Source organism: Gaiella sp. (assembly GCF_035710885.1).
Taxonomy (GTDB): Bacteria; Actinomycetota; Thermoleophilia; order Gaiellales; family Gaiellaceae; genus Gaiella.
In genome coordinates, this window is record NZ_DASTCS010000023.1 from 1 (window position 1) to 40,538 (window position 40,538).

Annotated in this window: 46 protein-coding genes, 1 tRNA gene and 1 pseudogene; 7 read left to right on the plus strand and 41 right to left on the minus strand. The window is 72.4% G+C overall.

Annotated elements, in window-relative coordinates; genetic code table 11:
* The 15 genes and pseudogenes from pyrH to murA all read right to left on the minus strand — a co-directional run.
* Nucleotides 1-260: pseudogene (gene pyrH / locus VFO26_RS05005) on the minus strand (UMP kinase); the annotation flags it as partial.
* Nucleotides 261-358: 98 nt separating this feature from the next.
* The gene (gene tsf, locus VFO26_RS05010; protein ID WP_325113798.1) at nt 359-1,168 is read right to left on the minus strand and encodes a translation elongation factor Ts; all 810 of its coding nucleotides are present in this window, start codon (nt 1,166-1,168) and stop codon (nt 359-361) included.
* Complete coding sequence (gene rpsB, locus VFO26_RS05015) at nt 1,165-2,073, minus strand: 30S ribosomal protein S2 (RefSeq protein WP_325113799.1); 909 nt, start codon at nt 2,071-2,073, stop codon at nt 1,165-1,167. The genes tsf and rpsB overlap by 4 nt, the downstream gene beginning before the upstream one ends.
* Nucleotides 2,074-2,205: 132 nt before the next feature.
* Nucleotides 2,206-3,105 carry an RluA family pseudouridine synthase gene (locus VFO26_RS05020; protein ID WP_325113800.1) on the minus strand — a complete coding sequence of 300 codons (900 nt, stop codon included), beginning with the start codon at nt 3,103-3,105 and terminating at the stop codon, nt 2,206-2,208.
* Entirely contained in the window at nt 3,077-3,673 is a 597-nt protein-coding gene (lspA, locus tag VFO26_RS05025) for a signal peptidase II (protein WP_325113801.1), read from the minus strand. The genes VFO26_RS05020 and lspA overlap by 29 nt, the downstream gene beginning before the upstream one ends.
* Nucleotides 3,670-4,026, minus strand: a complete 357-nt coding sequence (locus VFO26_RS05030; RefSeq protein ID WP_325113802.1) for a TraR/DksA family transcriptional regulator — start codon at nt 4,024-4,026, stop codon at nt 3,670-3,672. Before VFO26_RS05030 ends, lspA begins: the two co-directional genes overlap by 4 nt.
* Nucleotides 4,023-4,334, minus strand: coding sequence for a DUF167 domain-containing protein (locus tag VFO26_RS05035; protein ID WP_325113803.1), 312 nt, complete (start codon nt 4,332-4,334; stop codon nt 4,023-4,025). The genes VFO26_RS05030 and VFO26_RS05035 overlap by 4 nt, the downstream gene beginning before the upstream one ends.
* Nucleotides 4,335-4,354: 20 nt before the next feature.
* Nucleotides 4,355-4,846 (minus strand): DivIVA domain-containing protein, encoded by a 492-nt coding sequence (locus tag VFO26_RS05040; RefSeq protein ID WP_325113804.1) that lies wholly within the window; start codon nt 4,844-4,846, stop codon nt 4,355-4,357.
* A gap of 14 nt (nt 4,847-4,860) precedes the next feature.
* Nucleotides 4,861-5,175, minus strand: a complete 315-nt coding sequence (locus VFO26_RS05045; RefSeq protein ID WP_325113805.1) for a YggT family protein — start codon at nt 5,173-5,175, stop codon at nt 4,861-4,863.
* A gap of 140 nt (nt 5,176-5,315) precedes the next feature.
* Nucleotides 5,316-5,870 carry a cell division protein SepF gene (locus VFO26_RS05050; protein WP_325113806.1) on the minus strand — a complete coding sequence of 185 codons (555 nt, stop codon included), beginning with the start codon at nt 5,868-5,870 and terminating at the stop codon, nt 5,316-5,318.
* 68 nt (nt 5,871-5,938) lie between these two features.
* Complete coding sequence (locus VFO26_RS05055; RefSeq protein WP_325113808.1) at nt 5,939-6,538, minus strand: YggS family pyridoxal phosphate enzyme; 600 nt, start codon at nt 6,536-6,538, stop codon at nt 5,939-5,941.
* Complete coding sequence (locus VFO26_RS05060) at nt 6,526-7,890, minus strand: CCA tRNA nucleotidyltransferase (RefSeq protein WP_325113810.1); 1,365 nt, start codon at nt 7,888-7,890, stop codon at nt 6,526-6,528. The genes VFO26_RS05055 and VFO26_RS05060 overlap by 13 nt, the downstream gene beginning before the upstream one ends.
* A gap of 29 nt (nt 7,891-7,919) precedes the next feature.
* Nucleotides 7,920-8,303 (minus strand): Rid family detoxifying hydrolase, encoded by a 384-nt coding sequence (locus tag VFO26_RS05065; protein ID WP_325113811.1) that lies wholly within the window; start codon nt 8,301-8,303, stop codon nt 7,920-7,922.
* A 25-nt stretch (nt 8,304-8,328) separates the two neighbouring features.
* The gene (hisB, locus tag VFO26_RS05070) at nt 8,329-8,808 is read right to left on the minus strand and encodes a hypothetical protein (RefSeq protein ID WP_325113812.1); all 480 of its coding nucleotides are present in this window, start codon (nt 8,806-8,808) and stop codon (nt 8,329-8,331) included.
* A complete protein-coding gene (gene murA / locus VFO26_RS05075; RefSeq protein WP_325113813.1) occupies nt 8,805-10,085 on the minus strand; it encodes a UDP-N-acetylglucosamine 1-carboxyvinyltransferase in 1,281 nt (426 codons plus the stop codon). The genes hisB and murA overlap by 4 nt, the downstream gene beginning before the upstream one ends.
* A gap of 26 nt (nt 10,086-10,111) precedes the next feature.
* Here murA and VFO26_RS05080 point away from each other — a divergent pair, with 26 nt between their 5' ends.
* Both VFO26_RS05080 and VFO26_RS05085 read left to right on the plus strand, forming a co-directional pair.
* A complete protein-coding gene (locus VFO26_RS05080) occupies nt 10,112-10,687 on the plus strand; it encodes an HD domain-containing protein (RefSeq protein ID WP_325113814.1) in 576 nt (191 codons plus the stop codon).
* 146 nt (nt 10,688-10,833) lie between these two features.
* Nucleotides 10,834-11,397, plus strand: coding sequence for an REP-associated tyrosine transposase (locus VFO26_RS05085; RefSeq protein ID WP_325113815.1), 564 nt, complete (start codon nt 10,834-10,836; stop codon nt 11,395-11,397).
* A gap of 87 nt (nt 11,398-11,484) precedes the next feature.
* On the opposite strand, the gene VFO26_RS05090 is transcribed toward VFO26_RS05085, so the two are convergent.
* On the minus strand, nt 11,485-12,549 hold the full coding sequence (locus VFO26_RS05090; protein WP_325113816.1) for an aminotransferase class V-fold PLP-dependent enzyme: 1,065 nt from the start codon (nt 12,547-12,549) through the stop codon (nt 11,485-11,487).
* Nucleotides 12,546-13,262 carry an endonuclease/exonuclease/phosphatase family protein gene (locus VFO26_RS05095; RefSeq protein WP_325113817.1) on the minus strand — a complete coding sequence of 239 codons (717 nt, stop codon included), beginning with the start codon at nt 13,260-13,262 and terminating at the stop codon, nt 12,546-12,548. Before VFO26_RS05095 ends, VFO26_RS05090 begins: the two co-directional genes overlap by 4 nt.
* 45 nt (nt 13,263-13,307) lie before the next feature.
* Between VFO26_RS05095 and VFO26_RS05100 the strand changes: the two genes are divergently transcribed.
* Both VFO26_RS05100 and VFO26_RS05105 read left to right on the plus strand, forming a co-directional pair.
* Nucleotides 13,308-14,360 carry a glycosyltransferase family 4 protein gene (locus VFO26_RS05100; RefSeq protein ID WP_325113818.1) on the plus strand — a complete coding sequence of 351 codons (1,053 nt, stop codon included), beginning with the start codon at nt 13,308-13,310 and terminating at the stop codon, nt 14,358-14,360.
* Nucleotides 14,357-14,680, plus strand: coding sequence for a hypothetical protein (locus tag VFO26_RS05105; protein ID WP_325113819.1), 324 nt, complete (start codon nt 14,357-14,359; stop codon nt 14,678-14,680). Before VFO26_RS05100 ends, VFO26_RS05105 begins: the two co-directional genes overlap by 4 nt.
* A gap of 1 nt (nt 14,681) precedes the next feature.
* Here VFO26_RS05105 and VFO26_RS05110 read toward each other — a convergent pair whose 3' ends face one another.
* From VFO26_RS05110 to pyrR, 15 genes are all read right to left on the minus strand, one after another.
* Nucleotides 14,682-15,032, minus strand: coding sequence for a tetratricopeptide repeat protein (locus VFO26_RS05110; protein ID WP_325113820.1), 351 nt, complete (start codon nt 15,030-15,032; stop codon nt 14,682-14,684).
* A 4-nt stretch (nt 15,033-15,036) separates the two neighbouring features.
* Complete coding sequence (locus tag VFO26_RS05115; RefSeq protein ID WP_325113821.1) at nt 15,037-17,241, minus strand: transglutaminaseTgpA domain-containing protein; 2,205 nt, start codon at nt 17,239-17,241, stop codon at nt 15,037-15,039.
* Complete coding sequence (locus tag VFO26_RS05120) at nt 17,231-18,418, minus strand: DUF58 domain-containing protein (protein WP_325113822.1); 1,188 nt, start codon at nt 18,416-18,418, stop codon at nt 17,231-17,233. Before VFO26_RS05120 ends, VFO26_RS05115 begins: the two co-directional genes overlap by 11 nt.
* Entirely contained in the window at nt 18,415-19,389 is a 975-nt protein-coding gene (locus tag VFO26_RS05125) for a MoxR family ATPase (protein WP_325113823.1), read from the minus strand. The genes VFO26_RS05120 and VFO26_RS05125 overlap by 4 nt, the downstream gene beginning before the upstream one ends.
* Nucleotides 19,386-20,555, minus strand: a complete 1,170-nt coding sequence (gene coaBC / locus VFO26_RS05130; protein WP_325113824.1) for a bifunctional phosphopantothenoylcysteine decarboxylase/phosphopantothenate--cysteine ligase CoaBC — start codon at nt 20,553-20,555, stop codon at nt 19,386-19,388. The genes VFO26_RS05125 and coaBC overlap by 4 nt, the downstream gene beginning before the upstream one ends.
* Nucleotides 20,556-20,583: 28 nt before the next feature.
* A complete protein-coding gene (gene rpoZ, locus VFO26_RS05135; protein WP_325113825.1) occupies nt 20,584-20,844 on the minus strand; it encodes a DNA-directed RNA polymerase subunit omega in 261 nt (86 codons plus the stop codon).
* A gap of 79 nt (nt 20,845-20,923) precedes the next feature.
* On the minus strand, nt 20,924-21,532 hold the full coding sequence (gene gmk / locus VFO26_RS05140; protein ID WP_325113826.1) for a guanylate kinase: 609 nt from the start codon (nt 21,530-21,532) through the stop codon (nt 20,924-20,926).
* Between the two features lie 29 nt (nt 21,533-21,561).
* Entirely contained in the window at nt 21,562-21,894 is a 333-nt protein-coding gene (gene mihF / locus VFO26_RS05145) for an integration host factor, actinobacterial type (protein ID WP_325113827.1), read from the minus strand.
* Nucleotides 21,895-21,928: 34 nt separating this feature from the next.
* A complete protein-coding gene (locus VFO26_RS05150) occupies nt 21,929-22,816 on the minus strand; it encodes a dihydroorotate dehydrogenase catalytic subunit (protein ID WP_325113845.1) in 888 nt (295 codons plus the stop codon).
* Nucleotides 22,813-23,619 carry a hypothetical protein gene (locus tag VFO26_RS05155; protein ID WP_325113828.1) on the minus strand — a complete coding sequence of 269 codons (807 nt, stop codon included), beginning with the start codon at nt 23,617-23,619 and terminating at the stop codon, nt 22,813-22,815. Before VFO26_RS05155 ends, VFO26_RS05150 begins: the two co-directional genes overlap by 4 nt.
* A 3-nt stretch (nt 23,620-23,622) precedes the next feature.
* Nucleotides 23,623-26,694, minus strand: a complete 3,072-nt coding sequence (gene carB / locus VFO26_RS05160) for a carbamoyl-phosphate synthase large subunit (RefSeq protein WP_325113829.1) — start codon at nt 26,692-26,694, stop codon at nt 23,623-23,625.
* Between the two features lie 6 nt (nt 26,695-26,700).
* The gene (gene carA / locus VFO26_RS05165) at nt 26,701-27,747 is read right to left on the minus strand and encodes a glutamine-hydrolyzing carbamoyl-phosphate synthase small subunit (RefSeq protein ID WP_325113830.1); all 1,047 of its coding nucleotides are present in this window, start codon (nt 27,745-27,747) and stop codon (nt 26,701-26,703) included.
* Nucleotides 27,744-29,021 carry a dihydroorotase gene (locus VFO26_RS05170; RefSeq protein ID WP_325113846.1) on the minus strand — a complete coding sequence of 426 codons (1,278 nt, stop codon included), beginning with the start codon at nt 29,019-29,021 and terminating at the stop codon, nt 27,744-27,746. The genes carA and VFO26_RS05170 overlap by 4 nt, the downstream gene beginning before the upstream one ends.
* The gene (locus VFO26_RS05175; RefSeq protein WP_325113831.1) at nt 29,021-29,968 is read right to left on the minus strand and encodes an aspartate carbamoyltransferase catalytic subunit; all 948 of its coding nucleotides are present in this window, start codon (nt 29,966-29,968) and stop codon (nt 29,021-29,023) included. Before VFO26_RS05175 ends, VFO26_RS05170 begins: the two co-directional genes overlap by 1 nt.
* Nucleotides 29,961-30,557, minus strand: a complete 597-nt coding sequence (pyrR, locus tag VFO26_RS05180; RefSeq protein WP_325113832.1) for a bifunctional pyr operon transcriptional regulator/uracil phosphoribosyltransferase PyrR — start codon at nt 30,555-30,557, stop codon at nt 29,961-29,963. Before pyrR ends, VFO26_RS05175 begins: the two co-directional genes overlap by 8 nt.
* A 229-nt stretch (nt 30,558-30,786) precedes the next feature.
* Here pyrR and VFO26_RS05185 point away from each other — a divergent pair, with 229 nt between their 5' ends.
* A complete protein-coding gene (locus VFO26_RS05185; protein WP_325113833.1) occupies nt 30,787-32,832 on the plus strand; it encodes a glycosyltransferase family 39 protein in 2,046 nt (681 codons plus the stop codon).
* 15 nt (nt 32,833-32,847) lie between these two features.
* Here VFO26_RS05185 and VFO26_RS05190 read toward each other — a convergent pair whose 3' ends face one another.
* The 4 genes from VFO26_RS05190 to VFO26_RS05205 all read right to left on the minus strand — a co-directional run bounded on the left by VFO26_RS05190 (nt 32,848) and on the right by VFO26_RS05205 (nt 35,456).
* Nucleotides 32,848-33,078, minus strand: coding sequence for a putative signal transducing protein (locus VFO26_RS05190; protein ID WP_325113834.1), 231 nt, complete (start codon nt 33,076-33,078; stop codon nt 32,848-32,850).
* On the minus strand, nt 33,075-34,058 hold the full coding sequence (gene rnz / locus VFO26_RS05195) for a ribonuclease Z (RefSeq protein ID WP_325113835.1): 984 nt from the start codon (nt 34,056-34,058) through the stop codon (nt 33,075-33,077). The genes VFO26_RS05190 and rnz overlap by 4 nt, the downstream gene beginning before the upstream one ends.
* A gap of 458 nt (nt 34,059-34,516) precedes the next feature.
* A complete protein-coding gene (locus VFO26_RS05200) occupies nt 34,517-34,969 on the minus strand; it encodes an ester cyclase (protein WP_325113837.1) in 453 nt (150 codons plus the stop codon).
* A gap of 232 nt (nt 34,970-35,201) precedes the next feature.
* Entirely contained in the window at nt 35,202-35,456 is a 255-nt protein-coding gene (locus tag VFO26_RS05205) for a LysM peptidoglycan-binding domain-containing protein (protein ID WP_325113838.1), read from the minus strand.
* Between the two features lie 73 nt (nt 35,457-35,529).
* On the opposite strand from VFO26_RS05205, the gene VFO26_RS05210 reads away from it, so the two are divergent.
* Nucleotides 35,530-36,015, plus strand: a complete 486-nt coding sequence (locus tag VFO26_RS05210; RefSeq protein WP_325113839.1) for a hypothetical protein — start codon at nt 35,530-35,532, stop codon at nt 36,013-36,015.
* Here the strand turns inward: VFO26_RS05210 and VFO26_RS05215 are convergent.
* The 5 genes from VFO26_RS05215 to VFO26_RS05235 all read right to left on the minus strand — a co-directional run bounded on the left by VFO26_RS05215 (nt 36,012) and on the right by VFO26_RS05235 (nt 40,365).
* Entirely contained in the window at nt 36,012-37,472 is a 1,461-nt protein-coding gene (locus VFO26_RS05215) for a hypothetical protein (RefSeq protein ID WP_325113840.1), read from the minus strand. The genes VFO26_RS05210 and VFO26_RS05215 overlap by 4 nt on opposite strands.
* A 67-nt stretch (nt 37,473-37,539) precedes the next feature.
* A complete protein-coding gene (locus tag VFO26_RS05220) occupies nt 37,540-38,568 on the minus strand; it encodes a DUF1611 domain-containing protein (RefSeq protein ID WP_325113841.1) in 1,029 nt (342 codons plus the stop codon).
* Nucleotides 38,555-39,559, minus strand: a complete 1,005-nt coding sequence (locus VFO26_RS05225) for a dipeptide epimerase (protein ID WP_325113842.1) — start codon at nt 39,557-39,559, stop codon at nt 38,555-38,557. Before VFO26_RS05225 ends, VFO26_RS05220 begins: the two co-directional genes overlap by 14 nt.
* Nucleotides 39,560-39,892, minus strand: a complete 333-nt coding sequence (locus VFO26_RS05230; protein WP_325113843.1) for a cytochrome c — start codon at nt 39,890-39,892, stop codon at nt 39,560-39,562.
* Nucleotides 39,892-40,365, minus strand: a complete 474-nt coding sequence (locus VFO26_RS05235; protein WP_325113844.1) for a DUF6529 family protein — start codon at nt 40,363-40,365, stop codon at nt 39,892-39,894. Before VFO26_RS05235 ends, VFO26_RS05230 begins: the two co-directional genes overlap by 1 nt.
* Nucleotides 40,366-40,435: 70 nt before the next feature.
* On the opposite strand from VFO26_RS05235, the gene VFO26_RS05240 reads away from it, so the two are divergent.
* A tRNA-Arg gene (locus tag VFO26_RS05240) sits at nt 40,436-40,508 on the plus strand.
* The last annotated feature ends 30 nt before the right edge of the window (nt 40,509-40,538 follow it).

Sequence of the window (40,538 nt, forward strand, 5' to 3'; positions counted from 1 at the left end):
ACGGCGGACTGCACCCGCGTCTGCGCCCCGAGGCGCTCGAGCGCGTCCTGCAGCGCGAGAGCGTTCAGCAGCGTCGCGAGCATCCCCGCGTAGTCGGCGGTCGCCCGGTCCATCCCCTCGGCCGCGGCGCTCATCCCGCGGTAGAAGTTGCCGCCGCCGACGACCACGGCGATCTCGGTTCCTGCATCCTGCACCGCGAAGACCTCGCGGGCGATCGACTCGACGGTGTCCGGGTCGACTCCGTACTCGCGATCGCCCATGAGGCTCTCGCCGGAGAGCTTGAGCAACGCCCGCCGGAACGCGGGAGCGACCCGCGCGTCCGCAGCGGCCCGCTCCGCGAGCTCCTCGGGCGGAGCGCTCACGAGCCGGCGACCGACACCCGTGCGAATGCCTGGACCTTCGCGCCTGCCTCGTCGAGCGCGGCGCCGACCGTCTTCGAGGCGTCGTGGATCCACGCCTGCTCGAGGAGGACGCCTCCGGGGGCCGCGGCGAAGAAGCGCTTGGCGAGCATGCCGTCGACGATCTTGTCACGTGCCTGCTCCGGCTTGGAGGAGACCTCGTCGGAGTTGAGGTAGATCTGCCGCTCCGCGGCGACCACGTCGGCCGGGACGTCCTCCCTCGAGGTGTAGTGCGGGGCCGCGAAGGAGATGTGCATCGCGACCTGGCGGGCCAGCTCCTCGGTGCCGCCCTCGAGCTGGACGACGACGCCGATCTTGTTCGCGGGCGGGTGCACGTACGCCGCGAGGGTCCCTCCCTCGAAGCGCTCGGCCCCGGCGATCACGATGTTCTCGCCCAGCTGGGCGATCAGCTCCGTGCGCTCGCCGTCGAAGCTCTCCACGGCGGCGGGCCCGTCGGCGTGCACCGCGCGGAGGACCTTCTCGCCGAAAGCCTGGAAGGCGTCGTTCTTCGAGACCGGCTCGGTCTCGCAGCCCAGGCCGACGATCGTGACGACGCCCGGCTCGACCAGCACGCCGACGAGCCCTTCGGTGGTGGCCCGGTCGGCGCGCTTGCCGGCCGCGGCCATGCCCTTCTCGCGGAGGAGCGTGCGGGCGGCCTCGAGGTCTCCCCCGGTCTCCTGGAGCGCCTGCTTGCAGGCCATCATCCCGGCACCGGTCTGGTCGCGGAGCTGCTTGACGAGGGAGGCGCTGATCTCGGTCACGCCGCTCACGACTGCTCCCTCGTCTCCGCGCCGACCGCTTCGGGAGTCTCCGCTGCGGCGGGCTCCTCGCCCTCCTCGCCCGTCTCGGCGGTGGGCGCCGCCCGATCTACGGCTTGCGCCTGCGTCTCCGTGGCGGGCGTCGCCTGCGCCCCGGTCTCTGCGGCCTCCGGCGCGCCCTCCGGCTCGCGGGCGGGCGCCTGCTCCGCGTCGCGGGTGAGCTCGGCCTCCGTGACCTTGGTCGACGCGTCGGCGATGCCGTCGGCGATCGCCCGGATCACGAGCGAGCACGAGCGAATCGCGTCGTCGTTGCCCGGCACGACGTAGGTCACCTCGTCCGGGTCGCAGTTGGTGTCGACGAGCGCGATCACCGGCAGGCCCAGGCGCTGGGCCTCGCGCAGCGCGAGCTGCTCCTTGCGGAGGTCGACGATGAACACGGCGTCGGGCTGGCGCTTCATGGTCGACACGCCGCCGAGGTTCGCCTCGAGCTTCTCGAGCTCACCGGTCATCGCGATCCGCTCCTTCGCCGGGAGCAGGTCCAGCTGGCCCTCCTCCTTCAGGCGCCGCAGCTCCTGGAGGTACGCGATGCGGTCGGCAATCGTGCGCCAGTTCGTGAGCAGGCCACCAAGCCAGCGATGCGCGACGAACGGCTGACCGACGCGCGTCGCCTCGCGCACGATCGCCTCCTGCGCCTGCTTCTTGGTGCCGACGAAGAGGATCGTCCCTCCCCGCTCGGAGATGTTCCGGGCGAAGTCGTGCGCCTCCTGGAGCAGCGCCTGCGTCTGCTGGAGGTCGATGATATAGATGCCGCCGCGCTCGTCGAAGATGAAGCGCTTCATCTTCGGGTTCCAGCGGCGGGTCTGGTGACCGAAGTGCACTCCGGCCTCCAGCAGCTCCTTCATGGAGACGACTGCCACGATGAATCCTTTCGGTTCGGTTGCGGTGCGCCGGCGGGCGCGGACGGAACCGGGCTGAGAGCGCCGGCACCCCCGTCCGGAGGCGTCGCCGGGTAGGCGGGTCTGAACCGCCGAATGGTAGCTGGGAGGCTCTCAGGTCGTCTCGCGGGCGCGCTCGAGCGCGGCCGCGAGGTCGGGCGGCAGCGGGGAGGTGAGGTCGAGCTCCTCCCCCGTGAACGGGTGCACGAGCCGGAGCCGGTGGGCGTGCAGGAACTGCCGCTCGAGCCCGAGGTCGCCGGCGACGCCGTACGTCGGGTCGCCGCACACAGGGAGCCCGACGGCCTCGAGGTGGACCCGGATCTGGTGTGTGCGGCCCGTCTCGAGCCGGATCTCCAGCAGCGCGCGCTCGCCGAGGGGCTCGCGGAGCTCGAACCAGGTGACCGCCTCCCGCGGCGTCGCGGTGTCGAGCGAGTGACGGGTGCGATCGCGCCGGTCGCGGCCGATCGGTGCCGTGATTCTCCCGGTGCGCGAGCGGGGCTGCCCGCGGACGAGCGCGAGATAGCGCCGCTCGACGCGACGGTCGCCGATCGCCTCGGTGAGCCGCGCGTGCGCCTCCGGGGAACGAGCGACGGCGAGCAGGCCCGACGTGTCGCGGTCGAGGCGGTGCACGATGCCCGGCCGCTCGGGATCGCCTCCCGCCGCCCCGAGCGCGACCAGCCCGTGGGCCAGCGTCGCCCGCTCCTCGGGCCCCGAGGGATGCACGACGAGCCCGGCCGGCTTGTCGACCACGAGCAGGTGGGCGTCCTCGAACACGACCTCGAGCGGGAGCTCGATCGGAGCCAGCCCCACCTCGCCGGGCAGGTCCACCTCGAGCTCTTCGCCGCCGGCGAGCCGGTGGCTCTTCGGGCGGGCGATCCCGTCCACGAGCACGGCCCTGCCCACCACGAGGCGCTCTGCGAGCGCGCGTGTACCGACGCCCGGAAGCTCGGCGACGACCGCGTCCAGCCGTCGTCCCGCGTCCGCGTCAGAGACGCGAGAGCGGTGACGTGCCAACAGCAGGGCTGGAACGGTCGGCCGCGACGAACGAGACGAAGAGGACACCGACCCCCACGACGATGAACGTATCCGCGAGGTTGAACGCGGGCCAGTAGTCGAGATCCAGGAAGTCGGTGACGTAGCCGAGCCGAAGCCGGTCGACGAGGTTCGAGATGCTCCCACCGAGCACCAGACCGACCGCCACCGGTAGGAGCGGATGGCGCCGCCCGGAGCGGGCGAAGAAGGCCACCATCGCCCCGATCGCAACCGCCGTGAGCACGATCACGATCGAGGTCGAGTCGGAGAACAGCCCGAACGCGATGCCCGTGTTGCGCACGTGGTGGATCGCGAACGGGCCCGCGATCTCGACGGCGTCTCCGAGCGTCAGGCGCCCGGCGACGAACGACTTCGTCAGCTGATCGGCGCCCGCCGCCGCGAGCGCGACGAGGCCCAGGCCGACCCACTGGCCGACGCCCGCCGCCAGCGACCGTGACGCGCCCGGAATCGGCTGCAGCGCGTTGGTGGCGGAGCCGACACGCACCTCGAGCTGGGAGCGGGCCGGCTCGGCGCGGGCGGGCTCGCTCATCGGCGCTCCTCGTCGCGTTTGCAGGAGACGCAGAGCACGGCGTACGGCACGGCGTCCAGGCGCTCCTCGGGGATCGGCTGCCCGCAGCGCGTGCACGTGCCGTACGTCCCCTCGTCCAGCCGGGCGAGCGCGGCGTCGATGTCGCGGACGAGCTGGTCAGCGTTCTCCCCCAGGGATTCGTCGACCTCGCGATCGAACATCTCGCTCGCGTGGTCGGCGAGGTGCTGGTCGCCTGCTGCGCTCGACAGCTCGCCGTCGTCCTTGTCGTCCTCGACGATGTCCTGCGCGGCGCGGAGCACACGATCCCTCATCGCCAGGAGCTCCCCCCGGCGGTCTTCGATGTCGATGCTCATGCGTGCTCCTCCCCGGAGGAGAGCCGGCGCTCCGCCTCCTCGCGTGTCAGCCGATCGAGCTCGACGATCTTGTCACGAGCCGTGTGCCCGGCCACGACCCTGAGGTCGCGCGGTGTGACCCCGAGCGTCTCGGCGAGGAGCGACACGACCTCCTCGTTGGCCCGGCCGCGCTCGGGGGCCGCGTGAACACGGATCTTCCACCCGTCGCCGTACCGTCCGACCACCTCCGAGCTCCGCGCTCCAGGCGTGACGCGGAAGCGGAGCCGCACGGGCGTGCTCGACCTGCTCGGGTGCTCGACCGAAGGCACGCCCCAAGGATAGTGACCGGCTATCCGGCGAGCCGCCTCGGGCCCGGATCCTCGCGCGGAGCGGGCACCTCGGACGCCGCTTCCGACGGCACGTCGGCGACGTCTTCCTCGTCGGAGAGCACCTCGAGAGCCGCCCGCAGCATCGTCCGGATGCGCTTCGTCTCGGAGAGGAGCTGCTCCTTCTCCGCGATCGCGTCGCGCAGGAGACGTCGACCCTCGGCGCTCGCCTCGGAGACCGTCAGCTCGGCCTCGCGGCGGGCCTGCTCCTTCATGTCCTGGGAGGCGCGCTCCGCCGACACGAGCGTCGAGCGCAAGAGCGTCTCGAGCTCCACGTGCCGGGCCACTTCCGCCTCGAGCACGTGGACACGCTCCGTGAGCTCTGCCCGCTCGCGCCAGACGGCCTCGAAGCTGTCGGCGACCTCCTCGATCGCCTTCTCGACACTCGAGCGCCGGTAGCCGAGGAGGCCGCGGCGCATGTCGAGGTGCCTCACTTCAACGGGTGTCAGCGGCATGTCGTCTCCCTTGCTCAGAGGATCCGGTCGATCAGCGTGTTCACGAGCATCCCGAGCAGGTAGAGCGCGAACACGCCGGCGATCGGAGACAGGTCGAGGGGGCCGAGCGGCGGGATCACGCGTCTGAAGATGCGCAGGTACGGCTCGCAGACGTCGTAGAGGAACTGGCGCACGCGCTCGAGGGTGGGCGACGCGCCGCCGGGGATCCACGACGTGATGATGTAGGCGAGGATCAGCAGGACGTAGACGCCGACGAAGACGGACACGAAGCGCTGGACCGACGTCGCCGTGTCGGCCAGCAGCATCGAGCCGACGCGTGCGTCGCCCACGACGAGGGATTCTGGCCGAGACCGGCCGTTCCTGCGTCCTCGCCGGCGCCGACGATCCTGCTGCGCCTCCCCTGTCAGCGGCACGAGGCGGGCGGAGGCGGGCTCTGCCCGGCGGAGCCCGCCGCCGGGGCGTCAGGGGGTCAGGCCTGGTTGAAGAAGGCGCCTGCCGGATCGAGCGCGCGGGCGCGCTCCTCGGCCGACACCTCGACGTTCCGCGGCGTCAGCAGGAACACCTTGTCGGCGACGCGCTGCATGCTGCCGTCGAGCGCGTACGTGAGCCCGCTCGCGAAGTCGATCAGCCGCTTCGAGAGCTCGGTGTCGGCGGACTGGAGGTTGAGGATCACCGGCACGGAGTCCTTGAAGCGGTCGGCGATCTGCTGGGCGTCGTTGAAGCTCCGGGGGAGGACGAGATGGACTCGCACCTGCGACGAGGAGCTCTCGACACCCCGCAGCCGGGTGCGCCGGGACGACGCTCTGGCCGGTGTCGCCTCGAGCTCGGGCTCCGAGACGCTGTCGGGCTCGGACCAGCCTTCCGCCTCGCGGCTGCGCGGAAGGCGCCGGACGTTCGCCCTGTCACGGCGGCGGTAGTCGCGCTCGAGCTCCTCGCTCGTCGTGGTCAGCTCGTCGTCCCATTCCTCGTCCTCGGCGATGCCGAAGTAGACGAGCGTCCGGTTCCACACGTCGCCCAGGCCCATGTCAGGCGGGATCGTAACCCCTGCCCACGACGGCTGACCTCCCTCGGCCGCCCGCTTTCGCCCGCCGGTCAGCGAAAGAGCGTGGAGCCGACGCGGATCAGCGTCGCCCCCTCCTGGACGGCGACGCGCCAATCCTGCGAGGTGCCCATCGACAGCTCCGCGAGGCCGTGCTCGGCAGCCAGCCCCGCGAGCCGCCGAAACCAGGGTCGCGAGGACTCCGGGTCGTCGGCCAGCGGCGGCATCGTCATCAGCCCGCGGATCGCCGGGAAGCGCTCGAGCCAGGCGGCGATCTCCTCGGGCGCGACTCCGGACTTCGAGGGCTCGCCGGAGAGGTTCACCTCGAGCAACGCGGGCACGGTGAGCCGCCGCGCCGTGGATTCCGAGTCGAGCGAGTGGACGAGCTCGCAGATCGGATTGACGATCTTCACCTTGTTCGACTGCAGGTGGCCGATGAAGTGCCAGCGGAATGCATCTCCGTAGGCCGCGTGCTTCGCCGCGAGATCCTGCGCGCGGTTCTCCCCCACGACCTCCACGCCGGCCTCGGCGAGCGTGGCGAGCTCTTCCAGGGAGACGTACTTCGTCGCGGCGACGACGGTGACGGCCGGGCCGGCTTCAACCCGCATGCGGCGGTAGCGGTCCCGGACCGCCTCGACGCTCAGGCCAGGCATCGGCGGGCCTCCTCGAGGAGTGTGGCACGGTCGTTCGCGACAGGATCGTCGATCACGATGTCCAGCAGGCGCGCGAGCTCCTCGCCGAGCGCCGGGCCCTCCCGGTAGCCCACCTCGATCAGGTCGTTGCCGTCCACGGCGAGCTGTGCGAGCCGGTGCGGGCTGTCCCGCTCCTCCTCGAGCCGTCGCTCGAGGACGGCGAGGTGCTCGTGCTCCCAGGGCTCGACCACCTTCGCGGCGAGATCGGCGCGCTTGTGGGCGACGAGACGCCGGGCGCGCTCGATGCCGTGCGAGGCGAGGAACCGCCGCGCGAAGAGCCCGTCGATCGTCCCGTCGAGGTGGAACGCGTGGCCGCCCACGAGACGGGCAACCTCCTGGCGGAGGGCGTTCGGGTAGCGCAGACGCCGTAGCACGCGTCCCGCGATCACCGCGCCGAGTTGCGCGTGGTCTTCGCCGGACCGGTCGGCGTCCGGCTTGCCGAGGTCGTGCAGCAGCGCCGCCAGGCGCACGGAGAGCTCGTCCTCTGCGTCCGCGGTGCTCTGCACGACCTCGAAGAGGTGCTCGTCGAGCGGCGCGGGCTGCCGCTCCGTGCGGAGCTCGTAGCCGATCGCCGCCTCGTACTCGGGAAGGAACTGGACGAGCGCGCCCGTGTCGCGCGCGAGCCGAAGAGCCTTCGCCGGCTGCGTTCCGAGCAGGAGCTTCGACAGCTCGCCCATCCCGTCGGCGGCCAGTCCGCCGCCGATCCGCTCGGCCGAGACATGGCGCAAGCCGGGCGCCTCGGCCCGCATCTGCCCGAGCGTCTCGTCCGTGAGCGTGAACGACAGCTGGGAGAGGAGCCGCAGGCCGCGCAGAATGCGCAGCGGGTCCTCCCGGAAGCTGTCCCGGCCGACGGTGTGGAGCTCACGCCGCTCGAGGTGCTCCAGCCCGCCGAAGGGGTCGACCAGCTCGCCGGTCTCGAGCCGGCGGGCCATGGCGTTGACCGTGAAGTCGCGCCGCGCCATGTCGTCCGCGATCGACACCGTCGGGTCGGCGACGATCTCGAAGTCGCGATGGCCCGGCCCGACGCTTCGTTCCTTCCGCGGAGGCGTCAGCTCGATCCCCGCGGGAGCCAGCGCTCGGATCGCACGGTCACGCGGGTAGAAGCGGACACCGACGAGCTGGCCGTGCACCTCCATGTCCTCGACGGCCCCGTGCGGCTCGAGCGCGGCGCGCAGGCCCGCGTGGTCGACGCCCGGCACGAGAAAGTCTTCGTCCGCATGCTCGATCCCGAGGAGCTCGTCGCGCACCGCTCCCCCGACGACATACGCGTCGAGGCCGAGCGAGCGGACGTAGCGTCGGATCTCGGTCGACACGGCAGGGCGAGATATATCTCGCCCTGCGCTCAGAGGTGCGCGATCGCCTCGATCTCGACCAGGGCGCCGGACGGGAGCTGGGCGACCTGGAACGTCGACCGCGCCGGCGGCCGGTCGCCGACTCGGGCCGCGTAGACGTCGTTCATCGCCTGGAAGTCGCCGAGGTCCATCAGGAACACGCTCGTCTTGACGAGCTGCTCCATCGAGCTCCCTGCCGCCTCGAGGATCGCCTCGAGGTTCGCGAGGGCCTGCTCGGTCTGCTGCGTGATGTCCCCCTCGACGGCGGTGTCGCCCGGCTTGAGGCCGAGCTGCCCCGCGACGAAGACGAGGTCGCCCGCCACGATCGCCTGGTTGTACGGAGCCCCCTGGAACGGCGCGGGCGCCGCCTCGGTGCGGATCACGGTCTTCTGCATGCCTGCCTCCTTGGTGCGTCGGTCGTCAGCGGGCGGGCTCGCCTGCGCGCGCGAGCGCGACCCCGAGCGCCTTGAAGATCGCGGCGAGCGCGTGCCCTGTGTCCTCGCCCTCCATCAGGCGCACGTGCACGGTCAGCCCCGCCTCGTCTGCGAGACGGCCGAGGAACCGCGCCGCCAGGTCGGTGCCCAGGCCGCCGGCCCCCGTCAGGTCGGCGTTCGACGCGACCAGCGGGCGCTCCGAGCGCTCGACGACGACCATCGCGAGCGCCTCGTCCGCGGGGACGGTCGCCTCGCCGTGCGCACCGGAAACGAGCCGTGGAGCGATCGCGCGACCGAGCGCCGTGCCGGCCGCGTCGACCTCGGCCTCCGGGTCGTCCGGGTCGATCTCGAGCGCCAGGTCGAAGTGCGCCGCGCGGGCGAGTTCCGCGAGGAGGTGGTCGAGGACGGGCACCCCGGTTGCGACGTTCGCGACGCCCGTGCCGTCGGCGATCCGGGCACCGCTCACAGGTCTGCCCGCTCGATCCCCGCGCCGAGCCCCCGCAGCCGCTCGTCGATGCGCTCGTAGCCCCGGTCGATCTGCCCGATGTTGCCGATCGACGACTCGCCTTCGGCGCAGAGTGCCGCGATCACCATCGCCATCCCGGCGCGGATGTCGGGGCTCTCCAGGCGTTGCCCGTAGAGCCTGGCGGGGCCCGTGACGACGACGCGGTGCGGGTCGCAGAGGATGATCCTCGCTCCCATCGACACGAGCTTGTCGACGAAGAACAGCCGGCTCTCGAACATCTTCTCGAACACGAGCACGGTGCCGCGGGCCTGGGTCGCCGCCACGACCGCGATCGAGGTCAGGTCGGCCGGGAACGCCGGCCAGATCCCGCTCTCGATCTTCGGGATCTGGTCGCCGAGGTCGTCGACGACATGAAGCTCCTGGCCGGGCGGGACGCGGACCGTCGTGTCCCCGACCTCGAGGGCGATGCCCAGCTTGCGGAACGCCGGCACGATCGAGATCAGGTCGTCCGGCTCGACGTCCTCGATCGTCACGTCGCCGCCGGTTGTCGCGGCGAGCGCCGCGAAGCTCGCCACCTCGACGTGCTCCGGCCGGATCCGGTGCGAACCGCCGCCGAGCCGGTCGACACCCGTGATCCTCAGGATGTTCGAGCCGATCCCGTCGATCCTGGCCCCGAGCGAGACGAGGAAGTGGCAGAGGTCCTGGATGTGGGGCTCGCAGGCCGCATGGCCGACGATCGTGTCCCCGTCCGCGAGCACGGCGGCCATCACCGCATTCTCCGTGGCCATCACCGAGGCCTCGTCGAGGAACATGCGCTTGCCGCGGAGCCCGTCGGTGCGCAGGTCGTAGGCGCCGTTCAGCTCGAACTCGACGCCGAGCTCCATGAACGCGTGGATGTGGGTGTCCAGGCGGCGCCTCCCGATCACGTCGCCGCCCGGGGGCGGCACCGTCGCTCGCCCGAAGCGGGCGAGCAGCGGCCCGGCGAGCAGGAACGACGCCCGGATCTCCCGGCCGAGCACGGGGTCGAGCTCGGTCTTCGACACCGAGGACGCGTCGACCGTCACCTCGTTCGCGCCCGTCCACTCGGCCGAGGCGCCGAGGTCGGCGAGCAGCTCGACCATCGTCTCGACGTCTCGGATCCGCGGGACGTTCGAGAGGACGACCGGCTCCGACGCGAGCACCGTGGCCGCGAGGATCGGGAGCGCCCCGTTCTTGTTGCCGGCGGCGCGAACTGTCCCCGACAGCGGACGTCCGCCCTCGATCACGAACGACTGCATAGCGGGGCGGTATCGTACCCGGCTCCGTGGAGGTCACCCGCGACAGGGCCTGGGAGACGCTCACCCGCTACACGAAGAGCGAGTCGCTCCTGCGTCACGCCCTCGCGGTCGAGGCATCCGTGCGTGGCTACGCGCGTCGCCACGGCGAGGACGAGGAGCTCTGGGGCTGCGTCGCGCTGCTCCACGACTTCGACTACGAGATCCACCCCACGCTCGACGAGCACCCCCAGAACGGTGCGCCGATCCTCCGGGACGAGGGCTATCCGGAGATCGTGATCCGCGCGGTGCTCTCGCACGCGGAGCACCTCGCGCTGCCGCGCGAGACCCAGCTCGAGCGGACGCTGTTCGCATGCGACGAGCTCTCCGGGTTCGTCCATGCCTGCGGGCTCGTGCGACCGACCGGGCTCGACGGGCTCGAGCCGAAGTCGGTGCGCAAGAAGCTCAAGCAGCCCTCCTTCGCGGCCGGCGTGCATCGCGACGAGGTCTACGCCGGCGCCGAGCTGCTCGGCCTCGAGCTGGACGAGCACATCGCGAACGTGATCGCCTCGCTGCAGCCCATCGCCGCCGAGCTTGGACTCCGCACCGCGGCCGACGCCGCCTGAACGGCGTGCGCCCGAAGGCCGGCGCGAGCGCCGCTGGGCGCCGTGGTGGGCGAACGACGTGCCAGGCACGTAGACACGTTCGCTCGAGCCATGCCCGGGACAGGCATCTGGATCCGCACAGCCAGGAGGTCTACGTTCTCGCTCGGATGGGTCGAGCGCTTCGCGTCCAGCCGGTCGGCGAAATCGTGCACCTCACCACGCGCGGCGTGAGGCGGGAGCCGATCTTCGTGGACGATGCGGACAGGCGCATGTTCATGGCGTTTCTGGGGCAAACGGTCCATCGCTGCCGCTGGACGTGCCTGGCCTACTGCCTGATGGCGAACCATTTCCATCTGCTGATCTCCCTTTCCACGCCGAGCCTTTCGAAGGGGATGCACCGCCTCAACGGGCTCTATGCACGCCGCTTCAACGAGCGCCATGGGCACACCGGGCATGTATTCGAGGCGCGCTTCTCGTCACGCGTCATCGAGTCGGAGGAGCACCTTCTCGAGGCGATCCGCTACGTGGTGCTCAACCCTGTCCGAGTCGGAGAATGCAACGACCCGGGCGACTGGCCGTGGAGCAGTTTTCGCGCCACTGCTGGGCTCGAGCCGTGTCCGCGATTCCTCGCGGCCGGGCGGGTCCGGCGTCTCTTCGGGCGAGGGACCGGAGGCGCGGAGCTCTATGCGGCCTTCGTTCGCGAGCGGGCCGTTCTGTTCGTCGGCTCGTGAGGCTGCCCGACGCGGACGTGTCGGATACGGACGTGGCTACGTGCCTGGCACGAAGTTCACCGCCGTAACGCCCGCACCGCGTGCGCGTCAGCCGTCGAGCGCGGCGACGAGGCGCTCGAGGTCGCCGTCGCTCGTCCACCAGCCGCAGGAGACGCGGACGAGGCCGCGCCCGGGGATCTCCCGGACGTGCACTCCGGCCTCGTGCAGCCGCGCGACGACGGCCTCGGGCTCCTCCTCCCCCGGCCGGAACGCGACGAGAGTCGAGCGGGCCGGAGGAACGACCAGCTCGAAGCGGGGGGCGAGCAGCGCACGGCACCGCTCGGCAGCGGCCCACGCATGCTCGAACCACCACTCGGGCCGTAGCTCGAGGGCGGCGAGCATCCCCCGCAGTGTCGGCTGCGACCACCAGCCCGGCTCGAAGCGACGCGCGTCGGGCTGCGGGTCGAAGGCGCCGTTCGGCTCGTGACGCCGCTGTGCGAAGTAGCTCGGAGAGGTGACGGAGACGCGCGCGGGATCCGCAACGACCAGCGCCCCGGTGCAATCTGGCCCGCAGAGCCACTTCTGCCCGGAGATCGTGAGAAAGTCGAGCCCGCCCGCGTCGGTCGGGATCGCCCCGACGGACTGGGCACCGTCAGCGAGCACGGGCACGCCGCTCTGCTCGCGAAGCTCTGCGAGCGGGAGCGCGGCGCCCGTGGTCCAGGTCACCTGGGAGGTCGCGATCAGGCGCGTGCGAGGCGTCACCGCCGCGAGAATCGACTCCGCGTCGGGCGGGACGACCACGACCTGCGCCGGTGTCGCACCGAGCGGGCCGAGCAGCCCGAAGTGCTCGTCGGTGGTCGTCACGACCTCGTCCGCCGGCTCGAGCCCGAGCCCCCGCAGCACGATCGCGCACCCATCCGTCGTCGACCCGGTGAGGGCGACGCGCTCCGGCTCCACACCGACCAGCGAAGCGAACGAGCGGCGCACCTCGTCGCGGAGGGCGATGGTCTCCTCGAAGTACGCGCGGCCGCTCCGCCCCTCGGCGAGGTCGCGATCGAGAGCGGCCTCCATCGCCTCGACCACCGGGCGAGCGAGCGGCCCGAACGTCCCTGCGTTGAGGAACGCGATCGATTCGAGCACCGGGAAGCACCGACGTGCCTGCTCGAACGTCACGCCGGCACCTCGATCCGAGCCTCCACCACGGGATGGTCGGAGAGCAGGACGCCATGGTGCATCCGCCGTTCCCGGGGCCACGTGGCGACGGCCTCCGGCTGCGCCCCGCGCACGAGGACATGGTCGATGCCGCCCTCGACCGGCGCCGAGAAGCCGGCGAGCTGAGGATTCCCGACGTTGAAGTCCCCCGCGAGCACGACGACGTCACCCGGGCTCGAGACACCGTCGGCGAACGTCGCCGCGCGAGCGGCCTCCTCGCGCGGCGTCTCCGGGTGCGCGAAGTCGTTCGACGCGTGGAGGTTCGCGACGACGACGCCCGCGGTGCCCGCGATCCGCACCGCGTGGACGAGCCGGCGCTCCCGGCCGGAGCCGCTGATGCGCTCGTGCCCGAGTCCCGTCGCCGCGTGTCGGGGCGCCACGAGGATCGTGTTCGCCTGACCGGCGAGGCCCGAGCGGAAGAACCCCTGGTGCGCCCGGGTGAGCCATTTCGAGAATGGCCCCGGCCAGAGCGGCGGACGGGTGACCGCGTCGAAGCGCTTCATCCCGGACCAGTCGTCGATCCGGGGCAACGCCCAGACGGGCACCTCCTGTAGGCACACGACGTCGGGCCCGTCTCCGGTCACCAGCTCGATCATGCTCCGGAGATAGCCGCTGCGGCGTGGTGGGTGGGCGTTGCCGTGGAACACGTTCCAGGTGCGGACGAGGAGCTCCATGGTCCCGGGCTCCGAGGCTACGGGTACCGTCGTCGGCCTGCGCCGATGCACGTCGTCCTCGCCGATCCACCCGCCTTCACGCCCCCGTACGACCACGAGCTCGCTGCCGCGCTCGCGCGCTCTGGAGCCGACGTGGAGCTCGTCACGTCGCAGTTCCGCTTCGGCGACCGGCCCTCACCCGACGGGTACGCGCTCGACGAGGCGTTCTATCCACGCTCGAGCAGGATCGAGAGGAGCAGGCTCCGCGTCGCAACAAAGGTGCTCGAGCATCCGCGCGAGATGCGGCGTCTTCTCGCCCGTCCCGCCGACGTCCTCCATCTCCAGTGGCTCGCGGCGCCCGAGCTGGACGTCGTCCTGCTCCGTCGCCGCGCACCGCTCGTCTTCACCGCGCACGACCTCCTCCCGCGCCGGACGGCACGCCGCAGCAGGCTCTGGCGGCGCCTCTTCGCCCGCTTCGACCGGATCGTCGTCCACTCCGAGCGCGGTCGCGACGCGCTCGTCGGGCTCGGTGTGCCTCCGTCCACGTTGAGGGTGATCCCCCACCCCGTGTTCCGGAGCGACCCGCCGCGCGCCGACGACGGGCGCACGATCCTGGCGCCGGGCGTGATCAGGCCGTACAAGGGCCTGGCCGACGCCGTCCGCGCGACCCTTGGCGTGCCCGACGCCAGGCTGCTCGTGGCGGGCGACCCGCGCATCCCGCTCGACGACCTGCGGCGCGCGGCGGGCGACCGTGCCGAGTGGCGGCTCGGCTACCTGGGAACGGCGGAGCTCGAGCGCGCCCTTTCGGAGTCCACGGTCGCCGTCTTCCCGTACAGGGCGGAGCTCGACCAGTCGGGCGCGCTCCTGCAGGCTCTCGGCGCGGCGGTTCCCGCCGTCGTCTACGACGTGGGCGGCCTCGGCGAGGTCGTGCGCCGCTTCGAGGCCGGGCGTGTCGTCCCTCCGGGGGACGTCGCGGCTCTCTCGCGCGCGATCCGCGACCTGGTCGACGACCCCCGTGCGCTCCGGGCCGCACGTGCGGGGGCCGCCCGCGCACGTGCCGAGCTGACCTGGGACGCCGCCGCCGCCGCGCATCTCGAGCTCTACGAGGAGCTCCTGTGAGACTGCGGCGTGGCGGGCAGTTCGACGAGCTGGTGCTTCGGCAGCTTTCACTGTTCGCCGGGGACGAGACGGACCTTCTCCAGGAGGCCGCGGAGGCCGAGGACGCGTGGGTTCGATCCGGACGGGACACGGCCGAGGATGCCTACGGCGACTACCAGCTCGTCGTCGACGCCCTTGCCGACCGACTGCTGGAGATCCGCGAGGCCTACGCCGCGACGCTGACCGGCGACACCGCGGACGAGTACCGGCGCGCATTCGCCGCGGGCGCCGCGCGTCGCTTTCGCCGATACGCGTCGCTCGTCGCCGACCTGGAGCCGTGAGCTACGACGCCTCGTCGAGCTCGAACTCGTCGTCCGGCCGCCGCGGGCGCAGCGAGCGGGCGAGCTTCAGGTAGGTCTCCGCCTCGTCGTGACGCCCCTGGTTGCGCAGGGCGCGTCCGAGGGCGTAGTGGGCGTAGTCGTCCGCCGGCGAGAGCTCGAGCACCTTGCGGAACTCCGCCTCGGCCTCGGTCCAACGCATGATGCGGAAGTAGGCGATCCCGAGCGCCTCGCGGATGGAGGCCTTCTCGGGCTCCAGCCGCTTCGCCTTCTCGAGCGCGACGGTCGCCTGGGCGGGCATGCCGCTCCGAAGGTGGCTTCGACCCTGCTGGTAGAGGTCGTACGCCGCGCTCATCCGATCATCGTGCCGACGGTGTCAACCCGCCCCGCAGCGAGCGCAGCGAGAGGGCCGCGCGGAGCCTGTCAGCGGGCCGCTCCCGTGCCGACACGGCCGATAGCACCCGGTCGAGCTCCACGCGGGCCCGAGCGGCGGACACGCTCGCTCTCGCCTCCGGGCCGTAGCGGGCCTCGGCAAGCGAGTCCGTCAGCGTCCCCGCGGGCGTCGCGAGGACCCGTTCGACCTCCCGGCGCAGCTCGGACGTGGTCGCGTTCGGCGTGATCGCCGCCCCACGGTCGACCAGCGCCGCGACGAGCTCCGCCCGGACGCCCGCGGCCAGGCCGCGTGGATCGGCTCGGCGGAGCCGCACCGAGCGGCGCGCCCGTTTGGCGAGCACCACGAGCGCCGCGGCCGCGAGCGGGAGGCCCACGAGCACGACGAGCCACCAGGGGAAGCCGGTGTCACGTGCAGGGGGCTCGACGGCCGGGGTCACCGGGCCGGTCGGCTGCGGCAGCGTCGGGGTGAAGTCGAGGAACCGCCCCGTTCCGAGGGCCCGCACGGCATCGGCGGAGTCCGACGCGAGCGTGTAGACCGCCGACAGCGTGCCGCGACCCGGCGTCGGGTCGAAGGCGAGCCATCCGTACCCGGCGAACCAGGCTTCGACCCAGGCGTGCGCTTGCTGGTCGGTGACGGTCCAGACCCCGGCCTTCCAGGTTCCCGCCGTGAAGCCGACCGCAATCCGGGCGGGAACGCCCAGCAGCCGCAGCATCACCGCCATCGCGCCCGCGTAGTGCTGGCAGTAGCCGGCGCGCGTCACCTCGACGAAGTCGACGAGCGGAGGGTTCCCGCCGGCGGCCGGGGGCGGATTCTCCTCGTAGCGGAAGCCACCGCGGCCGCGGAACCATCGCTCGAGGACGAGCGTCGCCTCGTAGGGCGAGCGAGACCTGGCCGTGAGCCTGCGCGCCTCTTCCCAGAGCGGACGGTACGACCAGAGGGGCTGGTAGCGGTCGTCCTCGAACAGACGGTCGATCCGTGCTTCCCGGCCCGCAGCGGCGTACCCCGGGAGCCGGGCGCGGCCCAGCTCGAGGTACCGGTCGGTGGCGGTCGGGTAGCGTGGCGGTGAGGCCGCGAGCGCCCTCGGCGTCGGGCGGGGCGCGTAGCTCCAGACCGTGTACTCCGTCCCGCGGCGCAGCGGTCGCGTGGCGCGCATCACGCCGCCGTCGAGGTACACGAGGCGGCCGAGCGAGCCCCCCTCGACGCGTGCGGGCTGGGACGCCGCGGCAATGCGCGTCTCCTCGATGCCCTCGACGGTCACCTCCTGTTTGAGCCAGTCGCCGCGGTCCGAGTCCCGGCGAGGGACGAGCGGGTCGGCCGGCAACGTACGACGTGCGCTTCCGATGTCGACCGGGTAGAGGTTCTCGATCCAGCGGTCGGCGGCGAACGTCTCGAGCGTCGACACGCGCCAGTACTCGGCGCGTTTCGGCGCCCTCACCTTGAGCACGACGGTCGGGCGGGCCGGGAAGTCGATTCCGTCGTAGGAGGCGTCCCAGACGTAGCGGACGTCCGCCGTTCGCCCGCTGCCCGCGAACGGGTCCCAGCCCCGCCAGTCGACGCGACCCTCGCCCGGCGAGACGCCGGCCAGCGCGACCGCGCCCGATCCTCCGACGATCACAGCCGCGAGGCCGAGACCGGCGAGGCCCCGACGCAGGTCGCGCGCGCTGAGCACCACTGACGCCCACAGAAAGGCCCCGAGGGCGAGCACACCGAGCAGAAGGGCGTGGCGGTCCTCGAGCAGCACCGCCGGGAAGCCCACGCCGACGGCCACGCCGGCGCCGACGAGGGCGATCCGGCGTGCCGCCGAGCCAAGCGAGGCGGCGAGCGCGGAGGCGAAGGCGCAGAGCACCACGAGGCCGTGCAGCGACGGCTGCTCGACCGGGTCGAACGGAGCACGGACCGCCGGCGCGTCGTGCAACGCCGTCCAGGCGCGATCCAGCGCGGTGTGCGGCCACGTGTCGAACACGATCGAGAGCGCGGCGGCGGTGACGACCGCCGTCAGAACCAGGCGCCAACGCCCGTCGCGGGCCACAGCGGGCACGAGCGCGAGCGCCGCCGCGACGGCGAACTGCCACCGGGAGACCGGATCCTCCAGCATCGTCCACGCGACCATCACGACGCCGACGGCCGGAACCGCGGCGACGACCGGCCGAATCGTCCAGCTAGCCGACATTCCGAGCCCGTATCCCTGCGAGTGCCTCGGCGAGCGGCTCGCCGTCGCGGACGACGGCGAGCGGCACACCCGAGCCGGCGAGCCTGAGCAGCGTCGGCGAGGCGGCGGACGGGGGACGTCCCGCGTAGGTGGGCGCGTCGATCGCAACGAGCGCGCTCGACCGGCCGACGGCCCGTCGCGCGACCAGCGCGTCGGCGACGGCCTCCGGCCGTGCGGTGATGACCACGAGCTCGGGGACGTGCGCGAGGACGCCGCGCGCCGCGACGAGCTGCTGCAGCGGCGCCCCGGATGCGGGCTCCACCCCCGCGAGGGCGTCGAGCGCGGCCTCCCAGTCCTGCGCAAGCCCGCTGACCCTGTGGAGCTGCGGTGTCGGCGCCCCGATCGCGAGGACCGCACGACGTGCGCGGGCCGCGTGCGCGCGTATCAGCCCGGCGGCGACCCGGACGGCCTCGTCCAGGCTCGACCCGCCTGCGGGCCCGGCGACGGCCTCGGCCTCGACGTCGAGGAGGACCGCCACGCTGTCGCGCGGGGCGTCCTCGAGCTCGCGCACCATCAGCTCGCCGCGCCTCGCGGACGTCGGCCAGTGCACGGCCCGCAGCGGCTCGCCCTCCACGTAGTCGCGCACGCCGTGCGGATCGAGCCCGCTCGGGCGCCGCAGCGCGGCTCGGCGGCCGCCCTCCCCCCACCTGCCGGAGTCCGTGAAGAGGCTTTGCAGCTCGGGGACCCGCGGCCGCACGAGGACGGTCGCCTCGCCGGCGACCTCGAGCTCGACGCTCGTCAGGCCGAGTGGATCGTGCGCCACGAGAACGCCCGGTCCGAGGCGATAGCGGCCACGCGGCACGCGCTCGAGGGCGAGACGGGCGTGCCCTCGCCCGTCGAAGCGCATGAGCCGCTCGCCCAGCGGGCCGAGTCGATCGTGCAGCTCGACCCGCGACGCGAGCCAGCGACGTCCACGGAGCTGGACCGCGAGCCGCATCGTCTCTCCCTCCACGGGGGCATGCGCCGGCGCAGCTCGCTCTGCGTCGAGCCCGCGCGCGACGAGTGCCGCCCAGAGGCGGGTCATCGCCGCCGCGAAGGCGAGCCCGACGCCCATCACCGCGAGCGCCGTCGAGCCGACGAGCCAGGCAGCGACGAGGACGCCCGCAGCCAGCAGAGCCGTGCCGCGGCGTGAGCTCACACCGGCGCGGGGGTTGCGGCGAGCGCCTCGGAGACGACCTCCTCCGCGGTCACCCCGGTCGCACGGGCTTCCGGCGCGAGGATCAGCCGGTGGGCGAGCACCGACTCGGCGAGCGCCTGCACGTCCTCGGGCACGACGAAGTCCCGGCGCTCCACGAGCGCGCGAGCCTTGGCGAGGCTGAGCAGGGCGATGCCCGAGCGCGGGCTCGCGCCCAGGGCGAGCCTGCTCGACCCGCGCGTGTGGCGCAGAAGGGCGACGACGTACCGGGTCAGGCTCTCCTCGACGTGGATCCCCCGCGCCGCCTCCACGGCTCGCACCAGCTCGTCATGGCTCGCGACCGGCTTCAGATGATCGAGCGGCGGCTCCGTCGTCTGCTCCTCGAGCATGCGCGCCTCCTCGGCGTGCGGGGGGTACCCGATCGTCATCCGCACCGCGAAGCGGTCGAGCTGCGCCTCCGGGAGCGGGTACGTGCCCTCGTACTCGATCGGGTTCTGCGTCGCGACCACCAGGAACGGCCGCTCGAGGACATGCGTCGCACCGTCGACCGTCACCTGTGTCTCCTGCATGGCCTCCAGCAGCGCCGACTGGGTCTTCGGGGACGCCCGGTTGATCTCGTCCACGAGCAGCACGTTCGCGAACACGGGACCGGGTCGGAACCGGAAAGTGGCGCTCTGGCGGTCGAAGACGTTGACCCCCGTGACGTCCGCGGGCAGCAAGTCCGGCGTGAACTGCACGCGGTGGAACGTCAGATCGAGCGACCGGGCGAGCGCCTTCGCGAGCACGGTCTTCCCGACGCCGGGGACGTCCTCGACCAGGACGTGGCCCTCCGCAAACAGGCAGAGCAGCGGCAGCCGCAGCGTCTCACGGGAGGCGTGGACCGCGGAGCCGAGGTTCGCGACGACCCGGTCGGCGAGCGCGGCCGCCGCCTGCTCCGCACCCACGGCGGGGCTGAGCCCGGCGCGCTCGCTCACGACGCCTCCGGGAGCAGGCTCTCCACCTCGTCCAGGATCGCATGGGCGATGGCGAGCTTCGAGGCCTTGGCGACGATGCGCTCGCCACCGCGTGAGACGAGCACGACCTCGTTGTCGGCGCTGTCGAAGCCGATGTCTCCCCTGCCCACGTCGTTGTAGACGACGAGATCGACGTTCTTGTCCGTGAGCATCGCCCGCTTGCGCGCAAGGCCGTCCGACCCGCTCTCCGCGCCGAAGGCGACGAGCACCTGCCCCTGGCGCCTGCTCGCACCGAGCGCACGGGCCACGTCCGCGGTCGGCACGAGGTCGATCGTCCACGGCTCGGAGCTCTTCGGACGCTTCGTCGGGAGCGACTCCGACGGGCGATAGTCCGCGACCGCCGCAGCCATCAGCACGACGTCCGCATCGGCGCGCGCGAGCGCCTCGCGACGGAGGTCGGCCGCCGTCGGCGTCGGCACCAGCTCGACGCCCTCCGGCGCCGCGACCTGCAGGTTGGCCGCCAGCAGCGTCACCACCGCCCCGCGTTCCCGTGCGGCATCCGCGAGCGCGACGCCCATGCGTCCGGACGAGCGGTTGCCGATGAAGCGCACGTTGTCGAGCGGCTCGCGCGTCCCTCCGGCGGTCACGACCACGCGCTTACCGGCGAGCGCCCCGTTCTCCGCCGAACGGCCGAGAAGTGCCTCGGCACGTCGGGCGATCTCGTCCGGCTCCGCCATGCGGCCGGTGCCGACGAGGCCTTCGGCCAGCTCCCCGTGATCGGGGCCGACCACGTCGGCGCCGCGCTCGACGAGAAGCGCGAGGTTGGCCTGCGTGGCCGGGTGCTCCCACATGGCCGTGTTCATCGCAGGAGCGAGGAGAAGCGGGCCCCGGTGCGCGAGAGCGGTCTCGGTGAGGAGGTCGTCGGCGAGCCCGAGGGCGAGTCGCGCCAGCGTGTGCGCCGTCAGCGGCGCGACAACGAGCAGGTCGGCGTCCTGCAGATGGGGGTAGGAGTCGGCCGGCGGCTCCTTGCGCGCGAGCGCCCAGAAGGTCTCTGCGGCGACGAACCGCTCCGCGCCGTGCGTCGTGATCGGCGTGACGTCGTGCCCGGCGCGGACGAGCAGGCGCACGAGCTCGCAGGCCTTGTAGGCCGCGATGCCGCCCGTCACACCGACGAGGATCCGCGCCACGGGCACATTGTGCCCGCCGAAAGCGGGGCTACTGCGCCGGCGTGTCGTACGCGAAGCTGAGCTTGCCCCGCGCGATCTCTTCCATCGACATCGTCAGGTAGTTCTTTGACCGCGACTCGACGAGCGGAGGCGGTGCGTCCTCCAGCCCGAGACCTTCTCCGAGCTGGTGGTGGTAGTTGTTGATCTGACGCGCCCGCTTCGCGGCCATGATCACGAGCGCGTACCTGGACGCAGGATCCGTCTTGGTGCGCGTGTGCGAGAGAAGCTCGTCGATCCGGGGCTCGATCATAGGTGCGCCATGGTACCTGCAGCCCCCGTGATCGGGTTCACGGGCGGGGAGGCACCTCCGGCGGCCCTTCCGAGAAAGCCTAGGAGCCCTCGGCTTCGGAGCCGCGGAAGACGGACGAGCCCGCGGACGCGAGCACCAGCTCGCGCTCCACGATCGCGGCCAGCACCTCGCCCGCGCGGACGATGTCGTCGTTCCTGACCATGTAGCGGAACTTGTGCGCCTGCTCGAGCTGGTAACGGGCGAGCATGATCCGGTCCTCGATCTCGCCGGTCGACTCGGTCGCCCGCTCGCGCAGGCGCCGCTCGAGCTCCTCGACGTCCGCGGAGATGAAGATCGTGCATGCGCCGGAAACCTCCTCCTGGACGTGCAGCGCGCCGTCCAGCTCGAGCTCGAGGACGCACACGCGGCCCTGACCCGCGATGCGCTCTATCTCCGAGCGAAGCGTCCCGTACCGCCGGCGCGAGACGTACTCGACCCACTCGAGAAACGCGCCCTCCGCGATCTTCGCCGCGAACTCCTCGTCGCTCAGGAACCAGTACTCGCGCCCGTTCTCCTCGCCTGCGCGCAGCGGGCGCGTCGTCGCGGAGATCGCGACCTCGAGCTCCCCCGGCAGCCGCTCGAGCAGCATCCGGATCAACGTGCCCTTGCCGGCCCCCGAGGGCCCCGTGACGACGAAGACGGGTCGCACCGACTCGATCCGGCCTCGTCGGCCGAAGCTCACCTGTGGTTGAACAGATTGACGAGCTCGGCGCGCTGACGCTCGGAGAGGCCTCCGACCGTCTTCGACTGGCTGATGCGGCAGTGGTTCAGGAGCCGCGCAGCCTTCACACGGCCGAACTTCGGGACTGCCATCAGCATGTCGAAGACCTTCGCGGTGGAGACGTAGTCCGGGGGATCGAGCAGGATCGACTCGATCTGGACGCGCCCCTCCTTGAGGTCCTTCTTCAGCTGGGCGCGCCTGACGCGGATGTCGTTGGCACGCTGGAGGGCTTCCATCCGCTGATCGAGCGACCGAGCGGGCGCCTGGGCGTGCGTCTTCGACGTGACCATTGAGGCGCCGAGTCTAGCACCCTCGGGCAGTGAATCAAGCAGTACCGTTTTCCGCTATTTGCAGGATTTTTTCCGTTGCGACAACAGCGGTTCCCCGCGCGTCGAGGGGATCGGCGAGCCCCCGGGCGGCCGCTTCGGCCCCCAGCTCGGCTCTGACCCGTGCAGGCGCAAGCGGATCGGCGAAGAGCACCGTCCCCAGGCCGACGGCGCCCGCTCCGGCGGCGACGAGCTCGAGCGCGTCGTGTCCCGTCCATACCCCGCCCATGCCGACAATGGGCACCTCGACCGCCGACGCGCAGGCATGGACACAGGCGAGCGCGATCGGCTTCAGAGCCGGCCCGGAGTAGCCGCCGACGGCTCGCGCGAGCCGGGGGCGGAGCGTCCGCGGGTCGAGCGCGAGCCCGCGGATCGTGTTGACCAGCGACAGCCCGTCCGCCCCCGCGGCGACCACGGCACGGGCTGCTGCGGCCACGTCCCACTGCGCGGGCGAGAGCTTCGCGTACAGCGGCTTCTCCGTCGACGCGCGGGCCGCCGCGACGAGCTCTGCCGCCGTCTCCGGCGCCTCCTCCACGTTCGGGCAGGAGAGGTTGAGCTCGATGGCGGACACCCGCCCCTCCCCGTCGAGGCGCTCACAGCAGGAAGCGAAGTCCGCGGCCGAGAAGCCGCCGACCGACACCCAGAGCTCGACTCCGAGCCCTGCCAGCCGCGGCAGGTGGTCGGTGACGAACGCTTCGATGCCCGGTCCCTGGAGCCCGATCGAGTTCAGCATCCCGTGGTCGGTCTCGGCGATCCGCACGGGTGGGTTGCCACGCCTCGGGAGCGGCAGGATCGTCTTCGTGACGTAGACGTCGAGGCTGCGCGCCACGTCGGGCGCGGTCAGGGCGTCGAGGCATCCGGAGGCGTTGAGGATGGGGACGGTCAGCTCGTGCCGTCCTCGGCGCTGGACAGGGGCAACGGGGCTCGTCCCTCCTCGGAAGGGCGAGCGACCATCGGCGGAGCCGGGGCTTGCCCGGCGGGAGCCGCCGCTGCCTCCCGGGATGTTGGAACGCTGAAAAGGGGGCTTGTGGGGGAACGCAAGACCGGGCCCTCGACACAGAGCCTCGCGTACGCACCGTCACGCTCGACGACGCAGCCGTAGCAGGCGCCGTAACCGCACGCCATGGGAGCCTCGCGCGCGAGCTGGGCGCCGGCCACGCGCTCCTCGACCGCGTCGAGCATCGGCTCCGGGCCGCAGGCGAGCACGTCGCCGGGGTCGGCGGGCAGGGCGTCGGTGACGAGCGTCGGGTCGAGCACGATCTCGGCGTTCGGGACGAGCGCGGCCGCCTCGGCGTGGTGGGCGGTGCGAAAGCCCAGCAAGGCCGGCGGTCGACCGAGTTGTTCGGAGAGGTAGGGAAACGGAGCGATCCCGATCCCGCCGCCCACCAGCAGCGGGCGCGAGACGGCCAGGTCGAACCCCTTGCCGAGGGGGCCCGTGACCCTGACCGCGTCCCCCGGCTCCAGGCCCGCGATCGCGCGCGTCCCGGGCCCGATCGGGTCGACGAGGAACCCCAGCTCGCGGGTGGGGGCCAGGCAGAGGCTGAACGGCCGAGGCAGCACCCGTCCGGGCGCCTCGAGCATGAAGAACTGACCCGGCGTTCCGGGCCGAAGCCCGGAACGCCTGAGCCTGAGGAGCCGGTACGGGCCGAGGGCCTCGCTCGCGACCACGGGGAGGTGCTCGCTCTGCATTCCCTAGCCGGTTCCGCCGGCGGCGGAGACGGCAATCCGCTCCTGCAGCGACAGGGTCGCCTCCGCGCGGGCGTTCGCGATCGCGTGCACCGCGGCGGCGGCGCCCGAGATCGTCGTGATGCACGGCATGCGGGCGACGAGGGCCGCCTCGCGGATCAGGGAGCCGTCCGCACGGGCGCCGGAGCCCTGAGGCGTGTTGACGACGACGTTGCAGCGGTGGTCGCGGATCAGGTCGACCACGGTCGGCTCGCCGGGGTCGGCGTCCGAGACCTTCCCCACCTCCTCCACGTCGAGCCCCGCCGCCCTCAGTGTCCGCGCGGTGCCGCTCGTGGCGACGAGCTCGAAGCCGAGGCCGGCCAGTGCGGCGGCGATGGGAGCGATGCTGGGCTTGTCCACGTCCCGCACGGAGAGGAAGGCGACCCCCGACGTCGGCAGGGGGCGGCCGGCGGCGCGCTCCGCCTTCGCGAACGCGGTGGGCAGGTCGGAGGCCGTCGCCATCACCTCGCCCGTCGAGCGCATCTCCGGGCCGAGCACCGGATCTGCTCCCGGGAAGCGGGCGAAGGGCAGCACCGCCGCCTTGACGCTGACCTGCGCGGGCCTCGGCGGCGTCAACGCGAGATCGGCGAGCTTCTCGCCGTGGGCGAGTCGGCACGCCGCTTCGACGAGGTTGACCCCGGTCGCCTTGCTCGCGAACGGCACCGTGCGCGAGGCACGGGGATTCGCCTCGAGGACGTACACGGTCGAGTCGGCGATCGCGAGCTGGACGTTGAGCAGGCCGACGACGCCGAGCGCGGGCCCGAGCCGCTTGACCACGTGCTCGACCTCGAGCGCGTTCGCCAGCGTCAGGGACTGGGCGGGAAGGACGCACGAGGAGTCCCCCGAGTGGACGCCCGCCTCCTCGACGTGCTGCATCACCGCGCCGATGAACACGTCGCCCCCGTCGCAGAGCGCGTCGACGTCGATCTCGATCGCGTTCTCGACGAACCGGTCGATCAGCACGGGGCCGCTGACCGCCGCCATCGCCGCCCGCAGGTCGTCCTCGTCGTCGCAGACGCGCATCGCACGCCCGCCGAGCACGTACGACGGCCGCACGAGCACCGGGTAGCCGATCTCCCTGGCGGCGTCGAGCGCCTCCTCCACGTCCTCGACCGTCGACCACGGCGGGCAGCGCACGCCGAGGTCGCGGGCGAGCGCGCCGAACAGCTCGCGGTCCTCGGCGAGGTCGATGGCTGCGTGGGGCGTCCCCAGGATCTTGTATCCAGCCGCCTCGATGTGCCGGGCGAGGCGCAGAGGCGTCTGGCCTCCGAACTGCGTCACGACCCCGAGCGGGCGCTCCCGGTCGAGCACGGCCAGCACCTCCTCGGGCGAGAGCGGCTCGAAGTAGAGCCGGTCGGAGGTGTCGTAGTCGGTCGAGACGGTCTCCGGGTTGCAGTTGACCATCACCGCCTCGTAGCCGAGCGCACGGAACGTCTGCACCGCATGCACGCAGCAGTAGTCGAACTCGATCCCCTGTCCGATCCGGTTCGGGCCGGAGCCGAGGATCACGACGCGCGGCTTCGTGGCCGCCGGGGGCCCCTCGTCGTCCTCTCCCCAGGTGGAGTAGAGGTAGTTGGACGCGGCCTCCACCTCGCCGCCGCAGGAGTCGACACGCCGGTACGCGGGGCGGATCCCGCGCGCGTACCTGGTCCGGCGCACGTCGTCCCCCGACGTCCCCCAGGCCGCTCCGATCGAGTCGTCCCCCCACCCGGCGCGCTTCGCACGGCGGATGTCCCCCGTGCGGAGCTCCCGCTTCGCAGCCTCGAGCTGCTCGACGAACCAGGGGTGCAGGCCCTCGGGCAGGTCGTCGATGGTCGCCCACGGCGTGGGTGACCCCGGATCGAGCTCGCGCGAGCCGAATGCCTTGAGGAACGCCTCGGTGAACGTGCGCCCGATGCCCATCGCCTCGCCGACGGACTTCATCTGGGTGCCGAGGGTCGGGTCCGCTCCCGGGAACTTCTCGAACGCGAACCGCGGGAACTTCACCACCACGTAGTCGAGCGTCGGCTCGAAGCTCGCGGGCGTCGTCTTCGTGAGGTCGTTCGGGATCTCGTCGAGCGTGTAGCCGACGGCGAGCTTCGCGGCGACCTTCGCGATCGGATAGCCGGTCGCCTTGGAGGCGAGCGCTGACGAGCGGGAGACGCGCGGGTTCATCTCGATCACGCGCAGCTCGCCCGTCTCGCGGTGACGCGCGAACTGGATGTTCGACCCTCCGGTCTCGACCCCGACCGCGCGGATCACGGCCGCGGCCGCGTCGCGGAGCTCCTGGTACGCCTCGTCGGAGAGGGTCATCTGGGGGGCGACGGTGACGGAGTCGCCGGTGTGGACACCCATCGGGTCGAGGTTCTCGATCGAGCAGACGATCACGACGTTGTCGGCGCGGTCGCGGATCACCTCGAGCTCGAACTCGTCCCAGCCGCGGATCGACTCCTCGACGAGCACCTGCCCGATCGGGCTCTCGGCCAGGCCACGCTCCACCTGCGCGCGTAGCTGCTCCGGGGTGTCGGCGAAGCCTCCGCCGTGGCCGCCGAGCGTGAACGCCGGGCGGACGACGGCCGGGACAGCGGCACCCTCCAGGTCGTCCGTCGACTCCACGATCCGCGACAGGGGCACCGCGAGCCCACAGCTCTGCACGGCGTCACGGAAGAGCTGGCGGTCCTCCGCTCGCCGGATCACGTCGATCCGCGCCCCGAGGAGCTCGACGCCGACCTCCTCCAGCACGCCTGCCGTCTCGAGCTCGACGGCGAGGTTGAGGGCCGTCTGGCCGCCGAGCGTGGGCAGCAGCGCGTCGGGCCGCTCCCGCCGCAGGACGTCGGCGACCCCTTCGAGGTCGAGCGGCTCGATGTAGGTCCGGTCGGCGAAGCCCGGGTCGGTCATGATCGTGGCCGGGTTCGAGTTGACGACGACGGTTCGGTAGCCGTCCTCGCGCAGCACCTTGAGCGCCTGGCAGCCGGCGTAGTCGAACTCGCACGCCTGTCCGATCACGATCGGCCCGGAGCCGATCACGCAGATCGAACGGAGATCGCGCCTGGCGGGCATCGAGGGCTAGCCGAGCCCGTCGACCCAGCGCTCGAGGATCGGCCAGGCATCGTGCGGCCCCGGGCCGGCCTCCGGATGGAACTGCACGGACTGCGCGCGCAGGTCGGGGAAGTCGAACCCCTCGACGGTCCCGTCGTAGAGCGAGACGTGCGTCGCCTCCGCCTGCTCGGAGGGGACGACCGCGAACCCGTGGTTCTGGCTCGTGACGAGCACGCGCCCGTCACGCCGGTCGAGCACCGGGTGGTTGGCCCCGCGGTGCCCGAACGGGAGCTTCGTCGTCTCGTGCCCGGTCGCGAGCCCCATCAGCTGGTGGCCGAGGCAGATCCCGAGCATCGGCACTCGTCCGAGCGTCTCCCGCACCACGCGCGTCTCCTCGAGGAGCGGCGCCGGGTCGCCCGGGCCGTTCGAGAGAAGGACGCCGTCGTGGCCGGCGAGGTCGTCCGGGTCGCAAACGTGGGGGTACACGGTCACCGCTGCGCCGGCGGAGCCCAGCCGCCGGAGGATCGAGCGCTTGAGGCCGTAGTCCACGACCGCGACGCTGACCCGCCCCTCCTCCCCGACGACGTACGGCGCCGGCGTCGACACGTTGGCGACGAGGGCGGACCCCTCCATCGTCGGCTGGGCGCGCACCCGCTCGAGGGCGTCCGGGACGCCCAGCCCGCGCTCGTCGGCGACCGTCACCCCGCGCATCGCTCCGGCGTCGCGCAGGCGTAGCGTGAGCCCGCGCGTGTCGATCTCGTCGAGGGCCACGATTCCCCGCTCTGCCAGCCAGAGCGCCCAGTCCTCACCGCCGAGCCGCCTCATCAGCACCGCGCGTGCGTGCGGCGCCGCGGACTCGAGGCGCCGGTCGTCCACCCCGTAGTTGCCGATCATCGGCGCGGTGAAGCAGACGAGCTGCCCGGCGTAGCTGGGATCGGTCACCGTCTCCTGGTAGCCGGTCATGCCGGTGGTGAACACGACCTCGCCGAAGGCCGTCCCCGCGGCGGCCACCGAGCGCCCCCGAAACACGGTGCCGTCCTCGAGCAGAAGGTAGCCCTGCGCGGGCGCGCTCACGCTGCGAACACCACCCGTCCCGCGGCCACGGTCTTGACGACCGCCCCGACGAGCGTCCGGCCGAGCAGCCAGGAGTTGGCCGAGCGCGAGCGGAAGGCATCTGCGCGGACCGTCCATGCGGCGTCGAGGTCGAGGAGGACGAGGTTCGCAGGCTCGCCGAAGGCGATCCGCGGTACGGGCAGGCCGAGCGCGCGCGCCGGGCCGGCCGAGAGCCGCTCGAGCAGGGTCGCGAGCGGTACTTCTCCCTCGCACACGAGGAAGGTGTGCAGCGCCCCGAACGCGGTCTCCAGCCCGGTGACGCCGAACGGGGCCTCCTCGAAAGGCGTGTCCTTCTCGTGCCGTGCATGAGGCGCGTGGTCGGTGGCGATGCAGTCGATCGTGCCGTCGAGCAGGCCCTCGACGAGCGCCAGCCGGTCGTCCTCGGTGCGGAGCGGCGGATTCATCTTCACGTTGGCGTCGAGCGTACGGACCAGCTCGTCCGTCGCGCAGAGGTGGTGCGGGCTTGCCTCCGCGCTGACTCTCACCCCGGCAGCCCGGGCGCGGCGGACGGCCTCCACCGACGCGCGTGCCGAGAGGTGCTGCATGTGCACGGGCCGCTCCTCGTAGGCGGCGAGCGCGAGGTCGCGCTCGACCATGACGCTCTCCGCGACGGAGGGCCAGCCCGTGAGCCCGAGCTCGGCCGACACGGCCCCCTCGTGCATCTGCCCGCCGCGGGAGAGCGTCGGCTCCTCGCAGTGGAGCGCGAGCGGCCGGTCCGCGACGGCGCTGTAGGCGAGGGCGCGCCGCATCAGCCCCGCCGACGCGACCGGCCGTCCGTCGTCCGTGAACGCGACCGCGCCCGCGGCGGCGAGCTCCGCCATCTCGGTCAGCTCCTCCCCCCGCTGGCCCTTCGAGATCGCCGCGGTGAACCCGGTGGGAACCACTGCCTCTTCGCGCGCGAGCTCGACGAGCGACTGGAGGACGGCCGCCGTGTCGACGACCGGGTCGGTGTTGGGCATCGCTACGATCGCGCAGTAGCCGCCCGCCGCGGCCGCCTCGCTGCCGGACGCGATCGTCTCCTCGTCCTCCCTGCCGGGCGTGCGCAGGTGGACGTGGGGGTCGACGAACGCAGGAGCGAGGACGAGCCCGTCGGGCGCCGTCGCCGCGCTCTCGACCGCCGTCACGACCCCGTCCTCGACGGTGACCGTGGCGGGACCGTCGAGGCCCTGACCCGGGTCGACGACGCGTGCGCGGACGGTCAGCGAGTCCAGCCTGCCGTTCCGGTGCGCGAGCATCACGCGACCTCCATCACGGGCACCGCGACCCGGAGGCCGGGCGCGGTGAGCAGGTCGTAGAGCACCGCCATCCGCACGACCAGCCCGGACCGCACCTGTGCGGTCACGAGCGAGGCTCCCGAGTCCGCCACGCGCGGGTCGATCTCCACGCCGCGGTTCATCGGCCCGGGGTGCATGACCACCTGTCCGGGACGCACGCGCTCGGGCGTCACGCCGTAGAGGGCCGTGTACTCGCGCAACGAGGGGACGTACGCGGATTCCATCCGCTCCGCCTGCATGCGCAGCACGTAGACGACCTCGACGTCGCCGAGCGCGTCGATCGAATGGCTGACGTCGCAACCGAGTGCCTCGATGCGGCGCGGCAGCAGCGTCGGAGGCCCCACGAGCACGGGCTCTGCGCCGACGAGGAGCAGCGCCTCTACGAGCGAGCGTGCGACACGCGAGTGCAGCACGTCGCCGACGATCGCGACGGTCACGCCCTCGAGTCGCCCCAGCGACTCGCGGATCGTGAAGAGGTCGAGTAACGCCTGCGTGGGGTGCTGGTGCTTGCCGTCGCCGGCGTTGACCACGTGGGCTGCGGTGGCGCCCGCCACGAGGTGCGGTGCCCCGATGTGCGGGTGCCGGATGACGATCACGTCGGGGTCGTACGCGGCGAGCGTCAGCGCCGTATCGCGCAGCGACTCTCCCTTGTCGACGGAGGATCCGGACGCGCGCAGGACCATCGTGTCCGCGGAAAGCCGCTTCGCGGCGAGCTCGAAGCTCGACAGCGTCCGGGTCGAGGACTCGTAGAACAGGTTGACGACGAGCCTGCCGCGCAGGGTCGGGAGCTTCTTCACCTCGCGGTCGAGCGACCGCTCGAGGGCGCGTGCGGTGTCGAGCAGACGCTCTGCGTCCGCCCGCGTCAGGTCCCCCACGCCGAGCAGGTGACGTCTCGTCGGCTCACTCATCGCGACCTCCCGTCGGATCGGGCTCGAGCAGCACCCGGTCGCGGCCGTCGATCTCCTCGAGCTCGACGCGAACACGCTCCCCGAGCGCCGTGGGCAGGTTCTTGCCGACGTAGTCCGGGCGGATCGGCAGCTCGCGGTGCCCCCTGTCGACGAGGACGGCGAGCTGGACGCGGTCGGGACGACCGAAGTCGAGCAGGGCGTCGATCGCGGCCCGGATCGTCCTCCCCGTGAAGAGGACGTCATCGACGAGCACGCAGGTTCGCCCCTCGAGCGCGAAGTCGAGCTCGGTCGCGCGGACGACCGGCTGGGCGTGGAGTGGCGCCGAGCGGCCGCGGACGAGGACGTCGTCGCGATGGAACGAGATGTCGACCGTCCCGATCGCGGGCTCGACGCCGCTCCGCTCGGAGACCAGCCCGCGCAGGCGGTGCGCGAGCGGCACGCCGCGCGTGTGGATCCCGACGAGCGCGAGTGCGGGAAGGTCGTCGTTGCGCTCGATCAGCTCGTGAGCCAGCCGCGCAAGGGTTCGCGCGAGGGCGTCTTCGTCGAGGATCTCGCGCGCTGCTTCGCGCGGGGGTGAGCCGATCTGCACGCTTCGCTCCTTCCCGGCCTCACTGGACCGGCTTAAAGGGGACGCGGCGAGTCTAGCGCGGGCACACGACGGGCAGCCGCGGCCGTGGCCGAGACGGACCTGTCCGGTGCCAGGCACGACGACAGACCCACTCCGGACGCGTGCTGGTGGCAGGCACGAAGACAGGTCCGTTGGGCCCGTGTCGTACGGTCTTCACACCTTGCTCACCCACGATCGCGAGGATCCCGCCGTGCCCGGCTCGGAGACGGTCACGCCGGACGGGCCGCGTGGCCGGCACGTTCCGCGCGCAGCGCTCGCCGTCGCGTGCCTCGTCGTCGTGTCGACCGCGGTCCGCTTCGCCGCGGCCCAGGCGTTCACGACGCCGTGGATCGCGCCGGACGAGATGGTGTACGGGATGATCGGCGAGAGCCTCTGGTCGCAGGGGACGCTCGGCCTGCGCGAGCTGCCGTCGCCCTACTACAGCCTGCTCACCCCGGCCCTCGTCGGCGCACCGCTCGCGGCGCTCGACCTCGACGAGGGGATCCAGTGGGCGAGGCTCCTGCAGGCGCTCGCGATGTCGCTCGTCGCGGTGCCGACGTACATCTGGGCCCGGCGGGTCGCGTCGACCGGCTGGGCGCTCGCCGCCGCGGCGCTCGTCCTCACGGCGCCTGCGCTGCACTACTCCGGATTCCTGATGACGGAGCCGCTGACCCTCACTGTGGTCACCGTCGCGCTGCTGATGCTCGCCCGGGCGCTCGAGCGGCCGTCGCTCTGGCGCTACGGCGTGTTCGTGGCCTGGGCGACCGCGGCTGCCGCCGTACGGCTCCAGGCGCTCGTGCTCCTCCCGGCGTTCATCGTCGCGGCCGTGGTCGACGCTCTCGCCGCACGCGACCGCGCGCGGCTCCGCCCCGTCCTCCGGCTGGGGGCTCTCGCGGTGGGCGTGACGATCGTCGTCGGAGTGGTGACCGCGCTGGCGGGAGGGGAGCTCTCCTCCCGGCGCCTGCTGGGCGCCTACACGCCCGTCGGGCAGGCCACGCCCGTCGCGTCCGACCAGCTCGCCGAGATCGCGTGGCACGCCTTCGGCATCGCGGTCATCGGGCTCGGCGTCACCGTGCTCGCCACCGCGGCGCTTGCATTCGGCGTGCTCACGGGACGCGACCGCGACCCCGCGCTTCGGGCATTCGTCTCGGTGACGCTCGCGTACGTCGTGCTGCTCGTCCTGCAGGTGGGGCTCTTCTCGGCGTCGTTCGTGGGCGCAGTGGCGGAGCGCTACCTGATCACCGCACTGCCCCTGCTCGTGATCGGGCTCTGTGCCTGGGGCTCGCGGGGAGCACCGCGTGCGCTCGCTATCGTCCTCCCCGTCTGGGGCGCGATCGTCGTCGGCGCGCTACTCGTGCCGATATCGCAGATCGCCGTTCCCGAGACGCTCCCGAACACGCTCACACCCGCCTCTCTCGGCGCCCTCTCGAGCGGTGACGCGCGGTACGCGCTGGTCGCGGCGGCGCTGGGAGCCGGGCTGCTCGTCGTGCTGGTTCCGCGCCGGAGCGCCTGGGTGGCTGCGGTCGCCGTGGGAATCGGGCTCGCGCTCGTCACGATCGACGCCGGTCGGCGGATCGACGACGCCTCGGCCCACGAGCAGCGGGCAGCGATCGGGTCGGGGCCTCGCGCCTGGCTCGACGACTCCGGCGTCGAGGCGGCCACCCTGCTGGCCACCGGCGACCGGCTCTGGACGGCCACGGCCAGGACGACCTTCTGGAATCGCGGAATCGACCGCGTCGTCCGCCTCGGGTCGGAGGCGATCCCGTTCCCACCCGTCACCTCCTCGATCGAAGTGGATCCCAGGGGCGTGCTGCGCTCGGCGGGCGGAACGGCGCTCGACTCGCGCCTCCTCGTCACCCCGTCGACGCTCGTGCTCGCCGGAGAGCGAGTCGCGGAGAGCCCGGCTGCGGACAGCGAGACGTACGGGCTAGTGGCGTGGCGTCCGGAGCCGCCGGCACGCGTGCTCCTCTCGACGGCCGGGTTCCTGCCGAACGGCGACTTCACCGGCTCCGCCCGCGTGACCGTCTACGGCTGCGGTCAGGGGACTCTCGACGTGACGATCCTCGGCAAGACCGGCCATCCCGTCGACGCACGAGTGAACGGGATCACCGTCGCACGGCTCGAGACACCGAACGAGGGCGCGATCACGCACCGCATTCCCGCACCGCCGTACGCGAACGGTACGGAGCCCTGCGTCTTCGAGCTCGCCACCGACGGCTACGCGGGCTCGACGACGATTGCCTTCGCGCCCGCCTGACGCTGTCGACGGGCCTCAGCCCGGGAGCTGGTCGTCCGGCTCGGTGAGCGCCTCGATGGCGTCACGCGCAGCGTCGAGCTCGTCCGCGGCCACGAGCAGGCGCACCGGGACGTCTCCGTGCGCCCCGGGATGCTCGTCCACCGCTCCCTCGAGCGTGGCCTCGATCCCGGCGCGCGTGAGCAAGGCCTGGAGCTCCTCGGCCTCGTTCACGCTCCCAGCGACCGCCACCTGGACGAGCTCGCTCATGTCTCGGACCCTACATCCTCTCGAGGGCGACCGCGCCTGCCGCCACGCGGCACCAGCTCGGGCCCGCCGCGCTCCGGCAACGGCACCGTGACGAGGTCGAAGTCGCGCGGCACGACCGTGCGCGGGAAGAGCTGGCTCGCCTCCTCCGCAACGTCCGAGGCCGGGTACCTGGCCGAGATGTGCGTCAGCGCGAGGAGCCCCACTCCGGCCTCGCGCGCGGCGAGCGCCGCCTCCCCGGCCGTCGAGTGCTCGGTCTCGCGGGCCCGCGCGCGCTCCTCCGCCAGAAAGGTCGCCTCGTGCACCAGCACGTCGGCTCCGGCCGCCGCCTCGACGACCGACGCCGTCGGCGCCGTGTCTCCCGTGAGCACCACCGTGCGGCCGCGGCGGGCATGACCGACAACCTGCTCGGGGAGCACCGCCCGCCCGTCGGGCAGCGTCACGGGCTCGCCCCGCTGCAGGGCCCCGCGCACGGGGCCGTCGGGCACGCCGAGAGCGTCCGCGGCCTCGACGTCGAAGCGACCCGGACGTTCGTCCTCCCGCAGCGCGTACCCGAGCGCCCCCGCCCCGTGGGCGACCCGAAACGGCTCGACTCGGTAGCCGTCGCGCGGCACCGCCTCGCCCGGGGAGAGCTCGATCACCTCGAGCGTGTACGTCAGCCTGCCGATCACCACGGCGAGTGCCCCGAGGAGCGCCCGCGTGCCGCGTGGGCCGTGCACCCTGACGGGGAGCTCGCGACCGCGCAGGGCGAAGGTCTTCAGCATTCCGGGCAGGCCGAGCACGTGGTCTGCGTGGAGGTGCGTCAGGAAGACGTCCTCGAGGTCGACCAGCCCGGTGTCCGAGCGCAGAAGCTGCCGCTGTGTCCCCTCGCCGCAGTCGACGAGCAAGCGGTCTCCGCCCAGACGCAGCAGCGCTGCGGACGTGCCACGCGAGGCGGTGGGCGCCGAGGCGGCCGTCCCGAGGAAGAGCAGGTCGAGGTCCACGGGCGCGGATCGTAGCCCGGTCGCGGGCCCGTCGAGCGTCGCCTGACGGCCGCCGAGCGACGCACGTGGCCGCTCGACGCGCCCGGGCGCGCAGGCCGCCGCCAGGGCCTTGTCGCGCGCGCGGGGGCCGTGCCCGGGGGGCAGGCCGAGGGGAGGCACGCCCCACCCGCCTGCTCCGGACTGCCGAGTGGCCCCGGTTTCGCGCTCCGGCGAGGGGCGGTCGGTCGAGCCACACGCCGGGCGTGCCCGCCTGTCCTGCGCGCACGTGGGTGGCCACGCGGACGTCGAGTGCGTGGTTGGAGCTCGTCTCGAACGGCCGTCACACTCCCGGCGCAATCACGAGTCCCATTCGTCACACCTCTGCCGATAGCGTGCAGTCAGGGCACGGGGGGTGCCCCTGGGGGTGGTTGTTCTCGCCGGTCGGACTGGTAGCGGAGACCGGAGGGCGAGCACCGGCTTCAGGCTCGGGCGGGGAAGGCCAGGTCGGTGTAGACCATCTCGCCCTTGAACTTGCGGGCGACGGGATCCCACGGGAAGAAGATCGCGTTCCGCCACTCGAGCCGCTCGCCGGTGGGCTCGTGGTCGAGCCAGCGGCCCTCGTGCGTGGCGGTCACGATCGCCTCCTCGCAGACGCCCTGCGGGCCGATGACGATGTAGTCGAGATCGAAGTGGATGTCGGGGAACGCCGTCAGAAGCTCCGTGTAGAAGCGAGCGGCGCCGTCGTGCCCTTCCCAGCGCGCCCCCGTGCCCGCGACCGTGTAGACGCAGTCCTCGGTGAGGGTCGCGATCAGCCCGGGCAGGTCGCGGTTGTCCTCCGCGATCGAGTGGGCCTTCCAGAGCTCGCGGATCTCCTCGTGCTCATCGGGGTCGGACGGCCGCCGCAGCAGCTCCAGAATGCGTTCGCTCGCCATGGGTCTCCGATCGTTCGGGGCAGGTCGGCTGTCGGCCGAGATATATCTCCCCCGGTCGCGTCGGCGCCACCTCGAGGCTCGATGTGGGTTGGGGTGCGTCGCAGCGCGGGAAGGCGCCGAGCAGCGTGGTCGGGCCGTGCTCACCGATACCCGGTGTCGGTGAGCAGCGAGACGGCCGCGACGCGCCGCGGGCAGGGCCCCAACCGCGCATGCCCATGACCACACCAAGCCTCTACGGCAGGACGAGCACCTGACCGGGCACGATCGTCGTCGATCCGAGCCCGTTCCGCTCGCGCAGCTCCCAGACGCCCTCGCGTGGGTCGCCCGGGAACGTGCGCTCGGCGATCGACCAGAGCGTGTCACCCGGCTTCACCCGGTAGCTCCGCTCAGGCCCGCCCGCGCCCGACTCGCCGGCGAAGAGCGCCCACAGCAACAGCACGGCGAGCGCGAGGAGCACGATGCGGCCGATCAACGAGAATGCGAACACGTGTTCCCAGTCTTACAGAACGTGTGTTCGGTGTCAAGACGTTAGGCTCGGCGACCGGCCACGAGGGCCCTCGATGCTGACAGCCCATATCTCGACCGTCGTCCACCCGTGGTACCGGCAGTTCTATCTCCGCCGCGGTGCGGCCGAATGGGCCTCGGACCGCGTCACGACGGAGGGCTACGACGTCCGGATCGAGGCGATGGACGGGTTCGTGTACGTGGGGACGAGTACGTACGGCCACCCGACTGCGGTACGCGTCGAGGTCCACGACACCGCGCCGGAGGCCCCCGACGGCGCCGACCACGAGGCGGAGGTGCCGCTGCTCGGCGAAGGGCCCCTGGCGGTCCTGAGCTGGGGGGACGACGAGCCCGTGGCGACCGCCGATCTGCCCGACGGTCCCTGTCGGCTACGGGCGAGTTGGTTCGGCGTGGCGGACGCCGAGGCGCACCCGGACAACGACCTGGGCGGCGAGGATCCGTCGCCCGAGCGACTGCAGTTCCAGGTCTGGCCCGCCGCAGCGGCCGCGCGGCGTGTGACCCGACGCTGCGGCGGGACCTAGCGGACCAGTCGTACGGTCGTGGTCGCGCGCGCCGGGTTCGTCTCCGCGCTCAACCTGACCGCGAGCGTGTGCGGCCCGACGAGGCGGCCGACGCGTACGGTCGTCCGGCGGTTCTGCGGCACCCGACCGGAGGCGCATGTGCCTGTCTGCGGCTTGCGTGCGGCGAGAACGCGCTTCGCGCTCGAGAGCGTGTGCGCGCCGGGCAGGAGGCAGACCCGCGCCGATGCGGCCTCTGCCGCCTTCAGCTCGACCGCGATGTCGTCCGTCCCGACCCTGACGCCCGGTCGCCTCGCGCCGAGGACGGCCCGCGCCGGCCGCCACGGCCTGCTCGAGCGCCCGGCGCACCCACCGTCCGAGACCGCTGCCCGCACGGCGTCCGCTGCGGGCCGCGGGGTCCCGTCGAGCCGATGGAGCCCCGCCTGGAATCCCGTGCGCGCGCGGTCGTCCCGGAAGCCGAAGACGTTCACCTGCGCGATGTCGGGATCGCAGGCGGCTCGACGCACGAGCTCCCCGTAGATCGCCGCCTGCGTGCCCTCGTCCGTCACCGCGACGTTCTCGAGGCCGGCGTAGCCTTCGTGGGCGGCCGTGTCCACCTGCCAGCCGACCTCGTCGAGGTAGAGCCGGAGCCCCTCACGGGTCGTGGGCTGGCCGGTTCCCGCGAAGGCGTCCCAGAGCGCCTGCTTGACCCGGTCGAGGTTGATGAATCCCGCATTCGGCCACGGATAGCCGCGAGCCAGGGGGTCGGTCGCGCGGTTCGGATAGGGGTGGAAGCTGAGCCCGTCCATCAAGGGCAGCTGCCGACCGCTCGACCGGTACCACGCGCCGAGCGCTGCGAGGAACCGCACGGGCGAGGTGGACACGTTGCTGCGGGCGAGCGGACGGTCGTTGCCACGTGGCGAGAGCCCGACTCCGACGACCGTGAGATTCGGGTCGGCGGCCTTGAGCGCGTCGTAGCCCGCCGCGAGGAACGGCCCGAACGCCCGCGCCGAGCGCTGCTTCGCACGCGCGAACTGCGGGCGCCAGAACGCGGGCTGGTTGGGCTCGTTGCCGACCACGAACTGCCTGACCTCGGGGTATCGTCCCGCAAGCTCTGCGAGCCATGCGCCGAAGGCCTCCGGACTCGCGAGGCCGCTCTCGATCTCGCGGGGAGGGTACGGATACGTTGCGAAGACGACGCCCAGGCCGGCCCTGCGGGCGGCGGCGACCGTCAGATCCAGGAGCGGCCGTTCGCCGAGCGCGAGGGGATCACTCGGCTGCCAGCGCACCGTGACGACCGTCTGCCGCAGACCGAGCGAGGCCATCTGATCGTAGAAGGCGGCGCCGGCGTCGGGCTCGTACTTGCCCGTGTCGTCGTTCGCACCCACGTCCGCGCCCCATGCGGCACCCGTGCACACGAGTGCGCTCACCAGCGCGACCGCGAATGACCGCAGCCGCCTCTCCCCCCTCGCCCGTGTCACCGCCGCAGACTCCCCTCGTGTGACGACGCCGCACGCCCCCGGCGCGGCGGGTCGGGATGCTACAGCATCACGAGGACGACTCGAGCACGGCGTCGAGGAGGGTGTCCGCACCGTCTCGCACCGGGTCGCAGGCGGGCAGCCCGGTCGCTGCCGCCGCCTCTGCGATTGCCGCATCGGCGTCGGCGTCGTCCAGGCCCGCGGTGTTCACGGCGACCGCCACGACCCGCGCCTGCCGTCGCGGGAGCGACGCGTGCTCGTGCAGCTCGACGAGATCCGTGAGCGGCGGGATCGGATGACCGGGGGAGCCCTCGATCTCCGTCGAGCCGGCGCGATGGCAGAGGACGAGGGCGTGCGGCACCGACCCGTGGAAGAGCCCGAGTGTGACCCCGGAGTACGCCGGGTGCACGAGCGAGCCCTGGCCTTCGACGAACAGCAGCTCGCCGCCACGGCGGCGGCCCTCGACGACGAGTTGCTCGGCAGCGCCCGCGAGGAAGTCGGCGACGACCGCGTCGACTGCCATCCCCCAGCCGGCGATCGCGATCCCGGTCTGCCCCGTCGGGACGAAGACCGAGGCAATCCCGCGTGCCTGCGCCGCCCGGTCGAGCTCGAGGGAGACCGTCATCTTCCCGATCGCACAGTCCGAGCCGACCGTCAGCACGATCCGGGCGTCGACCTCGAGGTTCGCGCCCGTAGCGCAGTCGAGCCCCGCAGGCGGACGGCGCAGGTCGCGGAGCTCGACGCCGACGCGGTCGGCGAGCGGTCGAAGCTCGGGATCGTCCGCGAGCATCTCGTGCAGCCCGTTCTCGATCGCGAGCCCGCGCTCGATGCAGGTGCGGAGCAGCGCGCGCCAGGCCGGAGGGAAGCGGCCTCCCTGGGTTGCGACGCCGACGAGGGCGACCTGCGGGTCGAACGCGAGAGCGGTATCGACATCACCCACGATCGGGACTCCGGCCTCGTGCTCTCCGATGCGAGCCGAGTCGAGGATCGCCACGACGTCCTCGGGGCGATAGCGCAGCAGGCCGTGCATCGTCTTCCCGTAGTGCCTGTCGGCGGAGAAGCCCTCCGCGAGGATCAGCGTGCGCTCACCCGCAGCCAAGGCCGGGCTCCTCCGAAGAGACCTGCACGCCGTCGCGGAGCTCCGGCCCGGGCGCTGGATCGTAGGCGAGCAGTAGGTTGCCGTCGAGGTCGACGTGGTCGCAGAGCGGCGCGACGGTGCAGCCGGCTGCGATGCCCAGCCCCGACTCGACCATGCAGCCGAGCATCACTCCCAGCCCGAGCGCGCGCGCCGCGTGCGCCATCCGGAACGCCTCGCGAATGCCGCCCGACTTCGCGAGCTTGATGTTGATCCCGTGCGCGACCTCACGGCAGGCCGCGACGTCGGACAGCGTGTGGCAGTCCTCGTCGACGTAGATCGGGATCGGCGAGCGTCGGCGGAGCTCCCTCCCAGCCGGGTCGCCGTCGCGCAGAGGCTGCTCGACGTATTCGACGCCGAGCTCGGCCAGCTGGCCACAGGCCTCGAGGGCCTCGTCCACCGTCCACCACTCGTTGACGTCGACCTGCAGCGGCAGGTCGGTCACCCCGCGCACCGCCCGCACGCGCTCGACGTCGAGCCCGTCCCCCCCGCCGAGCTTCAGTTTGAGCCGCCGAAAGCGGGATGCGGCGGCCTCCGCGCGGCGGGCCATGTCGTCCGGCTCTCCCAGCCACACCGTCCACGAGGTCGGCGGCCCCGCACCGGGCACTCCGAGGAGCCGGTTGACCGGAACTCCGAGAAGCTTCCCCTGGAGATCGTGGAGCGCAGCGTCGAGGGCGGACTTCGCTGCCTGCTCACCGTCGATCGCGCCGAGGCGGGCTCCGATCTCCTCCAGCGCGAACGGGTCGTCACCGACGAGGTGACCGTGGACCTCGACGAACCCGAGGGCCGACTCGGCGGTCTCACCGTAGCGCTCGATCGGCGCAGCCTCCCCGCGCCCCTCGACGCCGCCGTGACGCAGGGTGACGTGGACGACGTCGGCCCAGTCCTGCGACTCGCGACTGATCACGAACGTCTCCGCGAGGTACAGCCGGACGATCTCGGCGCGAACCTCCATCTAGAGCGACGCGACGTAGGCCGCAACGTCGGCGGCGTCCTGCCCCTGCACGAGGCCGGCGGGCATCACGCCGCGACCCTCCGCGACGATCGACGCCACCTCCGTCGCCGTGAGCCTGGTTCCCACGAGCGCCGGTCCGACCCCTCCCGACGCGTCCGTCCCGTGACAGCCCGAGCAATTCACCGAGAAGACGGTCTCGCCGCGCGCGACGTCGCCTTCTGCCTCGGCGGCCGGGGCGGTGTCCGGCGAGAACGGATGCCACGTGGAGAGGCCGAACGTCGCCAGGGTGACGGTCACCAGCAGGAGGACCGGCGCGAGCGCCTTCCGTGTCATCAGAACCCGAACCGCACGTTCGTGAAGTACCAGAGGGACGATGTCAGCCAGAGCGTCGTCAACACCGCCGCGAGCGAGCCGCCGAGCGCGGGCAGGACCCAGTGCGGATACCCCTTCCAGCGGATCACGAGGAGCTTGGCGGCGAACACCCCGTAGACGAACGAGCCTGCGACCGCGTGCACGGTGACCCTCGCGTCTGGCGTCTCGAAGCCCAGCATCGTGACGCAGTGGAAGAACACGGGCAGGGTGAGGAGCAGGGCGATCCGGCCCGACCAGCGGTGAACGCGCCTCGCGGTCGTGAACGACAGCGGCACGACCCGCCGGAGCTTCCCCCACATCCGCGACGCGGTCAGGACCTGCACGATCGCGAGCGCGAACGCCCCGGTCGCGAGCCACGCCTTGCCTGCGATCGTGGACGAGAAGACGACCTCGACGATGTCCGTGTACGTCGAGCTGACGTCCCCGAGCGGCACGGAGCGAGCCTAGATGATCGACGGAGGCGCGAACCGTGATGCAGACCGCGGCTAGACTTGCCACTCCCCGGCGCCCGTAGCTCAGGGGATAGAGCGCGCGCCTCCGGAGCGCGAGGTCGCAGGTTCGATTCCTGCCGGGCGCATCAACCTCGATGCACCCACGCGGAAACCGC

Bases quoted from the DNA above. Each gene is read 5' to 3' on its own strand.
- lspA (WP_325113801.1), bottom strand. From the start codon at position 3,673: ATGAGCGAGCCCGCCCGCGCCGAGCCGGCCCGCTCCCAGCTCGAGGTG.
- VFO26_RS05030 (WP_325113802.1), bottom strand. From the start codon at position 4,026: ATGAGCATCGACATCGAAGACCGCCGGGGGGAGCTCCTGGCGATGAGG.
- VFO26_RS05040 (WP_325113804.1), bottom strand. From the start codon at position 4,846: ATGCCGCTGACACCCGTTGAAGTGAGGCACCTCGACATGCGCCGCGGC.
- VFO26_RS05050 (WP_325113806.1), bottom strand. From the start codon at position 5,870: ATGGGCCTGGGCGACGTGTGGAACCGGACGCTCGTCTACTTCGGCATC.
- VFO26_RS05055 (WP_325113808.1), bottom strand. From the start codon at position 6,538: ATGCCTGGCCTGAGCGTCGAGGCGGTCCGGGACCGCTACCGCCGCATG.
- VFO26_RS05065 (WP_325113811.1), bottom strand. From the start codon at position 8,303: ATGCAGAAGACCGTGATCCGCACCGAGGCGGCGCCCGCGCCGTTCCAG.
- murA (WP_325113813.1), bottom strand. From the start codon at position 10,085: ATGCAGTCGTTCGTGATCGAGGGCGGACGTCCGCTGTCGGGGACAGTT.
- VFO26_RS05085 (WP_325113815.1), top strand. From the start codon at position 10,834: ATGGGTCGAGCGCTTCGCGTCCAGCCGGTCGGCGAAATCGTGCACCTC.
- VFO26_RS05095 (WP_325113817.1), bottom strand. From the start codon at position 13,262: ATGGAGCTCCTCGTCCGCACCTGGAACGTGTTCCACGGCAACGCCCAC.
- VFO26_RS05100 (WP_325113818.1), top strand. From the start codon at position 13,308: ATGCACGTCGTCCTCGCCGATCCACCCGCCTTCACGCCCCCGTACGAC.
- VFO26_RS05110 (WP_325113820.1), bottom strand. From the start codon at position 15,032: ATGAGCGCGGCGTACGACCTCTACCAGCAGGGTCGAAGCCACCTTCGG.
- VFO26_RS05115 (WP_325113821.1), bottom strand. From the start codon at position 17,241: ATGTCGGCTAGCTGGACGATTCGGCCGGTCGTCGCCGCGGTTCCGGCC.
- rpoZ (WP_325113825.1), bottom strand. From the start codon at position 20,844: ATGATCGAGCCCCGGATCGACGAGCTTCTCTCGCACACGCGCACCAAG.
- mihF (WP_325113827.1), bottom strand. From the start codon at position 21,894: ATGGTCACGTCGAAGACGCACGCCCAGGCGCCCGCTCGGTCGCTCGAT.
- VFO26_RS05155 (WP_325113828.1), bottom strand. From the start codon at position 23,619: ATGCAGAGCGAGCACCTCCCCGTGGTCGCGAGCGAGGCCCTCGGCCCG.
- carB (WP_325113829.1), bottom strand. From the start codon at position 26,694: ATGCCCGCCAGGCGCGATCTCCGTTCGATCTGCGTGATCGGCTCCGGG.
- VFO26_RS05170 (WP_325113846.1), bottom strand. From the start codon at position 29,021: ATGCTCGCGCACCGGAACGGCAGGCTGGACTCGCTGACCGTCCGCGCA.
- VFO26_RS05175 (WP_325113831.1), bottom strand. From the start codon at position 29,968: ATGAGTGAGCCGACGAGACGTCACCTGCTCGGCGTGGGGGACCTGACG.
- VFO26_RS05190 (WP_325113834.1), bottom strand. From the start codon at position 33,078: ATGAGCGAGCTCGTCCAGGTGGCGGTCGCTGGGAGCGTGAACGAGGCC.
- VFO26_RS05200 (WP_325113837.1), bottom strand. From the start codon at position 34,969: ATGGCGAGCGAACGCATTCTGGAGCTGCTGCGGCGGCCGTCCGACCCC.
- VFO26_RS05210 (WP_325113839.1), top strand. From the start codon at position 35,530: ATGCTGACAGCCCATATCTCGACCGTCGTCCACCCGTGGTACCGGCAG.
- VFO26_RS05225 (WP_325113842.1), bottom strand. From the start codon at position 39,559: ATGGAGGTTCGCGCCGAGATCGTCCGGCTGTACCTCGCGGAGACGTTC.
- VFO26_RS05230 (WP_325113843.1), bottom strand. From the start codon at position 39,892: ATGACACGGAAGGCGCTCGCGCCGGTCCTCCTGCTGGTGACCGTCACC.